Annotated in this window: 63 protein-coding genes, 2 pseudogenes and 1 riboswitch (1 of these 66 running past the window's edge); of the genes and pseudogenes, 5 read left to right on the top strand and 60 right to left on the bottom strand. The window is 35.2% G+C overall.

Going from position 1 to position 57671, the window contains the following annotated elements; genetic code table 11:
• The 16 genes and pseudogenes from ymfI to spoVFB form a co-directional block, all read right to left on the bottom strand.
• Positions 1 to 524, bottom strand: partial view of an elongation factor P 5-aminopentanone reductase gene (ymfI, locus tag DN389_RS10740; RefSeq protein WP_000759593.1) — the 5' portion only. 190 nt of this gene lie to the left of the window's left edge; the window shows 524 of its 714 coding nt (coding positions 1-524); it begins with the start codon at positions 522 to 524; the stop codon falls past the left edge of the window.
• A 99-nt stretch (positions 525 to 623) separates the two neighbouring features.
• Positions 624 to 1910, bottom strand: a complete 1287-nt coding sequence (yfmH, locus tag DN389_RS10735; RefSeq protein WP_098190027.1) for an EF-P 5-aminopentanol modification-associated protein YfmH — start codon at positions 1908 to 1910, stop codon at positions 624 to 626.
• Positions 1911 to 3185 carry an EF-P 5-aminopentanol modification-associated protein YfmF gene (yfmF, locus tag DN389_RS10730; RefSeq protein WP_098190026.1) on the bottom strand — a complete coding sequence of 425 codons (1275 nt, stop codon included), beginning with the start codon at positions 3183 to 3185 and terminating at the stop codon, positions 1911 to 1913.
• Positions 3186 to 3383: 198 nt separating this feature from the next.
• Positions 3384 to 4343: an ABC transporter permease gene (locus DN389_RS10725; RefSeq protein WP_000008847.1), complete on the bottom strand. Its 960-nt coding sequence runs from the start codon at positions 4341 to 4343 to the stop codon at positions 3384 to 3386.
• Complete coding sequence (locus DN389_RS10720) at positions 4344 to 5402, bottom strand: ABC transporter permease (protein ID WP_088122957.1); 1059 nt, start codon at positions 5400 to 5402, stop codon at positions 4344 to 4346. It lies immediately after the preceding gene.
• On the bottom strand, positions 5395 to 6927 hold the full coding sequence (locus DN389_RS10715; protein ID WP_000456916.1) for an ABC transporter ATP-binding protein: 1533 nt from the start codon (positions 6925 to 6927) through the stop codon (positions 5395 to 5397). Before DN389_RS10715 ends, DN389_RS10720 begins: the two co-directional genes overlap by 8 nt.
• A 108-nt stretch (positions 6928 to 7035) precedes the next feature.
• Positions 7036 to 8103 carry a BMP family lipoprotein gene (locus DN389_RS10710; protein ID WP_000730590.1) on the bottom strand — a complete coding sequence of 356 codons (1068 nt, stop codon included), beginning with the start codon at positions 8101 to 8103 and terminating at the stop codon, positions 7036 to 7038.
• Positions 8104 to 8195: 92 nt separating this feature from the next.
• On the bottom strand, positions 8196 to 8921 hold the full coding sequence (locus DN389_RS10705) for a GntR family transcriptional regulator (RefSeq protein ID WP_000114178.1): 726 nt from the start codon (positions 8919 to 8921) through the stop codon (positions 8196 to 8198).
• Positions 8922 to 9154: 233 nt separating this feature from the next.
• Positions 9155 to 9256, bottom strand: a riboswitch (purine riboswitch).
• A gap of 203 nt (positions 9257 to 9459) precedes the next feature.
• Positions 9460 to 11844, bottom strand: a complete 2385-nt coding sequence (locus tag DN389_RS10695; RefSeq protein WP_098190025.1) for a DNA translocase FtsK — start codon at positions 11842 to 11844, stop codon at positions 9460 to 9462.
• A 212-nt stretch (positions 11845 to 12056) separates the two neighbouring features.
• Positions 12057 to 12260, bottom strand: coding sequence for a YlzJ-like family protein (locus DN389_RS10690; protein WP_000605028.1), 204 nt, complete (start codon positions 12258 to 12260; stop codon positions 12057 to 12059).
• Complete coding sequence (gene tepA, locus DN389_RS10685; RefSeq protein WP_098802804.1) at positions 12257 to 13006, bottom strand: translocation-enhancing protein TepA; 750 nt, start codon at positions 13004 to 13006, stop codon at positions 12257 to 12259. The genes DN389_RS10690 and tepA overlap by 4 nt, the downstream gene beginning before the upstream one ends.
• A 104-nt stretch (positions 13007 to 13110) precedes the next feature.
• On the bottom strand, positions 13111 to 14781 hold the full coding sequence (locus tag DN389_RS10680; RefSeq protein WP_000823080.1) for a ribonuclease J: 1671 nt from the start codon (positions 14779 to 14781) through the stop codon (positions 13111 to 13113).
• 759 nt (positions 14782 to 15540) lie between these two features.
• A complete protein-coding gene (gene dapA / locus DN389_RS10675) occupies positions 15541 to 16419 on the bottom strand; it encodes a 4-hydroxy-tetrahydrodipicolinate synthase (protein ID WP_000564777.1) in 879 nt (292 codons plus the stop codon).
• Between the two features lie 11 nt (positions 16420 to 16430).
• Positions 16431 to 17663 carry an aspartate kinase gene (gene dapG, locus DN389_RS10670; protein ID WP_060487543.1) on the bottom strand — a complete coding sequence of 411 codons (1233 nt, stop codon included), beginning with the start codon at positions 17661 to 17663 and terminating at the stop codon, positions 16431 to 16433.
• 23 nt (positions 17664 to 17686) lie between these two features.
• Positions 17687 to 18733, bottom strand: a complete 1047-nt coding sequence (gene asd, locus DN389_RS10665; protein WP_098190022.1) for an aspartate-semialdehyde dehydrogenase — start codon at positions 18731 to 18733, stop codon at positions 17687 to 17689.
• Positions 18734 to 18883: 150 nt separating this feature from the next.
• Positions 18884 to 19072 (bottom strand): annotated as a pseudogene (gene spoVFB / locus DN389_RS10660) (dipicolinate synthase subunit B); the annotation flags it as partial.
• A gap of 312 nt (positions 19073 to 19384) precedes the next feature.
• Here spoVFB and DN389_RS10655 point away from each other — a divergent pair.
• Positions 19385 to 19822: a hypothetical protein gene (locus tag DN389_RS10655; protein ID WP_064470345.1), complete on the top strand. Its 438-nt coding sequence runs from the start codon at positions 19385 to 19387 to the stop codon at positions 19820 to 19822.
• A gap of 371 nt (positions 19823 to 20193) precedes the next feature.
• Complete coding sequence (locus DN389_RS10650) at positions 20194 to 21306, top strand: acyltransferase family protein (protein WP_255450679.1); 1113 nt, start codon at positions 20194 to 20196, stop codon at positions 21304 to 21306.
• 34 nt (positions 21307 to 21340) lie between these two features.
• Here the strand turns inward: DN389_RS10650 and DN389_RS10645 are convergent, their stop codons facing one another.
• From DN389_RS10645 to DN389_RS10505, 29 genes and pseudogenes are all read right to left on the bottom strand, one after another.
• Positions 21341 to 22393, bottom strand: a complete 1053-nt coding sequence (locus tag DN389_RS10645) for a GH25 family lysozyme (protein WP_088122961.1) — start codon at positions 22391 to 22393, stop codon at positions 21341 to 21343.
• Positions 22394 to 22515: 122 nt separating this feature from the next.
• Positions 22516 to 22899, bottom strand: coding sequence for an ArpU family phage packaging/lysis transcriptional regulator (locus DN389_RS10640; RefSeq protein WP_098208811.1), 384 nt, complete (start codon positions 22897 to 22899; stop codon positions 22516 to 22518).
• Between the two features lie 21 nt (positions 22900 to 22920).
• On the bottom strand, positions 22921 to 23148 hold the full coding sequence (locus DN389_RS10635) for a BhlA/UviB family holin-like peptide (protein WP_000392437.1): 228 nt from the start codon (positions 23146 to 23148) through the stop codon (positions 22921 to 22923).
• A gap of 53 nt (positions 23149 to 23201) precedes the next feature.
• On the bottom strand, positions 23202 to 24200 hold the full coding sequence (locus DN389_RS10630; protein ID WP_088122964.1) for an N-acetylmuramoyl-L-alanine amidase: 999 nt from the start codon (positions 24198 to 24200) through the stop codon (positions 23202 to 23204).
• Positions 24193 to 24630, bottom strand: a pseudogene (locus tag DN389_RS10625) (phage holin family protein). The gene DN389_RS10630 and the pseudogene DN389_RS10625 overlap by 8 nt, the downstream one beginning before the upstream one ends.
• 120 nt (positions 24631 to 24750) lie before the next feature.
• Positions 24751 to 28746 (bottom strand): phage tail protein, encoded by a 3996-nt coding sequence (locus DN389_RS10620; RefSeq protein WP_075313535.1) that lies wholly within the window; start codon positions 28744 to 28746, stop codon positions 24751 to 24753.
• A 3-nt stretch (positions 28747 to 28749) separates the two neighbouring features.
• Positions 28750 to 30690 (bottom strand): pectate lyase family protein, encoded by a 1941-nt coding sequence (locus tag DN389_RS10615; RefSeq protein ID WP_075313537.1) that lies wholly within the window; start codon positions 30688 to 30690, stop codon positions 28750 to 28752.
• A gap of 11 nt (positions 30691 to 30701) precedes the next feature.
• Positions 30702 to 31529 carry a phage tail domain-containing protein gene (locus tag DN389_RS10610; RefSeq protein WP_098705283.1) on the bottom strand — a complete coding sequence of 276 codons (828 nt, stop codon included), beginning with the start codon at positions 31527 to 31529 and terminating at the stop codon, positions 30702 to 30704.
• Positions 31530 to 31532: 3 nt separating this feature from the next.
• Positions 31533 to 33938: a phage tail tape measure protein gene (locus tag DN389_RS10605; RefSeq protein ID WP_149237099.1), complete on the bottom strand. Its 2406-nt coding sequence runs from the start codon at positions 33936 to 33938 to the stop codon at positions 31533 to 31535.
• Positions 33939 to 34192: 254 nt separating this feature from the next.
• Positions 34193 to 35404, bottom strand: a complete 1212-nt coding sequence (locus tag DN389_RS10600) for a hypothetical protein (protein WP_149237098.1) — start codon at positions 35402 to 35404, stop codon at positions 34193 to 34195.
• 231 nt (positions 35405 to 35635) lie between these two features.
• On the bottom strand, positions 35636 to 35998 hold the full coding sequence (locus DN389_RS10595) for a hypothetical protein (RefSeq protein ID WP_149237097.1): 363 nt from the start codon (positions 35996 to 35998) through the stop codon (positions 35636 to 35638).
• 6 nt (positions 35999 to 36004) lie between these two features.
• Positions 36005 to 36601: a major tail protein gene (locus tag DN389_RS10590; protein ID WP_016108987.1), complete on the bottom strand. Its 597-nt coding sequence runs from the start codon at positions 36599 to 36601 to the stop codon at positions 36005 to 36007.
• The gene (locus DN389_RS10585; protein WP_149237096.1) at positions 36602 to 36931 is read right to left on the bottom strand and encodes a hypothetical protein; all 330 of its coding nucleotides are present in this window, start codon (positions 36929 to 36931) and stop codon (positions 36602 to 36604) included. It abuts the gene before it with no gap.
• On the bottom strand, positions 36928 to 37272 hold the full coding sequence (locus tag DN389_RS10580) for an HK97 gp10 family phage protein (RefSeq protein ID WP_149237095.1): 345 nt from the start codon (positions 37270 to 37272) through the stop codon (positions 36928 to 36930). The genes DN389_RS10585 and DN389_RS10580 overlap by 4 nt, the downstream gene beginning before the upstream one ends.
• A gap of 1 nt (position 37273) precedes the next feature.
• Positions 37274 to 37624 carry a phage head closure protein gene (locus DN389_RS10575; RefSeq protein ID WP_149237094.1) on the bottom strand — a complete coding sequence of 117 codons (351 nt, stop codon included), beginning with the start codon at positions 37622 to 37624 and terminating at the stop codon, positions 37274 to 37276.
• 1 nt (position 37625) lies between these two features.
• Positions 37626 to 37919 carry a hypothetical protein gene (locus tag DN389_RS10570; RefSeq protein ID WP_149237093.1) on the bottom strand — a complete coding sequence of 98 codons (294 nt, stop codon included), beginning with the start codon at positions 37917 to 37919 and terminating at the stop codon, positions 37626 to 37628.
• A gap of 5 nt (positions 37920 to 37924) precedes the next feature.
• On the bottom strand, positions 37925 to 39076 hold the full coding sequence (locus DN389_RS10565) for a phage major capsid protein (RefSeq protein WP_000234880.1): 1152 nt from the start codon (positions 39074 to 39076) through the stop codon (positions 37925 to 37927).
• A 3-nt stretch (positions 39077 to 39079) separates the two neighbouring features.
• The gene (locus DN389_RS10560; RefSeq protein WP_097957645.1) at positions 39080 to 39862 is read right to left on the bottom strand and encodes a head maturation protease, ClpP-related; all 783 of its coding nucleotides are present in this window, start codon (positions 39860 to 39862) and stop codon (positions 39080 to 39082) included.
• The gene (locus DN389_RS10555) at positions 39846 to 41009 is read right to left on the bottom strand and encodes a phage portal protein (protein WP_097957644.1); all 1164 of its coding nucleotides are present in this window, start codon (positions 41007 to 41009) and stop codon (positions 39846 to 39848) included. Before DN389_RS10555 ends, DN389_RS10560 begins: the two co-directional genes overlap by 17 nt.
• Before the next feature lie 9 nt (positions 41010 to 41018).
• On the bottom strand, positions 41019 to 42686 hold the full coding sequence (locus DN389_RS10550; RefSeq protein WP_098058447.1) for a terminase TerL endonuclease subunit: 1668 nt from the start codon (positions 42684 to 42686) through the stop codon (positions 41019 to 41021).
• On the bottom strand, positions 42683 to 42994 hold the full coding sequence (locus DN389_RS10545) for a P27 family phage terminase small subunit (RefSeq protein ID WP_064472427.1): 312 nt from the start codon (positions 42992 to 42994) through the stop codon (positions 42683 to 42685). Before DN389_RS10545 ends, DN389_RS10550 begins: the two co-directional genes overlap by 4 nt.
• Before the next feature lie 124 nt (positions 42995 to 43118).
• The gene (locus DN389_RS10540; protein ID WP_149237092.1) at positions 43119 to 43454 is read right to left on the bottom strand and encodes an HNH endonuclease; all 336 of its coding nucleotides are present in this window, start codon (positions 43452 to 43454) and stop codon (positions 43119 to 43121) included.
• Entirely contained in the window at positions 43447 to 43677 is a 231-nt protein-coding gene (locus DN389_RS10535; protein ID WP_149237091.1) for a hypothetical protein, read from the bottom strand. Before DN389_RS10535 ends, DN389_RS10540 begins: the two co-directional genes overlap by 8 nt.
• A gap of 133 nt (positions 43678 to 43810) precedes the next feature.
• Positions 43811 to 44017 carry a hypothetical protein gene (locus tag DN389_RS10530; RefSeq protein ID WP_254982489.1) on the bottom strand — a complete coding sequence of 69 codons (207 nt, stop codon included), beginning with the start codon at positions 44015 to 44017 and terminating at the stop codon, positions 43811 to 43813.
• Positions 44004 to 44207 carry a hypothetical protein gene (locus tag DN389_RS10525; protein ID WP_149237089.1) on the bottom strand — a complete coding sequence of 68 codons (204 nt, stop codon included), beginning with the start codon at positions 44205 to 44207 and terminating at the stop codon, positions 44004 to 44006. The genes DN389_RS10530 and DN389_RS10525 overlap by 14 nt, the downstream gene beginning before the upstream one ends.
• A 49-nt stretch (positions 44208 to 44256) precedes the next feature.
• On the bottom strand, positions 44257 to 44451 hold the full coding sequence (locus tag DN389_RS10520; RefSeq protein WP_254982503.1) for a hypothetical protein: 195 nt from the start codon (positions 44449 to 44451) through the stop codon (positions 44257 to 44259).
• A gap of 294 nt (positions 44452 to 44745) precedes the next feature.
• Positions 44746 to 45177, bottom strand: a complete 432-nt coding sequence (locus DN389_RS10515) for a hypothetical protein (protein ID WP_149237087.1) — start codon at positions 45175 to 45177, stop codon at positions 44746 to 44748.
• 129 nt (positions 45178 to 45306) lie between these two features.
• Positions 45307 to 45429 (bottom strand): sporulation protein YjcZ, encoded by a 123-nt coding sequence (locus DN389_RS10510; RefSeq protein WP_149237086.1) that lies wholly within the window; start codon positions 45427 to 45429, stop codon positions 45307 to 45309.
• A 40-nt stretch (positions 45430 to 45469) separates the two neighbouring features.
• Positions 45470 to 45601 carry a YjcZ family sporulation protein gene (locus DN389_RS10505; RefSeq protein ID WP_368408116.1) on the bottom strand — a complete coding sequence of 44 codons (132 nt, stop codon included), beginning with the start codon at positions 45599 to 45601 and terminating at the stop codon, positions 45470 to 45472.
• Positions 45602 to 46492: 891 nt separating this feature from the next.
• Between DN389_RS10505 and DN389_RS10500 the strand changes: the two genes are divergently transcribed.
• The gene (locus DN389_RS10500; RefSeq protein WP_000434814.1) at positions 46493 to 46693 is read left to right on the top strand and encodes a cold-shock protein; all 201 of its coding nucleotides are present in this window, start codon (positions 46493 to 46495) and stop codon (positions 46691 to 46693) included.
• A 240-nt stretch (positions 46694 to 46933) separates the two neighbouring features.
• Here the strand turns inward: DN389_RS10500 and DN389_RS10495 are convergent, their stop codons facing one another.
• The 10 genes from DN389_RS10495 to DN389_RS10450 all read right to left on the bottom strand — a co-directional run bounded on the left by DN389_RS10495 (position 46934) and on the right by DN389_RS10450 (position 54773).
• Positions 46934 to 47245, bottom strand: a complete 312-nt coding sequence (locus DN389_RS10495; protein ID WP_075313571.1) for a hypothetical protein — start codon at positions 47243 to 47245, stop codon at positions 46934 to 46936.
• A gap of 158 nt (positions 47246 to 47403) precedes the next feature.
• Positions 47404 to 47946, bottom strand: a complete 543-nt coding sequence (locus DN389_RS10490) for a site-specific integrase (protein ID WP_075313573.1) — start codon at positions 47944 to 47946, stop codon at positions 47404 to 47406.
• Complete coding sequence (locus tag DN389_RS10485; RefSeq protein ID WP_075313575.1) at positions 47946 to 48410, bottom strand: ArpU family phage packaging/lysis transcriptional regulator; 465 nt, start codon at positions 48408 to 48410, stop codon at positions 47946 to 47948. Before DN389_RS10485 ends, DN389_RS10490 begins: the two co-directional genes overlap by 1 nt.
• A 242-nt stretch (positions 48411 to 48652) precedes the next feature.
• The gene (locus DN389_RS10480) at positions 48653 to 50803 is read right to left on the bottom strand and encodes an amidase domain-containing protein (RefSeq protein WP_370512817.1); all 2151 of its coding nucleotides are present in this window, start codon (positions 50801 to 50803) and stop codon (positions 48653 to 48655) included.
• A 341-nt stretch (positions 50804 to 51144) separates the two neighbouring features.
• Entirely contained in the window at positions 51145 to 51336 is a 192-nt protein-coding gene (locus DN389_RS10475; RefSeq protein ID WP_075313577.1) for a DUF3954 domain-containing protein, read from the bottom strand.
• Positions 51337 to 51412: 76 nt separating this feature from the next.
• Complete coding sequence (locus DN389_RS10470) at positions 51413 to 51775, bottom strand: cell division protein SepF (RefSeq protein ID WP_075313579.1); 363 nt, start codon at positions 51773 to 51775, stop codon at positions 51413 to 51415.
• A complete protein-coding gene (locus DN389_RS10465; protein ID WP_075313581.1) occupies positions 51750 to 51938 on the bottom strand; it encodes a hypothetical protein in 189 nt (62 codons plus the stop codon). The genes DN389_RS10470 and DN389_RS10465 overlap by 26 nt, the downstream gene beginning before the upstream one ends.
• Positions 51939 to 51940: 2 nt before the next feature.
• Positions 51941 to 53263 (bottom strand): replicative DNA helicase, encoded by a 1323-nt coding sequence (gene dnaB / locus DN389_RS10460; RefSeq protein WP_075313583.1) that lies wholly within the window; start codon positions 53261 to 53263, stop codon positions 51941 to 51943.
• Positions 53260 to 54210, bottom strand: a complete 951-nt coding sequence (locus tag DN389_RS10455) for a DnaD domain-containing protein (RefSeq protein WP_075313585.1) — start codon at positions 54208 to 54210, stop codon at positions 53260 to 53262. Before DN389_RS10455 ends, dnaB begins: the two co-directional genes overlap by 4 nt.
• 278 nt (positions 54211 to 54488) lie before the next feature.
• Entirely contained in the window at positions 54489 to 54773 is a 285-nt protein-coding gene (locus DN389_RS10450; RefSeq protein ID WP_075313587.1) for a hypothetical protein, read from the bottom strand.
• Positions 54774 to 54881: 108 nt separating this feature from the next.
• Here DN389_RS10450 and DN389_RS10445 point away from each other — a divergent pair, with 108 nt between their 5' ends.
• On the top strand, positions 54882 to 55262 hold the full coding sequence (locus tag DN389_RS10445; protein ID WP_000773057.1) for a DUF2513 domain-containing protein: 381 nt from the start codon (positions 54882 to 54884) through the stop codon (positions 55260 to 55262).
• An 11-nt stretch (positions 55263 to 55273) separates the two neighbouring features.
• Here the strand turns inward: DN389_RS10445 and DN389_RS10440 are convergent, their stop codons facing one another.
• The 5 genes from DN389_RS10440 to DN389_RS10420 all read right to left on the bottom strand — a co-directional run bounded on the left by DN389_RS10440 (position 55274) and on the right by DN389_RS10420 (position 57126).
• Complete coding sequence (locus DN389_RS10440; protein WP_075313589.1) at positions 55274 to 55504, bottom strand: hypothetical protein; 231 nt, start codon at positions 55502 to 55504, stop codon at positions 55274 to 55276.
• Between the two features lie 179 nt (positions 55505 to 55683).
• On the bottom strand, positions 55684 to 55905 hold the full coding sequence (locus DN389_RS10435; protein ID WP_000215316.1) for a hypothetical protein: 222 nt from the start codon (positions 55903 to 55905) through the stop codon (positions 55684 to 55686).
• Between the two features lie 13 nt (positions 55906 to 55918).
• Positions 55919 to 56506: a sporulation sigma factor-processing peptidase gene (locus tag DN389_RS10430; RefSeq protein ID WP_098830432.1), complete on the bottom strand. Its 588-nt coding sequence runs from the start codon at positions 56504 to 56506 to the stop codon at positions 55919 to 55921.
• A 90-nt stretch (positions 56507 to 56596) separates the two neighbouring features.
• A complete protein-coding gene (locus DN389_RS10425) occupies positions 56597 to 56845 on the bottom strand; it encodes a hypothetical protein (RefSeq protein ID WP_078994015.1) in 249 nt (82 codons plus the stop codon).
• 65 nt (positions 56846 to 56910) lie between these two features.
• Positions 56911 to 57126: a helix-turn-helix transcriptional regulator gene (locus tag DN389_RS10420; RefSeq protein WP_070146863.1), complete on the bottom strand. Its 216-nt coding sequence runs from the start codon at positions 57124 to 57126 to the stop codon at positions 56911 to 56913.
• A gap of 162 nt (positions 57127 to 57288) precedes the next feature.
• Here DN389_RS10420 and DN389_RS10415 point away from each other — a divergent pair, with 162 nt between their 5' ends.
• Positions 57289 to 57657, top strand: coding sequence for a helix-turn-helix domain-containing protein (locus DN389_RS10415; RefSeq protein WP_149237084.1), 369 nt, complete (start codon positions 57289 to 57291; stop codon positions 57655 to 57657).
• Positions 57658 to 57671 lie beyond the last annotated feature (14 nt).

Here is a 57671-nt window from a genome sequence, read left to right as displayed (position 1 = left end):
GGCGCCACCGCGTTAACCCTTAATCCACTTAATGAAACTTCTTTCGCTAAAGCTTTCACATATGAATTTTGTGCACCTTTCACCATCGAGTAAAGCACTTCACATGATGCGCCGATTTGGCCCCATATAGAAGAAACAAGTACAATATTACCACTTCTCCGCTGAATCATAGATGGCAGCGCCCTTGATAATAATTTATAGATACTCTTCACTTGAAGTTCTACCATATAATTCAATTCATCGTTCGTTACATCTGTTACGAGTCCAAAGATACTCTTCCCAGCTGCATATACGATAACATCAAGAGGATGTTCAATTTGTTCCCACAACTGCTCTGCCCCATCAGTAGAAGCTAAATTCGCTTGAACAGGAATCACTTCACCCCATTCTTTCTGCAACTCGTTCACTTTCTCTTCACCGTTATTATAATGAACATATACTGTATATCCATCTTGAATTAATTGTTTTGAAATAGCAGAGCCAATCCCTCCGCTTCCTCCAGTTACTAATGCATACTTTTTCATACAATTCCTCTCTTATCTCAACAAAATCTTTCTCCTATAAATAATACCCTCATCTTACAATTTATCAATGATAAGATGAGGGTATTATTATGAAATCTTTTATTTTTTCGGTAAAACTTGACAAACACTCATTTTCTCTTCTGATAATAATAATTTGGCTACTTCTTGTAAATCTTGAACAGTTAAACTTTCTAATACAGTCAATGCCTCAAACAGACTAGATTCATTAAACGCATATCGTGTAAATTGATTTGCAATATATTCCGGCGAATTCAACGAGCGTAAAAAGCCACCTATTTTCTTTTTCTTTACTCGTTCTAATGCCACCTCATCTAATTGATCATAATTTGTATTTAGTAAAATGCTTTTCAAACGCTCTTCCAGCTCATCAGGTTGCTTCGTATCGCCGCCAACCATTGCAAAACCGAAGTTATTCTCTTCCGTATAATCATACGAGAACGAATCATCAATAAGACCTTCATTATATAAAGATTCGTAATGAACGGAGCTTTTCCCAAATAAATAATCTAAAAGTAACGTAAGCGCAATTTCTTGTTTTAAAAGGGCTTTCCCTTTTTCTTTTAAATTTGTCGCTTTAATACCAACTAAACATTTCGGTGTTTGTACAGGCATGGAAATAATTTTCTTCTTTTCATTTACCTCATCTGGTTCTTCTTCAAATGAACGTATAATTTCTGGCTGGTTTTTATAATCTTTTTTCGCTTGATTTTCACGTACTAAATCCATTGTTTTCTCTGGATCAATTGCCCCCACAACGAACAATAACATATTGCTCGGATGATAAAATGTTTCATAACATTCATATAATAAGTCTTTCGTAATTTTACTAATAGACTCGATTGTCCCTGCAATATCAATTTTAATTGGGTGCTTTACAAACAAGCTATCAATTAATCCAAAGTATAAGCGCCAATCTGGATTATCTTGATACATTTGAATTTCTTGCCCAATAATCCCCTTCTCTTTTTCAACTGTTTTTTCAGAGAAGTAAGGCTCTTGTACGAAGTTTAACAATGTATTTAAATTTTGTTCTACATTTGATGTACATGAAAACAGGTAGGCTGTTCTTGTGAAAGATGTGAAAGCATTTGCTGATGCTCCTTGTTTACTAAACAATTGGAAAGCATCGTGATCTTCTTTTTCAAATAATTTATGTTCAAGAAAATGAGCAATTCCATCAGGCACACGAACCATTTCTTCTTTACCTAGTGGTACGAATGTATTATCCATAGAACCATATTTTGTCGTAAACGTTGCAAATGTTTTATTAAATCCTTGCTTTGGTAAAATATATACATCTAATCCATTAGGAAGTTTTTCATAATAGAGTGTCTCTTTTAATTGCTCATAAACAATTTTCTCCATTTATTCTCCCTCCGTTCCATGTAAAAAGTAAATTGTATCTAGTTCAATATTTTTAGCAACTTTCACAATCTCTTCTTTCGTCACACTTTCAATACCTGAAAGCCATTCTTCAACCGGACGCGTACGGTCTGAAATAATACCATGATACAGCATTTCCACAAATCCGCGCGGTGTATCAATCGCTTCTAATATTTGATTTTGAATGACACTTTTCGTTTGATGCATCTCTTCTTCAGAAAAATCACCATTTTGCATCGCCAACATTTGTTCTTTAATAATCTCAACAGCTTTTTCATAATTTTTCGCTTCGATCCCTGACATGACAAACAATAAGCCTTTATGACTTTCAAAGCGGGATGCCGCATAGTACGCTAAACTATTTTTTTCACGAACGTTAACGAATAACTTCGAATGAGAAAATCCTCCAAACAATCCATTGAACAATTGTAGCGCAAAATAATCTTCGTCTTTATACGTAATAAACGTACGATAACCAATGTGTAATTTACTTTGTTTTAATTCTTGTTTTTCAACAACTTCTTTTTCTTCATTATTTCTCTTATGAAGAAGTACATTTCTTTCTCTCGCAGGACGCGCTGAAATAGAAAAATACTTACTTACAAGATCCACTGCGTTTTCTGAAATATCACCAATAATGTATAGATCCATTTCATCTTCTGCTAACACTTTTTGATAATATTGATACAAACTTTCATTTGTAATAGAAGAAACAATCTCTTTTTTCCCATGTGCACTTAAACGATACGGTTCTACTTTGCACATTTCTTCAATTAAACGCTCGTTTGCATAGCGCATTTTATCATCGTACGTAGCTTCAATTCGTTGCAAGAGCGCTCTCTTTTCACTTTCTACGATAGAAGGTAAAAAACCATTCCCCTCTGTTGCTGGATGTAAAACGATATCCGATAACATAGAAAGCGCTTTTTCAAATAGCGGTGGTGCATCATGTAAATATACTTCATTTGCAATGTCTACATAAATAGAGATAATATGGTCTTCTCCTTTTTTACTTACATCTACTGCCAAAGAAGATCCGTATAATTCTTCTAAATATTGACGAAGACGAATTACAGAAGGAAGCTTTTCTGTCGCACTTTGCAATACGTATGGCAATAGGGCACGCTCTGTCACCGTCTCTTCATTTAAAGGTGCTTTAAAACGAAATACAAAAGTATTTGTTTTATATTTATCAGTCGGGATAATATGTACTCGCAAACCACCTAACTCATGTAACCGTTGTTCCATTAGTTTCATTTATAGCCCTCCTTTACGTATATAGGAATATTCCTCTTCAATATACAGTTTTTAGAAATAAAAAATCAACTTTTCTTCCTCACTATACTTACATGAGGCTCTTTCTAAAAACTGTCATATGTAAGGAACATCGTAAAATTCCGTATTACATATAGTCTATGTAAAAAAGCCCGCACTAATGTGCGAGCTTTTTTATACTTATCGTTTTCCTTTTTCATACGGCGTTCCTAACGCTTTCGGAGCTTCAGAACGACCTACAAAACCAACAAGTGCTAATATTGTGAATACATACGGTAATATCGTTAAAAATACACTTGGAATTTCCTTTAGTACCGGAATCGTACCACCTGTTATTCCAAGTGATTGAGCAAATCCGAAGAACAGAGCCGCTCCAAGAGCACCGAGTGGATTCCATTTACCGAAAATCATAGCTGCTAGCGCTAAGAAACCTTGTCCAGTAATTGTAGCACCTGAGAAGTTACCAGAAATCGACATAGCGAAGACCGCTCCCCCAACCCCTGCAAACATTCCAGATATAGCAACTGCAATATAACGCATTTTATATACATTAATACCCATCGTATCTGCTGCCATTGGATGTTCACCAACCGCACGAAGACGAAGACCGAACGGCGTTTTATAAATGACATACCAAACGACAAACGCTAAAATAATAGCAATATACGATGTTAACGGTACATTTGAGAAAAAGATTTTTCCGATTACCGGAATATCCGAAAGACCCGGAACATCGATTTTTTCAATACGATATTGAATGAAATCAGTTTGTCCTTTGCCAAAGATTTTCTTAATCGCAAATACCGTTAAACCAAGAGCTAAGAAATTAATCGCTACCCCGCTCACTACTTGATCCGCACGGAATGTAATGGATGCTACCGCATGAAGAAGTGCAAATAACCCACTACCAATTGCTGCAAATAATAGAGCTATCCAAGGAGTCATCGCTCCCCACGTATCACCCATTAATAACGTTGTAACGATACCAGTAAATGCACCAAATAACATTAAACCTTCTAACGCTATATTTACAACCCCAGAACGTTCACTAAACACTCCACCTAACGCCGTAAAAATAAGTGGCGCTGCCGTATATAACGTACCCGTCACAAGAATGGCTAAAATATCTAAAAAGCTCATTTATTTCCCCTCCTTGCTCATGCGTGTAAGTGCCCAGCGTAAAACATAACTGCACGCTACAAAGAAAATAATACATGCAATAATAACGTTAATTAACTCAGAAGGTACATCTGCTTCAAAATTCATTTGTGGGGCTGCACTTTTCAAACCACCGAACAGTAAAGCCGCTAATAATATACCAAACGGATTATTCCCCCCAAGTAGAGCTACCGCAATCCCATCAAATCCGATACCAGTAAACGAAGACATCGCTGTCATGTTTTGGAATGTACCAAGCCCTTCCATAGCACCACCAATCCCTGCAAATGCACCCGCAATCGTCATAGATAGTACAACATTTCGAGAAACTTTCATCCCCGCATACTGAGAAGCATGTTGATTAAATCCAACAGATTTCAATTCGTATCCCAATGTCGTTCTGTCCAATAAGAACCACATAATAATTGCTACTAATATCGCTACGACAATCCCCCAGTGCAAACGAGAACCATCTGTTAAAGAAGATAACCATTCAGAAGATAAAGAAGCACTAGATTTTATATCATATGACTTCTCATTCGCCTCATGTAAAAAGCGTTTAATTAAATCATACGTCACGTAAAGTGCAATATAATTCATCATAATCGTTACGATTACTTCATTTACTTTAAATTTCCCTTTCAAATATCCCGGGATAAATCCCCATAGCCCACCAGCTATTGCCGCTACTAAAATTGACAACGGAATATGTAAAATTGTCGGTAATGATACTGCATATCCAAACCAAACAGCAGCAAGCCACCCGACTAATAACTGTCCTTCTACTCCGATGTTAAAAAGGCCTGTACGGAATGCAAATGCTACAGAAAGTCCTGCTAATACAAGCGGAATCATCGTACGTAATGTTTCACCAATTGCTTGTGGATTTCCAACCATTCCTTCCCAAAGCGCTGCATACCCAACAATTGGATCATATCCACTAAATAACATTACAATGGCACCAACAAGTAAACCAAAAATAACGGATAATACAGGAACTAAAATATTAATTGTTCGCTCCGTTAAAAATTTTTTAGCCATTTGTATTCACCTTCTCTTTCTCCGTTCCGCCAGCCATCAACAAACCAAGCTGTTGTTCATTTGTTTCTTTCGCATCAACAATTGCTACAATTTCCCCTTCATATATAACAGCAACTCGATCACTTACATTTAAAATTTCATCCAGTTCTAGCGATAGAAGCAATACTGCTTTTCCCTTATCTCTTTGCTCGATTAATTTTTTATGAATAAATTCAATCGCACCTACATCTAAACCACGTGTTGGCTGTGCCGCAATTAATAAATCTGGATTACGATCCACTTCACGTGCGATAATTGCCTTCTGCTGGTTTCCACCAGATAGTGCACGAGTTAATGTGTGTTCACCAGGTGTACGCACATCAAACTGTTCAATAAGCGCTTTTGCTTTTTGTGTGATTTGACTAAAGTTTAAAATCCCTTTCTTTGAGAATGGATTTTTATAGTACGTTTGTAAAACTATATTATCTCTAACAGAAAAATCAAGCACAAGACCGTGTTTATGACGATCTTCTGGAATATGACCAATTCCTTCCTCTGTAATTCTTCGAACAGGCCAATTTGTTATTTCTTTTCCTTTAATTGCAATAGAACCTGACTCAACTTTTCGTAAACCAGTAATTGCCTCTATTAATTCACTTTGTCCATTTCCATCAATCCCTGCAATACCAACGATTTCTCCTGCACGAACAGTTAAGTCAAGGCCTTTTACAGCAGGTAATTGGCGTGCATCATGAACGAAAATATTCGAAACAGATAGAACCTCTTCTTTCGGTTTAGCCTCTATTTTTTCTGTTTTAAAATTCACTTGACGTCCGACCATTAATTCTGCAAGTTTATGTTCATTCATTTCCGCAACGTCAACTGTACCAATTCCTTTACCTTTACGAATGATTGTGCAACGATCGCAAACTTCCATAATTTCTTTCAATTTATGTGTAATAAGAACGATAGATTTTCCTTCTTGCACAAGCTTTTTCATAATTTGAATCAACTCGTGAATTTCTTGAGGAGTTAACACCGCAGTTGGTTCATCGAATATTAAAATCTCCGCACCACGATAAAGCGTTTTTAATATTTCAACCCTTTGCTGCATCCCAACCGAAATATCTTCAATCTTTGCATTTGGATCAACTGCTAAACCGTACTGTTCAGATAATTGTTTAATTTCTTTCGCAGCCTCTTCAACAGCAATTCTTCCTTTTTTCTTCGGCTCATTTCCAAGAATAATATTCTCTGTAACTGTAAAATTATGAACAAGCATAAAATGCTGATGGACCATCCCAATACCAAGGTCATTTGCTATATTCGGATTTGTAATTTTTACAGGTTTTCCTTTAATCTTAATTTCTCCCTGTTCTGGTTGATACAAACCGAACAGTACATTCATCAATGTTGATTTCCCTGCACCATTTTCTCCAAGTAAAGCGTGTATCTCTCCCTGTTTTACTTGCAGCGTAATATCATCATTCGCTACAATGCCTGGGAATACTTTTGTAATATTGTTCATCTCAATTACGTATTCCATTTTGTTCCTCCTTCTAGCAGGGAACACTCCCCAATTGCAGTCTATTAAAGGTATTTTTATATATACAAAGGTTAGTTCTAAGAACTAACCTTTGCTATTTCTCTATTATTATTTCTTTAGAGAAGCTTCATATGTTTTATATTCTTCGTCAGTTGCAGGTACTTTAATTTCACCGTCAGTGATTTTCTTCTCAAACTCTTCTACTTTTGTTAAGATTTCTGGATTTACTTTTTTCACATTGTCAGTAGTTTTCGCAATACCAATACCGTCATCTTTTAATCCGAACTCTTCTACTTTACCGCCTTTTAATTTACCATCTTTCGCTTCTTGTGCTACTTTTGCTACTGCAATATCAACACGTTTTACCATAGAAGTTAAAGTTACGTTTTCAGGCATACCTTCTTGATTTTGGTCACGGTCAACACCGATTACCCAAACGTTTTCACCTTTTTTCTTACGGTTTTTCGCTTCTGTGAATACACCGTTACCAGTTGCACCTGAAGCATGATAAATTACGTCAACTCCACCACCGTACATTGCTGAAGCTAATACAGATCCTTTTTCTGGTTTGTCAAATGCATCTGCATATTGCGCTACAATTTCGATATTTGGATTTACTGCTTTTGCACCAGCTTTGAAACCTGATTCAAACTTTGTAATTAATGGGCTCTTCACGCCGCCAACAAATCCAACTTTATTTGATTTTGTCGTCATTGCTGCTACAGCACCAACTAGGAATGAACCTTCATGGTCTTTAAATGTAATACTTGTTACATTCGGCTCTTTCACAACAGTATCTACAATAGCAAATTGCTCTTTCGGATATTGTTTTGCAACCTTTTCAATCGAGTCTTGCATTAAAAATCCAATTCCGAATGTTGTGTTATAATGATCTTTCGCAAATTTTGTTAAGTTCGGAATATAGTCTGCATCTTTACTTGATTGAAGATAACGATATCCTTCATTTTTCTTTAAATCGTTGTCTTTACCAAATTTCGTTAAACCTTCCCAAGCTGATTGGTTAAATGATTTATCATCAACGCCCCCAACATCTGTAACCATACCAACTTTGAACTCTTTTTTGTCGCTACTCGCTTTATCCGAGTTACCACACGCACCTAAAACCGCACTTGCTGCTAATGTTAATGATAATAAAAGACCTGTTTTTTTCTTCATACTAGAAACCCCTCCTAAAATTATATATATCTCTTTATTCTTACGCTGCTGTCCCTAACTTCTTGCTGTCACCTCCCTAAAATGGAACTTACCTACATACGTTTTCTTAATACGTGGAAGCTAAACTTATCAGCTCTAAAGTAATTGATAGAATATAAGATTGGCTCATCATTTTGATCATAGTGCATTTGTTTTAAAACTAGCAGTGCCGTTTCCGGTTCACATTCTAAAATCGGTGAAATTTTCGAATGATAGCCAATTGGCTCAATGTGAGCAACTGCGTATGTGATACGTTTGTGCGTATTGTTATGTATCACTGTAAGTAATGATTCTTCGTTGTATCCCGATAAATCTGGCAAGATTTCTTTTGCAAGTTTATCGATACAATATACAACAGGTTCCCCATCTGCTGTACGCACACGCTCAATCATTACGGCATTAAAACCGTCTTCACTATTAAACTTCTCTTTTTCTTCTTCTGTTAAACTTGTTGTAGATGATGATAAAAAGATAGTTCCTGGTGTTTTCCCCACACTAGAAATCATATCTGTAATACTAGAAAGTTGTTCAATCCCAGAAGAAAATAATGGCTTTGCATTTACAAATGTTCCTACACCATGTCTACGAATGACAACATTTTCTTCTTCTAAAATACGCAGCGCTTCCCTTAAAGTCGCCCTACTTACACCAAGTTCTTTCGCTAAATCAAACTCTGATGGTAACTTCTGTCTTTCTTTGTAAGCTCCATCTTTAATTTTTTCTTTGATGTGATCAATCACCCGTAAATATAGGTGACGACTATCGGATTTTACTGACATAAGACTCCCCCGCATTTCAATTATTCGACCTCTGATGTAAGACTTCTTTTCTCTTTTTTCAACTTACAACATAATAAAAATTGCTAAATACTAAAAATAAGCTTAATTGTCGAATAAATATTAATAATTTTTTAAGATTAAATTTTCACTCTTTACTGCATAAAAAAAACTTTGCACCATAAACATTCCTCATTTCGAGAAAAAGTTCGGCACAAAGATCTCTTACATCCTTTGTTACACACTTTTCCCCTCATAGTCCAGCAATTCATGGTTGCCGGGTAGAAACTTATGGACCTTATCTCCAAGATTATATGAGGCAGTGATTCTTTTCGAAGTAATCTTACCACTTGCTCCAATACGTGTCAACAAAATTTAACATTTTTCTACATTAAATATCGAACATTTATTAAAAACATAATCAAAGTATTCGTATTCTAAAGAATCACCTTAGATGTAAGCCCTTTCTTTATTGCTGAATATAGTATATAACAAAACTAGCATATAAAAAAGCCTAATTGTAAAAACAATTAGGCTTTTTTTATGAACTTTTTTCTTGTACATCATTAATGAGCACTTCTCGTGGTTTACTACCTTCATACGGACCTACTACACCATTCATTTCCATTGCATCAATTAAACGGGCAGCTCGCGTATAACCTACTCTAAACCTACGTTGCAACATAGAAACAGATGCTGTTTGCATTTCCACTACGAGCTGAACTGCTTCATCATATAATTCATCTTCTACTTCCTGCTTCGTATCCGGAACATCTTGTGGAATCATATCTTCTTGATATTGCGCTTTTTGCTGACCAATAACATACTCTACAACTCTCTCAACTTCATCATCGGATAAAAATGCACCTTGTACACGTACTGGCTTCGATGCACCAATTGGTATAAACAGCATATCTCCACGACCTAGCAGTTTCTCTGCACCACCACCGTCAAGAATTGTACGAGAGTCCGTTTGAGAAGATACCGCGAATGCAATACGTGATGGAATATTCGCTTTAATAACTCCCGTAATAACATCAACCGATGGACGCTGCGTCGCAATAATTAAATGAATACCAGCCGCACGAGCCATTTGTGCTAAACGCATAATCGCATCCTCTACATCTGATGAAGCAACCATCATTAAATCGGCTAACTCGTCCACTATTACTACAATATAAGGTAATTCCGGTTGTTTCGCTTCTGATTGACTATTATGTTCTTTAATATGATCATTATATCCTTCAATGTTACGCGTGCCACTATGAGCAAATAACTCATAACGTCGTTCCATTTCACTCACGACTTTTTTCAAAGCTTGTGATGCTTTTTTCGGATCAGTTACAACTGGTGTTAATAAATGCGGAACACCGTTATATACATTTAACTCTACCATTTTCGGATCAATCATCATTAATTTTACTTCATGTGGTTTTGCACGCATTAAAATACTAACAATAATACCATTAATACATACACTTTTCCCGCTACCTGTCGCACCAGCTACTAGTAAATGGGGCATTTTATTTAAACGGGCTAATACAGCTTCACCTGTAATATCTCGTCCAAGACCAATTAACAACTTCTCTTCCGGATGATTATTAGCCTTAGAATCAAGAACTTCTCTAAGCGTTACCATAGATACTTCTGAGTTCGGAACTTCAATCCCTACAGCTGATTTCCCGGGAATAGGTGCTTCAATACGAATGTCTTTCGCAGCTAAAGCAAGTGCTAAATCATCACTTAAACTAACGATTTTGCTTACCTTTACTCCCATATCAGGATACACTTCATATTTTGTAACTGCAGGACCTCTATGTACTTTTGTTACTTTCGCTTTCACTCCAAAACTTTGGAATGTACGTTCTAATTTACGAGCATTCTCATAAATTTCTGCATTTTCATTTGTAACTTGCTTATTCTTAGGAAATTTCAATATATCAAGTGTAGGAAGCTTGTAATCTTTATTTTCTACATTTGAAAATTGCATTGGCGGGGCACTTGTTTCCGCCTCTAAAGATTCTACAATCTTTTCTCCACGCTTTTTCTTAGATTCTTCAACAGGCGGAGCCTCTTCAATAGACGGTGAAGTTATTAACTCCGCTTCCTGTTCTTCGCTAATTCGTTTATTCTCTTCTTCATTTACAGGATAATTCTCAGTGAAATTCGAAATAATTGGAGGATCAATTGAGATTTCTTCCATCGGCTCAATAATCTCTTCTTGTTCTGCAGCACGTTTGCTCCTTGTGCTTCTCGTTGTTTTTTTCTTTTCTGTTTGTTCAGCCGTCCTTTTGGATCTCCAATCTTTATAATCCCCTTGCATTACTTCAAATTGACTTCTAAGGATTCTTCCTACAGGGGCAAGTACTTCTCCAATATGCTTATTTGTTATACAAAGTATGCCGAGAATCACTAAAATAATACCAATGATATAAGCTCCTACTTCGTCAAATAAAAAGTAACACGTCGCGAACATAAGCGCCCCAAACATACCACCGCCTAAATGAACGCTATCCGGCCCCTTTTTCATTTCAAGAAAGAAGTTATCTTTCGTACTCACAATAACAGAAGTATTTTGCACTGCTCCATCTTTCGTAAGAAGGTTAAATAATGTAATATGACTAAACATTAATATCGCCAATACTATTAAATAAAAACCAATTAACCGTTTATTTAAAAGGTTCGGCCATCCACGTTTGATAACAAACGAAACCGATAAAGCTATTACACCTAACACACCAATTATGTACCACTCACCAAAGAAGAAGCGAAAAAATAACACAAACGATTTCCCTACAACACCTAGCTGTAAAATCGTAATGATTGAAAGTGCAAAAAGAGTTAAACCGACGATTTCATAATACAAAGTTGGCTTTATCGTGCGTCTTGCTTTTGCCTTCGTCCCTCTTTGCTTTTGTTTTGCCATTTCTTCACCTCGTGTTCTACATGTAAGTAGGGCTTCCTTAAAAAAGCACTACTTATATGTCTGTTTTCTCTATTTTTTCAGGTCTTATATCTTCTATTTTTACACTTCTTGTAAATTGTTAAATAAACAGAAGAAAGCAGCCCTCTCATGGCTGCTCAACCGTCTTGTTTTTTATATTATACCATAGCTTCTAAACAAAATCCTTCTTTTTGCTAAAAGGTTATTTTCTGGCCGGGCTCAAACTCTAAGTAGTGTAGCGGATCCGTACTTAACACACGTACAATAGAATAACACCTATGTTCTTCTTCAGAAACCATTAATTCAACACCGTTTATATTTACAACTTTTTGGCTTTCACATTGCGAATAATCAGCTGGATATACAAGTTGCTCTGGCATAATTGTGTATAAAATCATTGTAACATTTTCCCTTCTGCACTATTATCCATGCGAGCATCTATTAATTCATTCAGCTTTCGAATCGCATTCCCAATACCACCGACATCATCTATAAGACCATATTTCACTGCATCGCCACCAATAACATTCGTCCCAATATCTCGCGTCAAATTCCCTTTCGCAAACATAAGTTCTTTAAAACGATCTTCGGTTACTTTCGAATGCTTCGTCACAAATCGAATGACTCTTTCTTGCATTTTATCTAAATACTCAAATGTTTGCGGCACACCTATAACAAGACCTGTTAGACGAATGGGATGAATTGTCATCGTCGCAGTTTCCGCAATAAATGAATAATCCGTAGAGACGGCGATTGGTACACCGATAGAATGCCCTCCGCCCAGAACAAGTGATACCGTTGGCTTTGAAAGCGAAGCTACCATCTCAGAAATTGCTAACCCTGCTTCAACGTCACCTCCGACCGTGTTTAATATTAAAAGCAAACCTTCAATTTTCGGATTTTGTTCTATCGCAACAATTTGCGGAATAATATGCTCATATTTTGTTGTTTTATTTTGCGGCGGCAACTGAACATGACCTTCCACCTGTCCAATGATTGTTAAACAATGAATACTCGATTCATTCATTTGTGGTACATTCGTTTGCCCTAGCTGTTGAATTTTTTCCACTATCGAGGCTTCTTTCCCAGTTTCTTTCGGCTCAGCCTCTTTCCCTTCATTTGTATAACGATCACGTTCTGTCATATCGCATCCCCTTTCACTCGTATATAACTATTATTTCTTAAGTTATAAATTTCATTCGATAGAGTTTAAAAAGAAAAAAAGATCACCCGTAAAGGTGATCTTTTTTATACTTCCATAATAATCGGTAAAATCATAGGTTTTCTCTTTGTCTCTTCGTACAAGAACTGCCCTAATAATTCACGAATATTTTGTTTTAACATAGACCATTCAATTGAATACTCTTTAATCGATTGCTCAACAATCATACGTACAATCTCTGTAGAGCGGTCAATTAACGCTTCTGATTCACGAACATACACAAAACCACGTGAAATGATTTCTGGACCAGAGATAATTTTCTTTTCATCTTTACCAAGTGTTACAACAACTACTAATATTCCATCTTGAGATAACATTTTTCTATCTCGAAGAACGATATTACCAACGTCACCTACACCTAATCCATCAATTAACACATTACCAGCTTGTACTTTGCCAACTAAGTTTGCTTCATCGTCACCAAAAGCAATTACATCGCCTTTTTCTACGATAAAGATATTCTCTCTTGCAATACCTACATCTTCAGCTAAATATGCATGTGCTTTTTGCATACGGAACTCACCATGTACGGGTACAAAATACTTAGGTTTCATTAAATTTAACATTAATTTTAATTCTTCTTGGCTACCGTGACCTGAAACGTGAACTTTTCTTTCACCGTAATAAATAACATCAGCTCCAGCTCTAAATAACAAGTCAATAATTTTCGATACAGATATTTCATTACCCGGAATTGGAGAAGCCGCAATAATAACCGTATCGCCTTTACGAATTGAAATTTGTTTATGAGCTTGCTTCGCCATTCTAGAAAGGGCTGCCATCGGTTCACCTTGGCTACCTGTCGTTAAAATAGCTACCTTTTTCTCTGGGAAATTGTCTACTTCTTGTAGTGAAATAACCATACCTTCTGGAACATCTAAATAACCAAGACGTCTTGCGATATCTACCACTTTCACCATGCTACGACCTACAACCGCTACTTTTCGTCCTGTTTCAGCAGCTGCATCAAATACTTGTTGAATGCGATGTACATTCGATGCAAATGAAGCAACAATAATACGTCCTTCTGCGCCGTAGAACACTTTAGAAATTTCTACACCAACTTCTTTTTCAGAACCTGTATAGCCTGGACGCTCAGCATTTGTACTATCAGATAATAAGCACAGTACGCCTTCATTTCCGATTTGTGCCATTTTCCCAAGGTCCGCTCCACTATTTCCAATTGGAGTTTGATCGAATTTAAAGTCTCCCGTGTATACGATAGCACCTTTTGATGTATGGAAACAAACACCAACAGAATCTGGAATACTATGTGTCGTTCCAAAGAATGACACCGTTGTAGTATTAAACTCTACTGTTGAATTTGAATCGATCGTTTTTAAGTCTACACGGCCTAACATACCCGCTTCGCCAAGTTTTTCTTGTATAAGTCCTACCGTTAATTTCGTTGCATACACTGGAATAGATAATTTACGAAGTACGTAAACAATACCTCCAATATGATCTTCATGACCGTGAGTAATAAATAAACCTTTTACTCGCTCTTGATTTTCCACTAAATATGTAATATCAGGAATAACGATATCAATTCCAAACATTTCATCTCCTGGGAACATTAATCCTGCATCTACAATAAAGATTTCAGAATCAATTTCAACACAGTACATGTTTTTCCCGATTTCACCTACTCCACCAAGAGCAAATACTTTAACAGACTCATTCTCTTTTCTCTTCATGTTGTTGCCTGGTTTAAAAATCTTTCAAACACTGATTTCACTAAAATTGCAGAGACACCAGGGGAAACTCTACAACCACCATATATTCACCGTCCAAGACGAATGTCCTTACCGTTATGCGATATCATGTCCTTATTTATTTTTTAAACCAGGTTTCACCTCTCTTTCATTATATAAATCAAATATCTTATTCGATATGATATGAAAATGTAATCAAATTATAATTTTTACCAATTTTGCTAAGCATACCCGTACTAAGCTACTTAGCCATATTATACCTGATACAAGAAATAGAACACAAGTTAAATCGTGCGAAAGAGAAAGTAAAAGAACGGAATTACAACAAAAGTATCGAACGTATTTCCTTTATATTTGCTTCGATTTTGTACTCCATAATTTTTTGAAGAAATAGCCATAAATACACTAAATTTATTTCATAATATGGATTTTCAAGACTTATTCTTCTAGAATCGAACAAAAAAACTTATAAAATAAAGCTTTTTTATGAATCACATCACATTTGAGGCAATTCCTCTGAAAAATAGAATCGATAGTTTATTACTTTTATACAAATGTTTATCCTATAATAACTATGTTTTTTTGATTCATTTAAAGGGGGTACAATTATTTTCTTGTATATGTTGCAATACATAATGAAAAAGCGATCAAACACATGGAGTAATATGGTAGGTAAAAAAGAGCAGCAAAGATTTTCATACCATAAAAAAATGACCTAGTTTTATACTAGGTCATTTTTTATTAACGAGGGATAGATTGCATAACAGATTGTAACGTTACTCTTTCTTCTTCTGTTAATGGAAGAAGTGGTAAACGTACAGAGCCTACATCTAATCCAACCATTTGTAACGCTGTTTTTACTGGCGTTGGGCTTGGCGCCATAAATAATGAATCCGTTACTCTTACAAGTAATTGATGTAATTTTTGCGCCTTTTTAAATTCTCCTGCTTGGAATGCTGCAATCATTTCTTGCATTTCATTTCCGATAACATGAGATGCTACAGAAACGATACCTTTCGCTCCAACTGCCATAGCTGGTAACGTTAAACCATCATCACCGCTGTATACCGCAAAGTCGTCCGCTGTTTTTTCAATGATTTCTGTCATTGTTAACACATCGCCGCCTGCATCTTTAATCGCAACAATGTTTTCTATTTCTGATAAACGAACAACTGTATCAACGGAGATTTGTACAATAGATCGTCCTGGAACGTTATATAGCATAACCGGAAGCGGCGTGCTTTCAGCAATTGCTTTAAAATGCTGATACATTCCTTCTTGACTCGGTTTGTTATAATACGGTGCTACTAGCATTACTGCATCAACACCAACCTCTGTTGCCTTTTTAGTTAAGTCAATAGAAGCATGCGTATTATTACTACCTGTTCCAGCGATTACGGGCACCCTTTTATCGACAACAGATACGACATGGCGATATAACGCTACTTTTTCTTCTGAAGTTAATGTAGGAGATTCTCCTGTCGTTCCTCCTACCACGATTGCTGTTGTACCGTTATCTATTAAATAATTTACCAATTTCGTTGTCTTCGCAAAATCGATATTTCCGTTTTTATCAAACGGAGTTACCATCGCGGTTGCAATTGTCCCAAAATCTATCATGGTCTCACTCCTTATTGTTCCAGTTGCTTTTCTTTTGAAAGCTCAAACGCACTATGTAATGCATTTACAGCCTCCACTAAATCAGTTTCTTTTACAAGAACCCAAATTGTTGTATGGCTATCTGCCGATTGCAGAATTTGAATACCTTTTTCCGCTAAAGCTGTAACGATTTTCGCAGTAACCCCTGGGTACCCTGCCATTCCAGCTCCTACAATAGATACTTTTGCACAATGTTCTGTCACAATTGGCTCATATCCAAGGTTTTTTAATAATTCAACTGCACGACTTGATACACTATCACTCACCGTATAAGCTACCCCAGTAGGTGAAATATTAATTAAATCGACACTGATTCCTTCATTCGCCATTTCTTTAAACACATGCTGTTGCAAATCATATGCTGTTTCTTTTGCAAGCACTTTAATTTGCGTCACATTTGATACATGAGCGATACCTGTAACAGGACGTTCTTCTACATCACGGCCTTTTGTCGCACCGTCCGATGCTGAAATAAGCGTACCTTCACTATCAGAATACGTAGAACGTACACGAAGTGGTACTTTGGCATGCATCGCAATTTCAACTGCACGTGGATGCACGACTTTTGCACCTTGATATGCCATGTTACAAATTTCATTGTATGTTACCGTTTGAAGATGACGTGCATCTTTTACAATGCGAGGATCCGCAGTCATAACACCTTCTACATCTGTAAAGATATCAATAAATTCAGCATGAAGCGCAACACCTAATGCAGAAGCTGAAGTATCGCTACCTCCGCGTCCAAGTGTTGTCGTATCACCTTTTTTCGTTTGTCCTTGGAATCCTGTAACTACGATTACATCTACATTTTCTAATTCTTCATGTACACGATCGCAATTCATTTCAATAATCTTAGCATTCGTAAAATCCTCATTTGTTACAAAACCAGCTTGTGCACCATTTAATGCCGCTGCTTTTATACCGTTCTCATTTAACATGTTAGAGAAGACGATTGCTGAGATTAATTCTCCGCATGATAATAATAAATCTTGCTCACGATTAGAAATGCGGGATTCCTCTTGATTTACAAGACTTAACAAAGTATCAGTTGCATATGGTTCACCTTTACGGCCCATAGCAGATACGACAGTAACTACTTTATAACCCGCATCTAGCGATTTTTTTATATGATGAAGCGCATGCTTACGTCCATTTTCATCACGTACGGATGTGCCACCAAATTTTTGAACAATAATTTTCATATTTTGCACCTTCTCTTAGCCGTTTACACTAATTGTAATTTTACTAAGCGCTCTGCAATTTGAACAGAATTCCATGCAGCGCCTTTTAATAAGTTATCAGATACGACCCAAAGATGGAATCCTTTATCGTTATTTAAATCTTTACGGATTCTTCCAACGAATACTTCGTTTTTACCTACTGCAGTAGCTGGCATTGGATATAACTGCTCTTCTGGATTATCTTGCAGAACGATACCTTCCGCATTTGCAAGTAAGCTCTTGAATTCTTCTACTGTTACACCTTCTTTTTCTACTTCGATGTAAACAGACTCAGAGTGACCTGATACAACTGGTAAACGTACACATGTTGCCGCTACTTCTAATTCAGGCATATGCATAATTTTTTTCGTTTCATTAATCATTTTCATTTCTTCAAACGTAAATCCATTATCTTGGAATTTATCAATCTGTGGAATCGCGTTGAAAGCAATTTGGAAATGTTTCTTATCACCTGATACAGGTAAAACATTCGCCTTCACTTCTTCACCATTTAAGATTGCTTGTGATTGTTCATGAAGTTCTTCAATCGCTGCCGCACCAGCACCTGATACAGCTTGATATGTGGAAACGATTACTCGTTTTAAACCATATTGCTGACGAACTGGCTCAAGAGCTACTACCATTTGAATTGTAGAACAGTTTGGATTTGCAATAATACCATTATGTTCTTTTAAGTCGTTTTCATTTACTTCAGGTACAACAAGTGGCACGTTTTCTGTCATACGGAATGCACTTGTATTATCAACAACAATCGCACCGCGCTTTGCTGCTTCTGGCGCTAATTGTTTTGATACAGATCCACCAGCACTAAATAGTGCGATATCTACTCCTTCAAAACTTTCAGGATTTGCCTCTTGAACTGTAAATTCTTCGCCTTTAAATACAAGTTTCTTACCTGCAGATCGTTTAGATGAAAGTAACGTTAACTTCCCAATTGGAAATTCTCGTTTCTCTAAAGTATTTAACATTTGTTCACCAACTGCGCCGGTTGCTCCAACTACAGCGACATGAAAAGTTTTTTGCTTTTCCATCACTATGCCCCTTTCTAGATACCAATCCTTCTATAACTTAGAATCAGAAGGAGTATACAATACCCCTTCTAATCTTAATAACGTTAATTTTATCATATTCTACAGTAAGAATGATGGTTTCATCAAAAATTGTCCGTTTTTTTTCGTTTTTTAATTCATATATCTGAATTTTTCTACGACAACCGGTTGCAATTGCTTTCCTTGCAACGCTTCTAACACTGTATCTTCCAGCAGCTCCATGCGAGCTACCATTGAGTTCGGTTTTTTCTCTGGTGCATCTTGGCCGAATGGGACGAAATAGATGTTTTTTGTTGCCATTAGGCGCATGAGGTTGTTACCAACAGGGTGATAACAAAGCTAATGAATTTTTCATTTTTCTTCTATTGTAAATTCCTCACCTGTATCTACATACTCTGCCAAGAAAGAGAATCGTATATTGTATTTTTTCTTCTATTAAAAAAGATATAGTGATGAATTAATATAAACTAATAAAATTTTTATAATTGTGTTACAGCATTACTCACTAAAAAACCTCATTTTCTAAATCCATCTTTTCCTCCTCTTGTTCATCTCTTATTTACTTATTATAATAAACAATAATCAGTAAGCATTCTTGATAATGATTTATTTATAGTAATAGGGGGTTTTGATTTGAAAAAATACTTAATACTTATCACATCTATCTCACTTTTTCTCGGATTGACTGGCTGTGATGATGCGCATGACCAAGCAAATAATACTATAAAAAAAACAGATCAAAATAATATAAAAACAAACATCGCGAATAATCAGTCATCAAATGATGTTGAACAATTAAAAAGCTTTATTAATAATATACTCAGCCAATTAGATGAAGAGATAGAGATCTGGAAAGAAACAAATGATGGGGAGTTAAACCAAGATAATATAAAAGGAATAAACGAAGATCTTAGTTTTGTTCTTAAATATGTTAAAGAATTAGAAAAAAAAGGTGGTACTACAGATCAATTAAAACAGTTTAAACTTGCAGTTAAAACTCATATTAACGAGTTTGAAACCGGAACTATACAAGATGTTTCTGCACTGATTCAGGAAGCAAACAACTTATAAAAAAATTGTACTATTTCCGTAAAAATCAGTATTTTGTTATATTATAATTATCAAAAAAGAAGGGGCGTTATTCAAACACCCCTTCTTTTTCTATGTTTTTTTTACATTATATACATTAATTAACTTATTTTAAAATAATTATACAAATCTTACATTACCTATATATAAAATCGGTAATTATTGTTTTGACACAGGAGTAAAACTATGAATATAATTAACTATATTAACATCTTACAGTAAAGTGAATGCGTTTAATATAATATCTTTTTAGAACGATATGAGGTTTTTTATTTATAATTCCATTCATATCAAAATAAGCATATATGTTTACGCATTTAATTTTTCTATAGTTTATATTAAAGGTGGTATGTATGAAAAATAAGTCTACAGAAATTATCATTTTAAGAAGCATAGCGTGTATAAGTGTTTTACTTATACATTCTATAACTAAAAACCCTGCAAATTTTGAATCAGAAAGTACACTAGAACTATTTTTAGCTTATTTGCAGTTATTACTCATGTATGGTACACCAATGTTTGTATTCATATCTGAATTTGTAATAGCTTATAATTATCAAGATAAGCTACCCAATAACTTCATGTTAAAAAGGATAAAATTTATATTACTACCTTTTATATTTATGGGGATTTTTTATGCGATTACGTCGAATTATGAAGACGGTCTGCATTCAATTCTAGTTCAAGCCACTAGAAATGTTATTTTAGGGGATTACCATGGCTATTTCATTTTGATAATATTCCAATTTTATTTTCTACACATGATTTTTAAAAAAGTGGAAAAATATTTCTCCCTTCGTACCGTTATGTTTTTCTCGGTGCTTATAAATTTTGTATATCTGGGCTTCTTTAATTTTGTTGAACCATTTGATATACCCAATGTTGATACTGAATATATTTGGTATCGATATTCTTGGATTCCATTCCCAGGATGGATTGCATTCTTTTTTATGGGCTATTATGCTGGTGCCCACTACGAATCCTTTAAAGATTGGTTGGCTAAGCACCCAAAGAAGATATTGTATTCATGGGTTTTAACTGGTACCATGATAATTTTATTCCAAAAATATAATATTATAACTGATATTAGTTCAAAAAGAATTGATATTTTCTTATTTACTATATCTACAATATTATTATTTTTCTATATTGCATCAAATGTAACTCTTATACCTAAATTCCTTAAACTTATAAACCGCTATTCTTTCGGTATCTATTTATTACATCCGTTTTTACTTGATACCGTAAGTGTTTTCATACTAGGGGCAATACCTCAAATTGATACGGTTCTTGGTTCCTTATTTATAAATTTCTTTGTTGGTCTACTTCTGCCAATTCCAATAGTATTCCTTCTGAACAAATTAAAATTCGGACCATATATTGTAGGTAAAGTAGCACCTAAATTGAAGAAATCTACACAATTACCTAAATATAGAGCTTATACTGGTAGTCCAAGGGAATACTAATATAAAAAAAGCCGTCTCACGACGGCTTTTTTTATTATCTAATCCATTTAATATAAGACTCGTTAAAATATACCCAACCTTTGTCTTTAATATAAATCCAATCTTTATTCTCTCTCAATTCAACTTCCCATTGTCCAATGCCAATACGGCTTCTAACTCCACTTTCTGCAATGGAATAATGGAAACATTCCAATCCCTCTTTATTATTCCATATAACCCCTTTACTTCTACCATCTTTTTCGATTGCAGCATCATATTCTGTAATCCAATTATTTTCCGCGATTTTAAACCAGAAACGCTTACCATCCCATGCATTTGCTAAATAATTATGTCGAGAATCTTTATATACTTTTTTTACAACTTTTGAATTTTCATCCGGCTTTTCATATACCCACGATTCTTCTGCACTAATTTTTAAATATCCAAGCGGCAGAACTGGCTTAACTTGTCCACCTTCATTACCACCTGTAATATTATTCCCTCCATTATTTTTATCTAAATACCATGAGAGTGTTTTATTGCTATTCAGCATATTTAAATCAACACTTCCACTTACTCCCGGTAGTGTGCCTTTATCCGTATACTGCCAAATATCACATGAATAGTCCGGTTTTATTTGTGGATTTCCATCATTAGTTCCATATCTAGGTATCCAAAGGAAATCTGCTTCAACTTTATTTAATCCATACATTTCATACATATGATGTGAAATGTATAATCCCACTTTCCAACCAGCAGCTTTACATGTATCAATAAAAACTTGCGAAGCTTCTGCTAATTTATCTGGACCACAGCTTGCTAAAGTATCATCTTCAACATCGAGGACAAGAAACTTTGCATCTTTATCCACACGTTTCATGAAATCCTCAGCTTCTGTAACAGCATCTTCAACACTCACATAAACTCCATACGCATACGCCCCATGCGGAACACCATATGCTTTACAGCCTGTGACATACTCTTTATATTTATTATCTGGCTTATTAGAACCATATTGAGCACGTAAGATTACAAGATCAAGTTCTTTACTTACTTGTCCCCAATCAATCGTTCCATTATGATATGAGAAATCAGCAATTTTACCCATTTACAAATCCACCTTTTCTTTATTTTTTGATTGTGTTTCAATTCAATATTAAGTTTACCTTTGAATATAAAATCAAAAATCCACTAAAATCTCCTCATTTTCTCTGAATTTTATCGTTACTTTTAAATAATTCCTAAAGACATAGCAATTAAATAAAAAGCACTTTTTTTCTTTCTATAGAAAGTATCTCTGGTCATTAATAAGTTTGTATAAATATAGTCGTCCTTTAGCTTCTTATTATTTAAATATTTCATCTGAATAATACTATATTCATCTTTATCCAAGCTATTTCGCAATGTTCTCTCTATCTGTCTAAGCTTCATTTGATTCACTTGTTTTGTATCTAGTAATTCCGTAAACAAGGTTACGCCTGCTCTTTTTTGTTCTAACTCATTCTCATAACACACTTTTAAAGCACAATAACTCTTTAAAATACTAACAACTTCTTTTTGAATTTTCTTTTCTGTTTCCCTATCGATTGTTGAAAATAAACGTACCTGTTTCAAAAAATTATCCACCTCACATTTTTATTTTTTATCGTCAGCAAAAATTTGCTGCTTAATTTCCGTTACATCTTTAGATATGGACCCAAATGCTTTCGCCTGTTCTTCAATTACTTCTTGGTTCTTTTGAATGACTGCTTGATACTGTGCTTCACGTTGTTCATTCTTTTTTTGCGTAGTAAAAAGCATCCACACAAATAACGCCGCGAATGCACCTTGTTGAATCATCGAATTAAAAATTTGCTCTTCCACTGTTTTCACCCTTTTTTAAGTAAAATAAGCCGCCCTACAGGACGGCTTTTGTCTTATCGAATCCAACGAATAACTTTTTCGTCAAATTCAATCCAACCTTTATCTTTAATGTAGATCCAATTATCATCACGTAACTCAACTTCCCATTGTCCAACGCCCACACGATCACGGATTCCGCTATTGTAATTTGCATGGTGATAGCATTCTAATCCATTCCAAGTATTCCAAATAACACCCTTACTTTTTCCGTCTTTTTCAATAAGGACTGCTGTTTCAGGTACCCAATTATCATTTGCTATTTTAAACCAGAAACGTTTTCCATCCCATGCGTTTGCTAAATAAACATGTCCACTACCGAAAGGGATTTTACCAGCTACTTCTGCAAGTTCATTGGGATTCTTATACACCCAAGATTGACGTTCTACGCATCTTAACCAACCTAAATTGTTTGTTTGCCAATCAGGCGGTAACGAAACATTCTGACGTGTATCCACATCTGGAATTGGATTATTATCTCCTATATCTGCAAGTTTTCCTGTAACCACTTTAACAATTGCTTGTGCCACTTTATCAAAATTACGTTCATATGCATCCATGTTTCCTTTATGACCTAAAAACGCTACTTCTATTAAAATAGCAGGAGCATTTGTACCATTTAAAACAGCTAACTCTTTTCCTTCTTTCGGACCACGATCACGAATTCCCATTGCTGCCGCAACCTCTGCACTCATTTTTCGCGCTAACTCAGATTGGTCATAATACCAAACTTCTGTCCCACCAACTTCTGATGCGCCTTGATTAAAATGAATTGCTATATCTAAACGACCAGCTTTCGGATGACTATTACAATTCCTAACGATATTCGCAAGATTTTGTTGCTGTGTTCTTCCGTCTTCATCAGTTGTATCAACACAATTTTGACCAACCTGTCTTAGCAGCTCAAGAACACGATTTTTAACTCTTCTAGTCTCAACTTCCTCTTTATATCCATTCGCACTTGCACCAACAACATAAAAGTTATGTCCTGCATGGACAGTAATTAGGTTATACATTACTCAACACCTCCTTTTTTATTAATATATTCAGAGCTCGTCTTATTGCTCTTACCAAAACTAAAATTCCAACAGCATTTGTTAATGTTGAAGGTAAAGGGATGCCCATACTTCCAGCATTTTCTTAGATTGATAACAATTCATTACCCATGAAGAAGAAAATGGTCGCCTCACGGATCGCACTATTACTTCCAATTGCAATATCTACTTGAGGGGCTACTCCAACCAACAAAAAAAGCACCACTTTTTTTGCGATGCCTTTAAACCCAATTTCACTTTTTAATTCTCCAAGTATAGTTGCGGCAATCATTCCTGTAGCGTAATCAATAATTGCTATTGTGACTAAAACTTGTAATGTCAAATCCCATCATCCGCAAAAGCCACCGAATGCGAATATGAGTGTTTTCATTAATACATCAATACGATCCATCTTTTCACTCCTTTAATAAAAATAAAAAGCCTGCTATAAGCATGCTTCGTTTGGTTATAAAAGCCGTATTTTATTCAAAAATAAAAGCCTTACTTATTCGTAGACTTTGGCTTCAATTTCTCATTTTCTACTTTTAATTTTTGGTTTTCCGCTTCTAGTTCGATTACTCGTGCAAAATAAATGTTTTTCTCTCGAATAGCTTCGTTTAGTTGTTCTTCCACCACTTTTGCGTAAACTTCTGCGTTTGCTGTTATTTTCATCATTAATCACCTTTTCTAATTTATTAAATCTTTCATCCGTTTCTTTTACGTGTTTTTGTAATGCCGCAACGGTAATAGTTTGTAGTGGATATGAATTAATACCGTTTCTTTCCGCGTCTGTAAATTCAATTGGTACATCATCTGCATAAAAACCAATTCGTTTTTGAATATCTCTTATTGTTGGGACTGATTCTCCATCTTTCCGGCTTTCTCTCATTTCATATAACTTTTCCATATCAGCTTTAAGGAAATATTCCTTAGGCTCTAATTGCATGATTTTTTCTAAAGGATCAAACGAAAGTGGTTTACCACCTGTTTTATATGCTTTTTTAGATGCGACTTTAAATTCAGATGCCATAACGCCCCAATGTGAACTTGCTGGTCCATTCATTACTTGTAAGTACCCATTCATTCCAGAACCGTTACGCAAGGTTACATATTGTAGTACGATATCAGTTTCGCCCCACGGAGAAGCCTTAATTGCCATTAACTCTTTACCACCATATTTAAATAAAGAATAGTCATTGTGAACAATAAGTCCATTTTCACTCCACTTTTTCGCTTCCATAATCATTCGCTGATCCAGATTTCGAATTGTTCCACGAACTCCACCATAATTATCTCGTTTAATTTCTAGGCCTTCTGCTGTTACCGCTGCGGTTAAGCTTTTTTGATTCCAACCAACTTCTATAAATGGTTCATTATCATAAAGCGGACTGTTACCACCTGCTGTAACGTATTTTCCGCTTGCATTATCTCTTACCGTAAATCCTTGTGCTCCATAAGATGCATTTTCATTACCAACCGAAAAATAGGAACCTCGTGCTTCTGTTTCCATTTCATAACGTATTTTTCCATCCGATCCATATGTTTTAGCATATAGAACGCCGCCTTGTAACCCTGTTTCAAAACGAGCAGTTTGTCCATTCATACTTGAGGGTATGGTTTTCCACTCCGAAAATATGTTACCACCTGCTGTCATTTCTGCTTTTTTATTCTTATCATTCGGATCAATCGCTCGAATGGTTATACCTTCCAATAGTTTACTAGCGATGGATTCCGCTGTAACAGCACCTTTTAAGTTGATTCTTTTTGCATCTAATTGAATCGTTTCTTTAGAAATGTTTATGGCAGCAATAACATTTCCTTCTTTAACAGAAAGATTGATATTTCTTTCAGCAATGTCAATACGAGATTCCATTGTTTTTACATACGCGGTTGTTGCATACTTCCCATCGGCTTCTACTCTCGTATATACTTCTGTCTTTTTAGCAGAAAGTCCAATACCCTCTTCATTGATTTTAAGCCTATTATCAATTTCAGTTGTTTTCTTGTTGTAATCTGCCTTAGCTACTTTGTCAGCAATTTGTTGCAGATATTCCTCACGGTTTTTATCAACGGTATTCTTTAAAGCTGGAATTTGAAACCCGCCAACATAATCTTGAACTTGATTGATAGTAACTTTTGCTTCAATTAATTTTGCTTGTTGATTTAATTTAGAATTTGCATCAGTAATTTGTTTACCTTGGTTCGCAGTGGTTTGCGCAAGTTGCGAAACAGAATTAGAAAGACCATTTGCCGTTTGTTCCACAGTAGTCATACGTTTTTCAAATCCAGATTGACTGTTTTGGACACCTGTTACAGTAGTTTTAACGCCTTCCACACTCTTCTCAATCTCTGTTGCTTTTTTAGTAAATTCAGCATTTGTTACTTGATTTTCTGGAGCTGGTGTCCAATCCTGCGGTTTGTTCCCTTTATACAAAGCAACCCATTCTACAACGGCTTTTGTAGTGTTACTTGGAAAGTTATACAGACTTAACTTTCTTTCATTTCCACTTGTTGCTGCTACAGCTTTAAAAGTTACATAGGTAACTCCATTCGCATAAACACTTTCTGCATATCCAACATTAGTTGAGCCGCCATTTTGCCAAATTCCAAATTTCTGACCTTGTGGAGCGCTACCTTTAATTACAAATGTATATTCTTCACCTACAGAAAAGTTTTCAGACAGCGTGAATTGGTTAATTAAATAGTCCGTTTTTTCGTATTTAACATTTGAATCTAATAAAAGATTGCGTCCTCCAGCTTTATCATTATTAACTTTCGTTTCTACACTAGTTAATTTTTCGCTGATTTTTCCTGCTTGTTCTTTAACTTCCGTTGTTGTTTTCTTAAGTTCACTTGTTGTTTGCTGAACTTCTGAAATCGTCTTTTTCGTACCTTCCACATTTGATTCAACTGTATTTAATTTACTACTAATCTCACCATCTTTTTTAGTTAATGATTCTATAGATGTTTTAAATCCTTCATTTGTTTGCTGCATCTGAGAAACTGTTTTACTTATATTACCTTGTTCATTTTGTACATTCGCAATAGTACGAGTTACACCCTGCAAATTTTGTGTAACTTCGTTATATTGTCCTGTTGCTTGATTTTGCGCTTCTTGAACCTTTTGGTTTAACTCTGTTTTTGTAGACTCAATATCTTTATTAACTTGCTGTAACGTTTCATTTTTTATTGCTTCTACATCAGCAATGATAGGATCCCACGTTTTACCGTTCCATTTCTTTAAAATGCCTGGCTTACCTTTTGATGTGTCCAACCACAATGACTTTCCTGCTTCTAAGTAATCTGTTGGTGGTACATTACTTTCCACGATAGTAGTTTGAAAGTTTTTTTGATTTTCTTTTACTAATTCAGCAAGTTCTTTTGCTGCTTCGCTTTCTTTCTTTACTTCTTCAACCTTTTCTTCCGTAATTTTATTAAGTCGTTTGGTATAATCAGTAGATTGTTCTAATAACTTTTTATCCAATTCTTTTACAACAGATAGAATGTCAGAAGTCCATTTCTTTTGTTCTTCTGTACGATCCACCAATTCATCACGATTATTGCTAAATTCATAGACATTTGGTGTTTGCTCAAATGGATAACGTCTGCGTTTTACTACACGTACATCGAAATCCATATTGTACTTATGATGCTGTAAAATTGCTTTATCTCCAACTTTAGGTTCATTTGTATCATCGAAACTAGCTTCTTTATGATCTACCGTAATAGAAACAATAGGAATATCTTCAACAGCTTCCTTACATCTTTTTAACGCTGTTTCCTTATCTTTAATTTTGTCATCTTCAATATTTTCAGCTTGTCGATGACGGATAAGTTCTGGCATTTGGTATTTCAAGGGTGACTCATAATAATATTGAAATTGCGAACCGCCACCTTCTTCTTCCGAAGGTGTATGTCCTAGTAACAAAACAGAGAACGAACAATTGCTGTCATCAGTTGTCTTCTCGATTGCATTCACATTGTATCCAAACTTGTATAATTTATCTGTTGTTTTTCCAATACGATCCGCAAAAATAACGGTCATATTATCAAAAATACATTCGATATCGTATCGTTTGATTAAGTTCTGAATCATGCTCATTCTGTTTGCGCCACCAAAGTTTTCAAAATGTACCTGATTCTTTGGAGAACACTGGTTAATATATTTGAAATTACTCCCTTTGAAAATATGAGCAAGCCCTTCTTCAATAGAAAGATACCCTGTAATTTTTTGTTCTTGTGTTTGTCTAGACAATTCTGCACCAACTTGAATCGCATCACAATCTTTAAACCCTAATTCATTTAATTTATTGACTAATAGAATGTAATACTGTCCTTCAAAAACAAGTAGGTTTCTGTCCTCTACATATTCAAATACCCTTTTATTATTTTCTGTATCTGGAACTTCAAAACGAATAGAGGACGGTTCATTTTTGCCCTCTATCACTTCAAATACATTCATATCTACAAGATGAAACTGATCGCCTGTAGAAAGTTGTTCAATTTTTGGTCTTTCCACTCGTTTCATATCTTACCAACCCACTTCTAACACATCGAATTTATTATTAAAATCAGAACCATCTTTCACAAAAGAACCTCCTTTGCAAATTGCTGAAATTCGACCGTCTTGTAAATTTTCCACACGAATTGTCCTTGCCTGCACTTCAGAAACAATAGAACGGAATGTCTTTTTATTTCCACCACCTATTGCAATTTCTCCTATATGTAAGTCTGCTCGTGAAGCCCAACCCACTTTATTATTAGATTGCAACATGCCGCCATGAAGTGCCCAATCTAAAGTGAAGTAATTCCATACACCATCTTCCCAACATCCTTGTACATCAGGATTCACAATACGTACGCCCCTGCCATAATCAGTAGTAATCCCCTTGTTACACGCTCGTATAACTGGGTTAATAATACGTACATTTTCATAACGTGGCGCGGTGTCGCCATCCTTACTTTTAAACCAAATACCGCGCGATGTTTCTTTATTTTTTCCATTCCGAACATTTACGCCTTCAATTGTAAAATCTTCGCAAACATCATTTAATATTTGGAAAATCAAACCATTTCCTATATCGTTTCCGATTATTTTTTCTGTTTTGAAATAAGAAACATTATTAAATAATCCAAGCTCTTCTGATACGTTTTCAGCTTGGACATTATAATTTATATTTTTATGAATGATTTTATCAATAGGCGTAATTTCCACAAATCCTTTTTTTACGTTTTTTAATTTGAGGTTTACGGTTATGTTGTCACAAGGTGTAAGGTCGTAAGGCTTCGTATTTTGATTTGTGAGCGTATTTTTATCATTGAATACATAAAGCCCAACTGTTGCTCCTATGGATGTCGTAGCGCTACAATCTGCCGCTTCTATATTGATTTCTGCATCTTTTACAGCATTTAAAACGACATATGATTGTGATTCACCACCATTGATAACTTTCGTATCAATTTTTATGTCTTGGCAATGTGATAAAACAAAGGTTTTTGCATCTTTGATTTTTTGTATATCGAACTTACCACCTTCAAAGGTAATTCCCCGTGTTTTATCATATCCACCGATATTCACGGTGTCTTTATTGTTAAAAAATGTGGTACTACCTGCTTTTAAAATAAAAATAGCATTCGGATCAGCCCGAATACTAAGGTTACTTGGGATATTTAAATCACCAATCGTATATTTTCCTGCTGGAATATCTAATGTCTTACCTTCCGACTCATCTAGTGCTTTCTGAAAGGCTGCATTATCATTTCCGTAATACTTTACACTGTTGTAAGGAATCATGGAGCGGATCGCAACCTCTAAAGAAGTATGAGCACCTTTTACATTGTTCACTTCTTGTTTAATATCATCATAAGCACCTTCAAAAGCCAATGCTCGCCATTCTGTATCTAAGCGCAAAAATAAGCGTTTGGTTGTCTTGTCCATAGCAAGGACTGAAACACCTGTCTTATCGTTAGCAACAAAGAACCCTACTCCTTCAGTGCTACTAGGTGGCATCCCTTTAGCTCCTGCAATATATCGGAAAAATCCTGATTTCCCTGTTAATTCGGTTACATCCGTGACTGACAAAGCGAGTCCTACATCGTCCGTTAACTTAACCTTTTGAAACACATCTGTAGTATCCAATTTCGTTTTTATTTTTTGGTTAAATTCACGTAATGTTTTTTCGCCTAACCTAGCTGCAATCACTTCATCAAAACTAGACGGATTTGCTACTAAGAAATCTGATATTAGTTTTTCTACTATATGCAAGACATTCGTATCACCATCTAGAATCATTTTTTCCAATGTTGTTTTATCAGTCCCGTATCGTTCTAAGAAATTATTAAACGTATCCTCTAAATTTATATGATTAATAGCATTCTTAGTTATGCCACTATAAATCAAATCAATTTCTTCGTTTAATTGCATTCGTTCATCAGCGTTAATAGAACTATTAATATGATGTTTTCTGTCCACATTCTCACCCCTTACAAGTAATAGAATTTCGAATCAATTTCACACCAATGGAATGAAGAGGATTCGATTTTAATTTGATTGATACCTGGCGCAAGATGAATTTCTCCAGCATCAGCATGACGAACTAAATTCCGACCATATTCGTCTTCAATATGAAGTCCCTTCATTACAATGATTCCTTGTGATACTGCGCTAGGATTATTAATAGTCAATGAATCATTTGTTGTGAAGTTAGTAATTTTCACATAACGTGGATCACATTTAATTCGCCATATAATATCGTGTTGCGATGGATTAATTTCCATCGTCCCAATATTTTTGAAATAGAACATTTTATCTTTGAATGTATAATCGTATGCATCATCCCATTCTAAACCCATGCCCCATGCAAATTTATTCGCATCCCATTCTTTTACATCTGTTGATCTAAAGATACTTTCTCCAAAACCATCAGGTATAGAGAATTCAATAACAATTTCAAACATTAAAGAACCGGACGGACGATTAATTTTCATGTCTTCATACTCAACACGTCGTCGTATGCTCGGTTCTCTTGAATAAATAATATAAAAGTCTTCTAATCTACCAAATAGGGCGTATAGTTCATTTCTTTTTTCATATACGCCCTCAATATCCCCTGTATTCACAAGAACCCTTAATTGACACCCTCGCTCTGTATAACTTTTATTGTAATGACGAACGCCGAATTGCCCTTTCATCTTCATCTTGTCCGACTCTTTCCGAGGTGGATCAACTATTAATTCTAAAGTTTCAACATTGTAATCTTTTCTAAGGGAGCAAGTTTGTCCATTCTTAAATAAAAGTATTGTATCCTGCAATATTTATTGCCCCCTCTTTAAAAAGTTAATATTGTCTTCGCGATAATTTTCTTTTTTAACAACACGTTGAACTGTGCGACCATCCACGATAACCGGCTGATCTACTACAACTTGTACAATCATATCTTGTGGAGAAGTAGGAACGGGACCACCTGCATTTATAACGGGAACACTCATTGCCCCTGCTGCATTAACAATCATAGCTTGTCTACTATTTGACATATTTCCATATACACCGCTCATAACGCTTTTTAGCTCTGACAATTGGCTCATAGAACTAGCCATCATACGGCTCATATCATTCATGAGTTGATTCATACTCCCAGTAGTGCCAACCATTGTTGCGGCAATGCCCTCACCAATTTGACCTAAAGTTTTTCTATTCAATGGAAGTACCGCTTCTTTTCCGGCTTCCCCTGCACCTTGTAGGTTTCCTCCATTCATTCCGAAGATAGTTGGTTTAGTGAAGATACCACCCTTTGCACGCCAATCTACGTCGATTCCGGATGGGAATGTAACATCTTTACCTAAAACATTTTTTGTGCTTGTTTGTAAGCTGAAATGCGGCAGTTTAGGCATTTCAGGCTTTGGAATCTTTAATTTCAAATCACTAAAGAAACCTTTAATTTTCCCAATAAATTCTTCTACCTTACCAACCGCCTCTTTGATTGGATCAATGATATTACGTTTAGCCGCATCGAATTTTTCTTGTGCTGCATTTTTTACAGCATTGAATTTTTCTTGCGCTGAATTATATAAGTCTGTAAATTTTTGTTTGGCTTGATTATACGTTTCAGTTACTGGATTAATTACGTATTGTTTCACTAAATTCCAAGCTGTAAGTGTATAAGATTTTATCGTTTCCCAATTACTTAATATCCAATTAGCTAAATCTCCAAGTTTTTGCTTGGTTGTATTCCACAACTCTTGGACAGGTTGAATGACGTACTGTTTTACCAAATTCCACGCTGCTGATGTATATGATTTTATTGTCTCCCATTGTGAATTTAGCCATGAAACTAAATCACTGAACTTTTCTTTTACTAAGTTCCAAGTGTCTACGACTGGTTGAATGATATATTGCTTAAATAACCCCCAGGCTACTTGTGCCACAGCTTTTGCAATTTCCCATTGTGTACCAAGCCAAGTAACCATTTCACTGATTGTTGTACTCACCCAATTGTAAGCCTCTTGAATTGGGTGAATAATATATTGGCTTATAGCTGCCCAAGCAATTTGCGCCCCTGCCTGAATAAGTAGCCAACCTGCTTCTAAAACTGTTGCGATAAATGAAATGATTGGATCTAAAACGGTAACAATGGTATTCCAAGTATCTTGCCAAGCTTGTACGAGTGTTCCCCACAATTCGGAAGCCGTTGTAACTAAAGAAGTCCACCAGGAAGACGCTGTTTCCACAATTCCAGACCATAAGTTACTAAAGAATTCGCCTATCGGATCAAAGAAACTATGCATCATTTCTGTGAATGAAGCCCAAGCTCCAGAAAAGAATTCAACAATCGAACTCCATGCACTGCTGCATACCTCACCTATCCCTGTCCATAAATCGCTAAAAAACTGACCTATTGGATCAAAGAATGCATGCATTGTTTCTAAAAATGAATTCCAAGCTTCACTGGATGATTGCACGATACCGTCCCAAACTCCTACTAAATATTCCGTAATAGAATCCCAAGTATCTATAATCCATTGTTTAATATCATCAAAGTTTTTATAAATCGCAATACCTATGGCTGCTATAGCGGCTATGATAAGGGGAATAGCCGCAACAAATCCAGCCGCTGCAGCCGCTCCAATCCCGAAGATACTCATGACGGTCACAACTATAGGCGCAAGTGCCATAATCGCACCGGAAATCACACCGATAGCTACTCCGATAGTCGCTAATGTCGCTGCTAATTCTGGATTATTAGAAATCCATTCAGCGAATTTAGAGACTAGATCTGCTACAACTCCAAGAACTGGTTTCAGCGCCATCTGTAAATCACCCATTGCTTTTTGAAATTTAACCGCTGGACTTGCATCCATTTTTTTAATAGATTCATTCAATTTATCCTGATTCTTCTGGAAGTCTACGGTTTTTTCTGAAGCACTTATTAAAGTGTTAGTTAAATTTTGTCCTTGGTCTTCAAACATAGTGGCTAGAACTTTAACCCCCACTTGATTTCTTTTTACTGGATCTTCTATCCCTTCAATTGCTTTAGCTACTTCTACCATAGCTTTCGAACCATCACTTCCACCTTTAGCGACAGCTGCACCCCACTTTTCTATTTGTTCTGTGGCAATCCCAGAACCATCTAGCGCTTCTTTCAAAGCCTTATCCGCACCTTGAGCAAATTCAGTTAATTGAATCCTTCCTTCTTTAAGCCCATCTAAGAGATTATCAATCATTTATATTCAACGTGATTCGCAACGTCACGCCCGTTCTCTTATGAACTGCTATACGTCACCGCATAGATTAGACTATATCTTCAACTACTTGAGTTGCTCCCCGTTTCGAGTGCCATTTGCTTACACCCTACGTCTTTCGACTAGTCGTTGCACGTTCCTTAATTAAAAGGCTTCGCTCAGTATTGTCTCATTTGAGAGTTTCACTGAATTAAAGGAGTTTTTCATTGTATGTCACCATACAAGGGAACTATAATCTAATTCCAACTACCTGTTTCAACGCCTGCTTCCATAATCGCTTGGACTTCTTCCGCTTTAAAACCTGCACGAGTCAGCTGACTTCCGTATTCGGCAATAATATCTAGTTGCTCTGGTGGAAATCCCATTTTTAACAACGCATCAACCATACCAAGGGCATTATCTTGAGTTATCCCTAATTCATTTCCTATTTCATATGTTTCTTGTATTAACTCTGTAAAATCTATACCTTCATAAGATGTTGCAATTACCGCTGCGCCTTTTACTATAGATGCGTTAGCTTCATCGCTAATATTTTTATTTAAAGCCCATTGCCTGCGCACGCCCTCTAAAGATGCTTCGGCATCAACTCCATAAGTAGCGACACCTCTAATAGCTTCTTCTACTGACTTTTTGGAGGACTCAGGTACATCAAAAGTAATATCAATCTTTGTTTTTAACTTAGACATATCAAGTGCTTTTTCAATTGTCCCGGCAATTCCACCACCAGCTACCATTGCACCAAGTACGTTTTCTAAACCAATATCTAATTCTTGAAATTCCCTTTGCGTTCTTTGGGCTTCATGTTGTAAGTCTCGTAATTCATTTCGTACTTGTTGTATTGAATTACCAGCATCCACAGATCGTAACGCTCTTTGTAATTTCTCAATATCTGCTTCAGTTCCTAATGCTTCACGACCAATAATCCCAATCGCTTGTTCTAATTGGCGACTTGTAGCTGTTCCGCTTTTAATTGCATTCACAAGACGATTTCCTAATGCTCCTGCAAAATCATCAACGCTTTTTCCTGTAGCTCTAAACAATGTTTCTAATTGCCTTGTGGAACTCGCTACATTCTCTTGCTCAGCTTTCATGTTTCCTAGTTTATTTTTAAGACCATTAAGTGACCCTTCTGTAAATTCAATTTCACGTCTGAATGCACGATATTGTTCTTCAGAAATTTTACCTTTTTGAAATTGAGCTTGTACTTGTTGTTCCGCTGCCTTCAATTTATCTAGCTTTTGTGTTGTATTTTCAATTTGTTGTGTAAGTAACTTTTGTTTTTGAGCCAAAGCTTCCACGTTACCTGGATCAAATTTTAATAGGCGCTCAACATCTTTTAATTCTTTAGTCAAAGCTTCACTTTGTTTATTTACATCTTTTAAAGCATTTTGTAACGGTTGAGTATTCCCGCCGATTTCTATCGTAATCCCTTTAATTCTTCCGGCCATTTTCTCACCTCATTTCTTAGAATGAATCAAAGTCTTTTTGATTTGCTTTTCTAACTTTTTCTTTGTCTGGGTTCTCCATTTCAGCAAACTCAGCGATGTAATCAAAACAATCACCGATTGTCATGGTTTCTAAATCCCAATGCGTTAATTTCGCTTTATAACAAAGAGCAAGGAACAAATCAGTGGTTAATTCTTCATCACTGAATGTCCCTTGCTTTTCATTATTTGCTGTTATTTTTTTTTTGCTCCCATAGTGACTTGAACTAGTTCCATTATGTCTGGCATGATTTCTTCAATTGGGAATTCTTCAAATTCATCCAGCCACGTCATAGGATCAGGAATACTGGAATCAGCCGTTTTAGCGAATAACCAAGTCAAATCATAAACAAGCTCAAAATCCACTTTACTTAAATCAAGATTAGATGTATCGATAGGTTGTTGTGATCCATCTGGTGAAGTTAACGTACTAATTGCTCCTAACCCCATCATATCTGCAAATAAATTACGTCTGAATTGTGCTTTATATCGTTTAACTATTGCCGCTGTACTTTTTAATCTGACTCGTTTTCCGTCTATTGTAATTGTCTTTTCCATTTACTATTACGCTCCTTTTGGTGCTGCTGGTTTTTTAACGTACACTTCTTTGTACCAGTTATCGTAAATTGCTTGAGTTGTTTTAGAAGTTGTTTTTGTTTTAACCATTGGTCTTCCACCAGGTGCTAAAACAATTGGACTAGAAACAAATTTCAATTCATTTGTATTCGGTTCAGCTGAGTTTGTCTTTGTTTTAGATGCGATTGTTGGACGACTTGCCGCACAGTTATACATAACATGTCGCGTTGCGTTCACATCGCCATCGAATTCAAATAGTAATGCAAATGATTTTCCTTTGGCATCAGCTAATTCATTTAATACACCGTCTGTTTCATCTAATTGCTCGCCTAATGCATCGATAGCAAATTGCTCCGGAATAGTCGCAATAGATAGTGTTCCATCGTAACCTTGGTTATTACTTGCTGCATAGTAAAGCATGTCATCAGCATAGAACTCAATTAAATCACCACGTGGTTCAAAAGTTAATTCAACTCCACCGGGTAGTGGAATTGGTGTACCAAATTTCACTAAAAAATCTTGAACATCATATGGAACATAATGTACATTCTTCAGACCAAACGTAACTTTATTTTCTTTATTCACCTACATCAACCTCGTTTCATAAATTTTTTGATGCATTTTTTCAGATTCAATAAAAGTCCCATACGATTCATAAGGAATCTCATAATCGTCTAGGACTTTTTCAAGTTTGGCTTCTGCAACTAAATCTTTCCTAGTTGTATAAAGCTCAATATTTAAATCGTTTATCTTGTGATAGGCCTTGTTATCAGCCATTAAATTTGCTGATCCGTCCACAAGAAAACAAATATAAGGTGGTGCTGGAACTGGATTAGTTGGCGTTGCTGTAAAATACGAATAAGCCACAGGATAACCTGTAGCTTCTAGGATTTTTGTTAATTCACCTAATGTCATTGCCCGACCGTCCTTTCAATACGTCTTGGCAATTCGTCAATTACATACTCTTCAACTGGGCGAATATGTACTTGTGCTGGAACTCGACCACCACCCACTTTCGCATGTCCCTTTTCTAAAAGATGCGTTAATTGTCCTTGCGTATTATGAAGGACAACGCCATTACCTTCTTTTTTCTTACGCCATCCTTTACGATAAGCGCCTGTTTTTTTAGGGCTATTTTGCTTTAACTTACCTACAGCAATATCTCCCACTTCATCAATTTCATTTTCTAAGTTTTCTTCCAAAACATTTACATATCTTTGTAATTCTCTAGCAAGATCGCTCGCAAAATCATTCATATTAAGTATGCTCCTTTGCGATAATGGTCAATGTTTGGTACATTTCATCATCATTCATTGGCGGTTCGATAATGTCAAAGATACGTTCTTTCATTTTAATTCGCATTTCTTCTGTAATTCCTGTTGTATATGGGATTACAAATCGATAAATCCGAGTAGCCCGTGAAGCTGAAGCTTCAATGTACTCAGATCCTTTCACCGTTTTTATCATTGACCAGGCTTTTTTTAATTCCTGCCAAGATGTTTCGATTACTTGGTTCAATTCATCTTTTATTACTACAGGTTGTTCAATGCTTATTCGATTCCTAAAATCACCTGTATTCAGTGGTTTTTTGTACTGAAAAGGACGCATATTACTCACCGTCCGATTTAATTTCTTCTAAAGCTTTTGCAATGCCAAAACTATTAATTTCGGTTAAAAAATTCTTAGTAAAATACTCAAGTGCATCATTGTAAACATAACGAGAACGCTCAAAGACTAATTCTTTGAACGTCTCATCTTTGGTTATGTCATATGATCCACACACTTTTATTAGAGCTTCATTGGATGCAAAAAGGATACGTCTTAGGTTATCGTCTTCATCATCACCTAATCGCATCCTATCTTTGTATTGCTGTAATATTTCATTTGAAATTACTGTATCCATTCACATCATCCTTGTGTTGGTGGCGTTACTTCTTCAAGTTTCAATGTGTAAACTTGTGAAGTGTATTTATCCTTTGGTTTACCTGTAGCATATTGTTTAGCAATATAAACTGTCGCATCTTCTAAAGCTAGTGTTTCTTCATATTTTTTGATTGGCTCTGTTCCACCCATCGCTGCAACATATTGACCCTTAACAAAGAATAATACTTTCCCTTGAGGTACAAACACCGATTCTGTAAGGATCGGATTAAATGGCAAGCTTGTTACATATACTCCAGCCGCATTTTGAATTGTTGCGTTCGCTTGAATATCAAAAGTATCAAACGGATTAGTTACCATAACTACTTTACCAGCAATATTTTTTGGTCGATCTGCATCCGAACCATCAGCATTTAATTTTTTAGCTAGTAGTTTAACAACACCTTTTAATTCATTGATTGTTTTACGACCTGGTTCGAACGTTAAAGTGCCTACTGGCTTCTTATCTGGATATACTCCATTCACAACACTTCCACTTGGATCTTTTAATAACCCGATAGGTTCATTTTTACCTGTACCAGCTACAAATCCACGTTCTAAACCCACTTTCATTGCTTCTGTAATCATTGTACGAACATAACGTTCTACCCATACCGGTCCAAGTTTCAACATGTCGTTTGCTAATGGAATAAACGCTGTTAATTTAAGTTGTGAAATGCTATCTTTACGGAATGTAGCATTTAGTTGCCCTTTAATACCATCAAATAACGGTCCCCATACCGCTGCACCCTCTGGATCGCCGTAAATGAATTCTGTTACAGCCCCTAAATTTTCTAAACCAATATGTTGTAAGAAAGGATGATCTTCAACTAAATCATCAAAGATTCGTTCTTGAGTTGTTTTAGGTAAAGTTTCAGTAGACTTAAAGCCACCTTCTTCCACAACTGCATTAAAGAACTTCATTTCCTCGCTTGTTAATACATTAGCGCCGCGAGATTGCATAATAGAACGATCTACCATTGATTCATTCACTTGATTTAAGATATCTGAACGAACATCTGTAGCAAGTGCTTCAATCATAGAATTTAATGCTGCCGATTGTTCTTCTGTTGTACCTTCCTGTGTTGCTTTCGCAAAAGCTAATTTCTTCTCTTCAAAGTTATTGAATTTAATAACCATATTTTATTTTCCTCCTAAAGTTAAAAAGAGCTTACTCAGATTCTGCTTTGTATTAACAGGTTCTGGAATAAGCTCTTTTGGATTTGTATTCGTTTGTAAATCATTCAGGATTTCACCTTTTAACCCTGATAATGCTGTATTTAAATCTTCTTTTGTAATTCCTTGACCTTTTCCCATTGTTCCATTTCTAAAACCATCAATTACTTTCTGCGGGATCATAGTAGAAGTGGCACTTGAAGCTGTCATTTTAACTGGATTCTCCATGAACATGATTTCATCTACAAAATTATTTTCTAATGCTTGTTGCGGACCCATCCAAGTCTCTTCAGCCATCATATTAAGTAGTTCTTCTTCTGATTTACCACTTTTAATGACATAGGCGTTTACAATTGCTCGATCTGTTATTTTTAACATCTCAGCCGCCTTTTCCATGTCACGATGATCACCACCATTCCACATAGAAGCATTATGAATCATGATTTGTGCTGTTGGAGAAATGCGGACTTTATCGGCAGCCATCGCGATAAATGATGCTGCACTTGCTGCTAAACCAACAATTTGAACTTCTACATGACCAGGATAATTTTTTAATGCCGTGTAAATCTCTGAACCTTCATTTACATAACCACCAGGACTATTTATTGATACAACTAATTCCTCGCCATTTGCATTTTCAAGTTCTTTTGAAATCTTACTTGGGCTTGTAGCATCCATTTCAAACCAATCATAAATCCAAGCTTCATCATTAGAAATAATTGGTCCTTTCACGTCAATTTTCACCGTCATTTTCTTTCTCCCCTCCTTCAGATTCATTTAATTTTGTATAGTTCTTCGTAATATGGTGGATATTTAGGTTTGGATCATCAGAATCTTCATAATCTACTTCTGATCGAATCTCATTTCCTGTAAATGCACTTGAAGAAATGAGTTTATCAATACTTGTCGCAAGATCAAATATACTTTGATAGGAAACAGCCTTAACCTCAATTCTTCGTCCCAAAAGATATTCACTCATTTCAAAGAATTTAACGTTCGCTTCATCAGATAGCTTTTTTAATAATGGCCGTACTGTAAAAAGCATATAATTTTTCGTTTGCTTTTCTACATCAGCCATTTCCCCATATATCAGAGCTGTTGGAATACCAAATGCCATAGCTACTTGATTTAAGAAACCATTTGTTACTTTATTGATTTCTTCCACACTTGGGCCATTCGCAACACCGTTGTATATCTCGTTATAATTAATACCCTTTTGTTGCGGGACAATAGCTATATCTTTTGAGCCAATCGACTTATACATGTTGTCTATAAACTCTTGTAACTTCGCTATTTGTTCTTCTGTTTTAGCACCAATCATATCCATATCAACCGTGCCACGAACTTGATTTTTACGCTTCTGTGAGTTTAATATCCTACCAAATAAATCTCCGTAATCCGCAAATAATCCATCGATAAGTGGAGATAATTTATCATTTCGATACTTTAAGTGAATTACTTCGCTTTGTTTAAAACTTCTCTTAAACGTGTAATCTTTTACTGTTACATCTGTAAAAGCATCTTCATATACAGCATATTCGTTATGCTGAAATCCGTCGGCAATAAGTAAATCACCATCATCAGCTTGTATGACTAAGCATTCATTATCATAAATAAGTTTACGAATAAATCTTTCCCAGAAGGTACTTGCGGTCATATTCTTATTCGGTCTAACGTTTAGTCGATAATAAAGCTCATTCTTCTCAAATGTTTTACCGTTTCTTACCCTGAATTCAGATTGACTAATCGTTCTTCCTAGAAAAGATACGCATGTATCAAGTGCTAATCGTTTCATGTGAAGCCTATTTGCTGTATCAGCAATCAAATCCAGATCTAGCATAAATTCTAGTTCTTTATTTCTTTTAAATACTGAACCTAACCATCCAATGGTTATCACCCCCCTTTATTAGAATTTAATGTTACCTATAACAAAATCAGTTGCTTCTTGTATCTCATCCGCACGATAAAGAGCATGAACAAAACACTGAAACCCATCTGTTTTTCTACGTACAGGTTCTTTCTTTTCATATATTTTATTTCCATCACCTTTGATAACAACCAACACATTTTGCGTATACCAACGCATTAGAGGATTATCATCAAAAACAATTTGTTTATTTGCAAATGCCATTTCAATACGTGGAGCTAATAAACTATGAATTGCTTTTGGGTTTCGTATTACTTCTATTTCAAACCCTTCCGCTATTAATAAAGGTCTTATTGCTTCCATTCTGAAATTATCAGCTATAATCTTTTTAACCCCATATTGTTCTCGCATTTCTACAAACCAATCAACAATATGCTGTGGATTAATAGTCGGTTCATCCACAACCGTTAGTAGTCCTTGCTCTTCCCATTCTTTTATTGGAGCAAATTTTTGTTTTTTAAACTCACCTGCTTTTTTAGAATATCCATAATAGATATCAACAAATTCTTTTCGAACAAAGGAATGAGTTTTAAAAATGTACTCCCCATTTTGTCTAAATAAAAGACCACATGCTGCAAAGTCTCGAATACTTGCAAAGTCTAATGCTCCTATACATTCTTGAGCATATAAATCAGGAAATGGACGATTTGTAGCAAGAATTTCTGACCATTTCGCAACAGATCGCTCCAAATTTGTAACCGGCAAGTTCATTCGTTTTGTCATGAACTCTTCTCGGTTGCTTGGATCATCCTCTAAATCCTCGTATTCTTCTTTTATCGTTTCAAGTAATCCTTCAGCATACTCACTTAAAGGATGAGATAACATGGGATTCGCAAGTTCCCAATTATCAAGGTCATCAACTTCTGTTTCATCATTCAGTTTACAAATAAAAGGAAACACCGCATTTGGACGAGATTCACCATTTAAAACTTTCATTGCCTTTTCTTTTAATCTATCTAAAAAGCCATCTCGTACATATCCATCTGTACCAATGTAAAACTCGCGTGGATTTTTCTTTTTTCCCAAACCACTAATATGAACACGGACATCTTTATTACTTTCGTATTGGTGAATTTCATCAAATAGAACAGCTCCATCACGAAGTCCGTCTTTTGTGTCTCCGTTTGAAGTCCTAAACTTTAATACACTTCCAGTAGCCTTTGAGGTGGTCTGTGATTCGGTTGCTTTAAAAGCTTTTTTTAATACTTCATTCCTACGAACAGTTTTCTTTACTTCGTCTGGACTTGTTTTTGCTTGCTCTTCACTATTCGCAACAACAGAAATGTTATACTCAGGAATACCATGTAATTCACTTATTAAAAAGTGGATTACAACAGACATTAAACCGTTTTTACCGCCACCTCGCCCTAACATCCACAGGAATTTCCTATAAAATACACGCCCGTTTTTCTTATAAAATAAAAAGACGAATGCTATTAAGAATTTTTGAAATGGCTGCAACGGAAAATACCACTTCTCACCGAAGTTGATACAATCCTCAATCATTTCATCATCAAAATACAAATCGTCTCTATTTAAAACATATTTTTCTAGATATTTAATTAACAGTTCTCTTTCCTTATTAAATTTTACTTTCCCACTTCGATAAAGTTCAATATATTCTTCCACATACTTTTGCTTAATCATGTAAGATCACTTTTGCTATAACCTGTATCAGGGATAGTATTCTTAACAACAAATTTTATATCTCTCCCTAATGCAATTAAAGAACTATTAATTTTATTCCTCTCACTTATAAGAGGGTGGGCTTTAACAAAAACTTGAGAACCATTTTTTACCGTTACAGATTCGCCTTCTTTATTAATGGTTTTATTTATTTTTCTAAATGCTTTGACTAGATCAATGTATCTTTCTACTTTTTCAACTTCGACTAAATCTGTGATATCAATACTATGCATGAGCTGTTCTTTTAACCTCACAATACTAACAGCCATCTACCCACCCCCCCTTACGTGCGTAAAATCGAAAAAAACCTGACAGTTAACCCCCTCCTCCGGTGCCCCTGAGACCATTTTTTAATAAAAATTTTTAAGGGGGGGTATTATTTCTGATTCTTTTTTACCACTTTTCATCGTTTTCCCATTTATTCGGTTTCTTTTCAAAGAATCTTCCATGTTCTTTATTATGGCAATCCACACAGACTGTTTCGAGATTATCCATTTCTAATGCAAGTTCTGGATTATGTTCGAGTTCTTTTTTATGATGGACAACGAGTTGAATCTTCTTACGCTTTGCACTCCCACTGTACTCGTTCGTATCTGTTTGCACTCGACCGTTACGTTTACATTCTTGGCATTCATAGTTGTCTCGCTTCTTTACTTGCTCTCGTATACTCTTCCATTCACCACTGTCATAGAACTTACGCTTTTGTTGCTTAGTTTTATATTCATTCATGAAGTTTACCTCTCCATTTATAAAACATCTTGGCTATATCAAGAGCCAACAGGATAATCCAAAATGGAATTAAAAAGAAGATGACAGCAATCGATATAAGTATTGTTGCTATCAACCATACAGCATCATCTATATTGTTTTGTGCAACATCACATATTGATGGATATAACCTAAGTGTTGTATACAGTAGCCCGACAATAAAATATGTAAACACCCCTATCATCTATCCTCACCTCTTACTCTTAATATGTTCCACCTGTCTTTACCAAACGTGTCTTATTTCCTTAATAGCATTAAGAATTGTACCAAGAGCAATTGCCTTCTCAAGTTTCGTTAATTGCATCTATACTCACTCCTTACGCTCTAGGAATTAGGAATTCATCTATAGTTTTATCTAGTACATTAATAAGCGCTTCTCGTACTTGCTTCGGTGTCATATCATCATTCATTTCGTTATGCAATGCTACAGCCTTCTCTAATTTTTGTGGATTAATGTGTTGCTTTGCTAACTCCACACCGATAATAACTGTTTGTTTAGTTTCATTTGTCTCACTCCTTATCACTATCTATAAACTCACGAGTATCAGAATCCCAAACCTCACAAAAATCCAAGGCTTCTTTTTCCCCTTCATACCATTCAATCGCTTCTTTTCTAGAATCAGTAGTTTTCTGAATATCAGCAAAACCACCGTTAGGATAATATTGATCAAATCCAAAACACCAATATCTATGATTTAAATCGACTTCATCCATTCTTTATCCTCCTCCAAAATAAAAAGCATCCGAATGGATGCTTTTTTCATTAAGTATTAATTTGCACTTCAATTACGGTAAATGAAGTTTTATTATTCTTCCAATCACCTAATGTTACAGCATTAATTTTCTTACTCATTATTAAGTAACTAGAAGAAGAGCAAAAGCCCTTCTTTGTTAACACAACATGAATTGCACTTGAATGTGAAATCAAGAAATAACTGTTCATCCAATCTGCAAACATCGCCACCGGTTATAATAATCCATTTTCAGTTATAAGGAATTTTGTGAGCAATGTTTTCCGCCACTACTCACAATACAAATATATCACGTTAACTCTAAAACGACCGGCACATTTCCTGCCAAAAAACGGCCATAACCCTGTCACTTTCCATCATCTGATTTACATATAATAACAATGGAAACAAGTGCAATTATGCTAACAAAAGAAGGGATTATTTTTAATTCCTATCTTTTTGGGTTGTAGTATTTATGAAACTAGAGCTATCAAAGAGGTGTATATTAATAAAGGCTGACGTTAGTTTTCATCTTTATCATTTTCTGATTTCGTATCAGTTTCTCTAAAAAAATTACCTGCTAAATTAAGTAGTTTCTTTCCACCTTCACTATTCAAAAGATTCATTAAAAATACCGGATCTTGAACCTTTTTAATAAGAGTTTGCATAAATACGGATTTAACAACACCTAATATCTCTGTTGAAGTTATTTTTATATTAAAATAAGGGATGTTAATTTGGAATGGAGAATAGTCGGATGAATGGTTCTTCTGTTTTTTTAATGTTTCATCAGTTTTTTCATTAGTTTTTTCATTAGTTTTTTCATTAATCGTTTTAGGTAGTGTAACGGCTTCACCCGCTAATATTCGAATTTTCTTCTGAGTTACTTCATTTATTTGAATAGATGAAGATTGGTAAGAAACATTTTTATTAAAATATGGGCTAGATCCCATTTTTTTCTCCTTTCACAACGAACTTATTGTTTATCCTAAACATATATTAAATCATAGTTAATGAAGGATTACTTCACACTGTGTGAAGCAACCCTTCATTTAATCTTGGTAATATAAGAAAGGTGTTATTTAAGCACCACCATATCCGCCCCAGCAGCTTCCTATAACAATAACAAACAAAATAAACAATACGATTAGTAATGCATATCCTCCATAACCACAACCACGTCCATATCCTTTTTCTTCAGCCAAGATAAACTCCTCCCCTCTAGAAAAAAATGAACCTCATAAACTAACAAAAATAAACAGCACCAATGATAACAAGCAAAATAAACAACACGATCAGTAATGCATATCCTCCATAACCATAACCACGTCCATATCCTTTTTCTTCAGCCAAAATACTCCCCCCTATCCTATACAAAGATGAATTTCATAATACTAACAGAAGTTCTATCAATACAGCTCGTAATGAAAACAAGCTAACATAAAAATGATTTTTTCATTGCAATCATGTTGTACTTGCTTATCACTACACTGACACTATATGTATTGGGCTGCAAACGGTTATGTGCTTTTATATCAACTTTTCCATTTTTGAGGAAAATGCCATTGACCATTTTTAAAATCGTTACATACAAATTAACCGTTTTGTAGTTTCCCATTTGAATTTATTCATTCATATCTTTTTTTCTACTTTGGCAATTCGAAATCATTATCTTCTTAATCCATACTATTTCCACTAAGTAATTAATATCATTTCAAGTTCTCTATGACTTACCCATATCTTATATTGTGTGTAACTGTCCCCTTCGCTGAATCCCTTGGTATCATTGATTTCATTTAACTTTCTCTTTTGAGTTACACAGTACGAAAATTATGAGTAACTGTATAGGGATACCACCAGCATTTTGCAAAATAACCTACGCTATGCGGAAAAATAAAATAAGCTGCCCATGTGGACAGCTTATTTACATAATTATCGTTATCAGAAGTAAAATTTAACTCGAAAATAGCTAATTTTATCAGTTGTTAAATGTCTGAAAAAAATCAAACTAATGATATTGTCGAGATCCTTTGGCAACTTCTTGCTGTGATGACTATCATAGTGACTTTTTCTCCAACAACCACTATTAGTGGCTAATTACCATAAGGACTTATTTTTGAAATTTGCTATTTTTTAGAAAGTATGTTAATTTAATAAAGACCTATTTTTGTTCGGTTTGAGATTAAGAATAAATTTTGTTTTTCGTCTAAGGTATTTGAGCAAGGGTAGTAACATATGTGTGGGTATCCACACTAGGAGGCAATAATTATGGAACAAGGTAAAGTAAAATGGTTTAATGCAGACAAAGGTTTTGGATTCATCGAGCGTGCAGATGGAGAAGACGTATTCGTACATTTCTCAGCTATCCAAATCGACGGTTACAAATCTTTAGACGAAGGACAAAGTGTAACGTTTGAAGTAGAACAAGGACAACGTGGCCTACAAGCTACTAATGTTCAAAAAGCTTAATATCAGTTCATGAAAGACCCTCTTGTAGGGTCTTTTTTTGATTTTGTTATAATATTCCGAATACAACTTTTTAAGGGGATTTGGGGCGCTTAACTCTTAATGAAAAAGAAGATGTTAGGCCTATCGCCACATGCCCATCAACTTAAGAAATCGGTAGTTCCCCAAAACGAAGAAAATTTCGTTCTGGGGACACTTCAAAATATTAGCTTGATGGCCATGCTACGTTACCCCTACTAAACATTAATCTTTCGGTTCATATAAGTAAAAATCGTCTTCTTCTGGAAACTTTATAACAATAACTTTTCTATTTTCTTTTTCAAATACAGTAGTAGCTCCTTCTTCATGCGTTTTTTTCCACCCTTTAGCCCTTATAGACATTAAAGGTAAATAACCAAAAGTATATTGATAATCTGCTGGCTTATCATCTTCAACATGGTTAGAAAAAATAAACACAGGAAAATCTTTAATTTTCGACTCTTTCGTCATTAAGAATGTAGAGAGAATCAGTAGTAATAAGCCCCCAAAAATTATCTTTGTTTTTTTTAGTTTCACAATTTATCACTCCTATTGATATTGTACTAAATATCATTATAGAAAAATATAACAAATTAATTCATTTGGTAAGATAAACATAAAAAGTAATAATACCTAACCTTAGCTTGATGGGCATGTGCAAAATACCCCTAGATTTAAAAAGAAATAAGCAATGATTAGATTTTAAACCTAGTCATTGCTTTATCCATTGCATCTTGGTTTACGCCTATATAACGTAACGTGACTTTCTCTGAAGAGTGATTGAATATCTCCATGAGTAACGCTATGTTTTTCGTTTGCATGTACATGTGATACCCGTATGTTTTTCTTAACGTATGTGTTCCTATTTCATCTAACCCGAACTCTGCCGCTGCTCCGCTTAATATCTTATATGCCATGCTACGACCAATTGGACGATTCTTACCTTGTCTGCTTTGCAATAAATACTCATTGTCTTCTTTTTCTTCGATAAACCATTTAAGTTCTCTCTTCAGTGCTGCAGTAATTTGTATTCGTTTCTGTTTTCCTGTTTTCTTTTCCCGCATAGATATATGACTGCCTTTAACATCTCTAACTTTCAATTTCAAAATATCTGAGATTCTGAGGCCTGTATTAATACCCATAATGAAGAGAATGTAATTACGTAAGCTCTTTTCCTTAAAATACTCTTTTAGCTGCTGTATTTGCCCTGGATCACGTATTGGTTGAACAAAATTCATTATTCATTACCTCCAGTCTCTTCTACCTCATATACTTCTAATCTAAGAGCAAAAGCTAATTTATAAAAAGCATTAGATTTATTTCGTCTATACGTACGCTCACTCATACCAATTTCGTTATAAACCATGTAATCAAAGACTTCTTCATCTTCTAAATATCTTTTTACAATAATATCCCTTTGGTTTTTACTAAAACGACTTAATGCCTTATCAATTTGAAAAGACAAACGTTGTAGTTTCACTTCTCTTTCACTCATAGCAACATTTGCTAAAGCGACATCTTCAGCTGGTTTTCCCACTATATTTGTTGGACCGTGATATCTTACTTCGCTAGATACTGTAACCTTCATCTCATTTCTAATCTTCCCAAATTGTCTATAAATACGAACATTTTCAAGAATCTTTTCTAAACGAACCTGTGTTGCTTTGCGATCAATTTCAGGTAAAAAAGTTAATTGCATCATATTCAATAACACTCCTTATCTGTTTTATTAATAAAAAACAAAAAACGGACACCAAACTACAGAGCAATATTGTTCATGCTCTTATAGTTTGATGTCCGCTGGTTCTTCCAGTAGGACTATATATTTGATTTCTATGTATTATACCATTTTATTCAACAAAATTAATCTCTAATTTCTATAGACTATTGATTTGATTAATAATAGAAAAGGTTGCTGAAAAATTAATCAGCAACCTTTTCTTTTTAGTTATTTGTTAATTTCAAGATTATCCATTGCGAATCACCATTAGAATCTTTATCAATATTTGCATAGTTTTCATTTTTTCTATTACCACTATGTTGACTTATATAAATAGTTCGCTTAGAAGTATCTTTACCTGTAACCATTAACGAATGCCATTTTGATCCGCCACCTGCATATTGGTATTGGATTACATCCCCTGGCGAAGATCCATAATAAACTTGCATAGGACTCCAAGTTTTTGTAACCATATTTGCACGCGGTGCCCAGAAATCATAAAATTTTTCAACATTAACCCATGAAGCACTTACTCTATATCTTAAAGACATCTCAACTTTTTTACTAAACCAATAGTTACCATCTGTTATGATAGGTGAATCAATCGTAAGATTATCTTTAATAATTGGACGCATACCACCTGCATAAAGTGCTTGGGAAACAAAGTTTGTACAGTCTCCTCCATTACCAGACCAATCTCCATAAGCACTATTTCTAGAAAGTGCCCATGTCAAAGCATAATTAACTGCTGCGCTTGGATTATAATAATATGAAGAGCGTGCAGCGGCTTTCGGTGCTTGAGCAGGTTTCTCTGCTTTATATTCCTTTGTATCAGGCGATTTTTGCACCATCTGCGCTTCTATTTCATCTTCTTTTTCTTTTTTATCGTTATTTTCTTTAACCTGTTTCATTGTTTTGTTTGCTAAATGATTCATATTAAACGTATCATTTTCACTAGCTGTTGCACTTCTTGCCTTTAATGAAGTTTTTTGTTCTGTTACAGATAGCGTTCTTTCATGCAAGTATTCTGCAGCATAAGTTAATATTTTAGTATATTTAGGATGAAGGGCTAACTTCGCATCTTTATGTTCTAAAAGTTGGTCAACTAAGTACTGTTCATATTCTACTGTACCAACTTTATACTGCATACCATTTTGTTTTAAATGTTCTAATAAAGCTTTTTCCAACTCGCCTAGAGTTGTATTGTCAAATGAATTCTCTACAAGATAACCATATCTATCAAATTCATACGGTTGATTATCAATAAAATACCACTTGTTCGTATACAATCCAGAGTCTTCGAAAGAATAGTATACTTTTTTCCCATTGATTGTTTGCCATCCAAATTTTTGTACTACATTTCCATTACCATCATACTCAAACCATCTTCTTTTTTCAGCATTATAGCTCCAATTACCTGGCTTTTCTGAGTCAAGATTGATCCACTTAGGTCCCTCATAAGTTACTACTTTCCACCAACCATCAGCACGTTTTTCAAGTACAGCAAGGAATTTCTGTGGTCCAAATTGAGTTCCACGTGAAGATATGAATGAAGGTTCATTATATGCATAAAAACCCTTACTAACTGCTGTTGTTGCTGCAACACCTGGATACATCCATTTGTCGCCTTCCCAAGTTTGAACTTTCAACCATCCTGCAGTATTTCCATCTACCACCCTAATAGTAGTAGGACTATAAGGTACTTCCATGTTTCCTTTTTGAGATGCAAATGCAGGCTCATAAAACACTAAAAATGGTTTATCGAATGCTTTTAACTCCCCATCTAGGTTAATCCACTTATCACCCTCATAAGTAGCTACTTTCCACCAACCATTTGTACGTTTTTCTTTTACAACAAGCGATTTTTGTGGTCCAAATTGATTTCCACTAGCTGCTTTTGCAGATGTAAATGAAGGTTCATTATACGCATAAAAGTATTTATCTACTTTTACTGCTTCTGAATTAGGGAAAATCCACTTATCTCCTTCATTCGTTTTAATCTTTAACCATCCATCTACTTGCCCATCTATCGCCGTAACTACTTGAGGTGCTATAACATTACCATTGTTCCCTTTTGGTGATGTGAATTTAGGTTCAGCAAAAGTAATATAGGGTTTCTCTATTTTCTTTTGTTCTCCTGTAATATTAATCCATTTATCACCCTCATAAGTGACAACTTTCCACCAACCATTGGCACGTTTTTCTTTAACTCCTAAGGCCTTTTGTGGACCGAATTGGTTTCCACCATTAGACTTTTGAGAATTAAAGGATGGTTCATTATACGCATAAAAATACGCGTCTAAAGGTTGTTTTACAACAGTTTCTTCTGCAAAAGAAACATTATTAAAACAAGGAATTACTAAAAATAATAGCATTAACGATAATAATAGCTTTTTAAACAAAATATTTCCTCCTATTAATAATATTGCATAAGTACAAAAATATGAAATTTACAATGTCATATTTCTATATAAATACACAAAACTTATAATGCCATATCCCTATATAAAAATCTAGTGTTTTTTGAATTTTTTTTGAAATTTGCTAGTTATTAAACCGTAATCATATTTATTACTTAGAGACTTAAAATCACCGACTTAAGTTTTTTCACACAGTTTCTCCGAAAAAAAAATATTGCTACACTGTTTTACAGTACTCTTTTTAATAAAATTTATAGGGAAGTAACTTCATATAGTTCCCCCCCTTCCAATCTCCATTAAATTAACTGAGTCCTTCGTTCATCCATACGAGCTACTTTTCCATTTTTATATACAAACGATTGTTCGCCATACCCTGTAGTTGGTGGTTCAATCGGATAAACTTGTCCATCTTTTACAACGTAAATCATATTTTCTAATAATGAAATTTCAGCTTTCATTTCCACAATATTTTCACTAATACCTGCCACCGCAATCACTCCCAATTATGTTATAATTACTTTGTCGAATAATTATGTCGGGAGCAATCTCGGCTTTTTTATATGCTTATAAATACCGCACAACATTCTCCGGAACAAATGATTGTTCCAAGGATAGATGAAGTCGTATTGGCGTCGGCTCTTTGCTATCCCTTGCTCGTTTACATATCTCTTCAGCTTCTTCCCATACAAATTGTTTATCCTCCACTCGCTTATACCGCCAAATCCCAATTGTATAATTCTCAAACAACTCATAACGTTCATCAGGTGCTGTCGTTGGTTTTAATTCATCAATTGCTTTGGCTTGACGTGGTATTTGCACAACCACATCTGCATACCTTAATTTTGAATTTAAACGTTGAATATGAGCTTTCTTAGGATCAAATGATACAACTGGCTCCACGTCAAAAATTGTTAATTGCTTTGGCATTGTTTTTCCCCTCCAATACCTGCAAGCTTGCAATTAAAATTCCTTCAAGCTGCGTTAACGTTAGTTGATCTAATGTTTGTCCATTAATTCCAGTTAATCCTAACCCTAATAATTTACGAATGATTATTAGTTTTCTACGTTCTACTTCCTGACGTAACAACATGATTAAGCCTCCTGTTGATGATTGAACTTTCTCTCTAAATTTACAAACTTACTAAATTCTTTAATGAATGCTAGTTCAACAACACCAACTGGACCATTTCGCTGTTTCGCTAAAATAATTTCCGTTATGTTTTTATTTTCTGTCTCGCGGTCATAGTAATCCTCACGGTATAAGAATGCTATTAAATCCGCATCTTGCTCAATTTGACCATTCTCACGTAAATCTGATAGCAATGGTCTCTTATCTTGCCGACTTTCTACAGCACGGCTTAATTGCGATAATGCAACCACACATACGTTTAGTTCTCTTGCCATCAGTTTTAACTTACGACTAATCTCACCGATTTCTTGCATACGGTTCCCTCTATGCTTTGGATCCCCTACAATAAGCTGCAAATAATCAATTGCAATTAAAACCTTTTTATCAGGGTACTTACGCTTTAATTTCCTAGCCTTTGCATAAATCTCTTGCATCGTGACATTTGCTTTATCGTAAATTTCTAATGGCAAATCATTAATTAATCCCATCGCTTGACTAATCTTTTCCCAATCCTTTAAATTACATAGCTTTTTAGGATTCTTTAATTTCGTAGCATCAATATTTCCAGTACTTGAAATCATACGTTTAAGTAACTGCTCTTCTCCCATCTCAAGCGAGAAGATTCCTGTTGCTGTATGAGCACTTGCTGCATGAAAAGCAACGTTTAATACAAATGCTGTTTTTCCCATTGAAGGACGGGCACCAACAATAATTAAATCACCTTCTTGTAACCCTGCTGTCATTCTGTTCAAGTCGTCATAACCAGTTGGTATACCGGTTAAATCCCCTACATCAATTTGCATGTTCTTATACAAATCAACAAGCGTATCTTTCAAGTTAAATTCATCTGAGTAACCCGTTTCTTCAATGGCGCTTAATTCATCAATTGATGTACTAATAGCACTCATATCCCTATCTTGCTGAAGGCGGTTATATAAATTACCAGCAACCTCCTGAGCATGTCTCATCTTCCAAGCTTCAATCACTAAACCTTCGTGATACGAGAAGTTCTTAGTAGTTGTTACAACTTCTGTCAGGTTTACAAAGAATTCGACTCCGCCAATTTGATGCATAAAGCTTTCATCGAATTTTCCAATGAGAGCAACAAGATCTATCGGGACCTCAGCATCCTCTAATTCTCTCATTGCCTTGAAAATCACTTGGTGCGTTGGTAAAGAAAACTGTTTTACCTTTAGCTGACAATCTTTAATTAAATCGCCTTCTTGGATAATACTACCTAAAACACTTTGTTCAGCTTCTACATTGCGAATCATATCGTTACTCATTTGGCCAACCACGCATTCTGTTGGTTAAGTACTGCAAGTTCTTCTTCTGTCGGAATATTCTGCTCCCATGCTTGTTGCTGCTGTATTACGTTTTTAGTAGTTTCCGATAAGCCTTTTTGTTGATAAGGTGCTTGTGTCTGTTGCTGCGCTTTTGTTAATCGCTGAGTACGAAATGCTTTATCAGCTGCCTCAACGTCCATTATTGTTTTCAATCCCTTAAGGTGCCAATCTCTTAAAATCGTATTTACGTAATTCATATTTCTTGTATTTTTCTCTAAAGCGATTTCCATAGCTTTTATAACCAGCTCTGCATTTAAATCATCTACCCATGCATGAATACCATCTGCAATAAAAGGTGTAATCAGTCCGAAGTTTTGTTCGTAAAAAGAAATTGGATTAACCTCAACAACTTCTTCCGCGCCTGCGCGTTCTTCTTGTTGTTGTTCTTTTTCTTTTTCTTCTTCTTTTTCTTCTTCCTTGCTAGGGTCTTGGAAGCCCCTTATAAGCCCCTCCAAACGGACTGATAAATACTCCTTAATACGAGGGATTTTGAAATCTTGTTCACGTTCTAATTGCAAACATGTTTCATAGAAATCAACTAAGAAATCCTGGTCCTTCACAGATTGAATCTCTTTTAAGACGCACTTTTCAATGTTTACATTTTTAATTGGATTGAACTTCAACCAGTTAATTAAGAACAACTCTTTTGTTTTTTGGTTGTAATTAATTTTTCCGTACTCAGCAAAACGTTCTAATAACTTCATAACAGTTTCACGATTGTATCCTGTATCAGTTTCAATAATACGAAGTGGAAGCTCATAGATTCCTGATTGAGACGTCTTACTGTTTGTCATCAAATATAAGTAGAAATACTTCTCCTCCGGTGTAAGATCTAAAACAAATGAATCCTGCCAAAATGAAACGTGTACTGGTCTATAAACTGCCATATTATTCATCCTCCCGTTTACATATCGCGAATCCGTCCTCTACACGTAATAAGCGATAATTCTTGTATCCTATTTTGAGATATTGTTTTACTAAGTAAATTAGGTGTTGCTCTGATGTTGCTTGTTGAAACACTTTAGGATTCAGCAACACTCTATGTAATGATTTGTCTAAAAGCATGTAGCACACTCCGTTGTTATACGAATGCTAATTTGATATAATTAATCCTAAGATCTTTTGCAAGACCGTTTGTCTATCACTCTGCCAAGTGATAGATCTTTTATTTTCTACGTGTTACTAACGAAGCGTTAACTCCTCTTGCTCTTAAATCTTTAATTACTACACGATAACTCATCGATGCCTCATGTTCCTCTTTTGTATCACGAAGCATTTTAAATTCCCTTATACATCGCTCCAGCTCTTCTTCCCAGTGATTTGATTCTTCGGTTGATTCTGCATTAAACATGTTATAAATACATTCACTCATACAGTTACGAAGTTTATTCGCAAATGAAAAATCCCCAGGAAGAACTAGATCATGAAGACGATTGTTTTTATCGTCCATGAATTACCTCTCCTTTCTAATTTAGTTGATGCTGTTCTTATTGAGTTTCATAAAATATCCAAAAATCTATTATTTCGGTATAATCTTCCTTAAAAGGAGGTTTAACCGATGAAACTAAATCACGATTGTGTAAGAGATCTTCTTCTTGAATTAGAAGAAAAACTTACTATCAATGAACATTTTCTATTACCACATTTCAATAATCTAAATACCGTTTCAAAACACGGATTTGATGACACCTACTATAGTTTTTTAAAATTGCTGGAAGCTAACTATTTAAACGGAAACTATAAGTATGCTAGTGATGAATTGATTCATTTATCAATTTCTTCTATATCTTGGGACGGTCATCAATTTTTAGATACTATTCGTGACAATGAAATATGGTCAAAAACGAAAAAAGCTGTAGGATCATTATCAAGCGCATCAATTTCCATAATGTCCTCATTAGCAACTAGTTATTTAAAACAGAAATTTGGATTAAAGTAACGAGGTAGTAATTAGCTTTTTGTATTAAATTCATCTATGAATTTATTAAATGCACTCAAAAACTGCGTGAATTTATCTGGAGAGTAGTCATTGCTTTCAAACACTAAGCCCAATGTTAAATGACTCTCTCCTTTTCCTTTTGAATTCCTAATATCAAAAGATGTTGGGTTTTTAATCTCATAATTTGCAATCGAGATATGTACAAATCTTTGTTTGCTTACTTCCGGAACATGATACTCCAATTAATTCACCCCTTTTCTTTTTTCATTGATGCTGTACGCATCGTTACAACCAGAAAGAAACATTGTAGGGTATGGGAGGAATAATCCCTTTCTGGTCATAACGACAAGCACAGTGGCTTGTCCAAATGATTTATATAATGTTATAATTGCCTTACGAAATTTTTCAGAGCTACTGTTGTCTAGGCGGTAGCTTTTTTATTTGCCCATTTATGTTTCAAAATGAATGACGCTTCGATAATCTTGATTCGAATCCCCAATAATTTCTTCTCTTGCTTTAACTCAACTGTTTTTGAATCCTCATTAAGTAATTCTGCTATTTTTATTTCACCAGTTAGTTTTGCGTCATATCGAATTAATTCCTTATATTCTCTTAGGCTTGGTTTCTTATAATCTACTGTCATTTCCCTTCCTCCTTTACAGCACCTTTGTTAATGCCATTAAGCTATCCACCGATTGAATAATAACGTTTTCTGCCATGGCCTTTTGCAACCAACTTCTTTGTATTTGTTCCATAATGCCAAAGTGTACTTGCTCAAGAGCTTGTACTACACATTGAGTGGCTTGGATTGTATCGAAGATTTCTTTTGCATGAACTGTGTATTCATGTTTCTTCTTTTCATCCAACTTCCATGACCTGGTTGCAACTTGTAAGTTCATGATTTCCTTCGCTGCCGCAATCCCCTCTTCAGCCTGTTTAATGTAGTTCATCAATTGTAGATTTACATCTTGAGTTAAACGTGGATCTGTAGGAGGTAATCCAACACCATAAATATGTTTAATCGCTTGTTGATTCAACTTTGCTCCTGTTGCATGGCACCAATCCATCGCAAGCTCAAATTCTGGTTTAGAAAGTCCAGATTCAATACGGGTTAATCTTTCATGTGTAATACCAAGGTACTTAGATAACCCTTTCTTCGTTTTCAGCTGAACATTATCACAACATTCTCTAGCATTCTGTAGTAATCCCCCTATTGCTGAATTGCAGTATATGCTTGTTCCCATATCTGTTCGCCTCCATATTTAGTTTTCAAATGGTTACAATGAATTTAGTACATATGTAACTTGTCTATTTTTCATGTAAAAAGAGAGGAACTATTCCTCAATGTTTTCTTTCACTTGTATTTCTTTGATGATGGCCCAACCAGCCTTGTAATATGCTTGACGGATTTTATCAATATCCTTTTGTGATTTTGGCTCAGGAGCCACGACATGGACTTTCGTTTTTCCAAATTCATAAGTCGCCGCATATTCTTCTTGTTGGCTCATGGTGTCACCTCTTGAAGTGCTTTTTATATGTTTATGCGACGGATCTGTTGGTACTGCCATGTTAGTTGATGGCATTTTTTCACCTTCTTTCATTATCCAGACATAGATTTTCATTACCGTTCGTATCCTTATACCCTTTATCATTTTAAAACTTTGCAAACTGAATAGCGTGTAGGTAAAAAAATATCTTCTTTTTTCTTCTCATATAACTTTGCGATTTGATCCGCTCTCTCAGTACTAATCTGCCGCTGTCCGTTTTCAATTTGCGATAAATATCCACCTGAAATACCGAGTTTTTTGGCAGCTTCTTCAATACTAATTCCCAATTTCATGCGTATTTCTTTTGGTCCACTCAATTCTTTATCACCACCTAAAACTTTGCGATTTGCGTCGTTAAACAAACTATACTATTCGATACGAGAAGTGTCAACGCATTTTGCAAAGTTTTTACCAATTCATTTCAAATTTTGCACTTTGCAAAGTATAATTAAACTTAGAAGATGAATAGGAGGATTCCTATGATTGGAGAGAATTTACGAAAATTAAGAAAGACCAATAACCTAACTATGAAAGATTTAGGTCAAAAATTAAATCTGGCAGAATCAACAATATCAGGCTATGAAAATGGAAACAGAAAACCTGATTATGACACGCTAAATAAGTTTGCCGATTTCTTTGAAGTTTCGACTGACTATCTTTTAGGCAGAGATGTTGCTAAAGATACATCCAGAGACAATGAAGCTTACAATCCTATAGCAGATCCAGATTTAGGACTTTGGTTTAAAGACATCAAAGACGCTTCTCCTGATAAACAAGAAGAGCTTAAACAGTTTTGGGAGTTTATTAAAAGTAAGGAGAAAAATCGTAAATTTGGAGATAAACAATGATAATGTAAATAAAA

This window comes from Bacillus sp. AY3-1 (assembly GCF_008368785.1).
GTDB lineage: Bacteria > Bacillota > Bacilli > Bacillales > Bacillaceae_G > Bacillus_A > Bacillus_A wiedmannii.
Note: the sequence above shows the minus strand (reverse complement) of the source record. Positions and strands in the feature narration are given on the sequence as shown.

Coding starts and splice junctions, on each gene's coding strand:
- yfmH (WP_098190027.1), bottom strand. CDS start 1,910: ATGGAGAAAATTGTTTATGAGCAATTAAAAGAGACACTCTATTATGAA.
- yfmF (WP_098190026.1), bottom strand. CDS start 3,185: ATGAAACTAATGGAACAACGGTTACATGAGTTAGGTGGTTTGCGAGTA.
- DN389_RS10725 (WP_000008847.1), bottom strand. CDS start 4,343: ATGAGCTTTTTAGATATTTTAGCCATTCTTGTGACGGGTACGTTATAT.
- DN389_RS10720 (WP_088122957.1), bottom strand. CDS start 5,402: ATGGCTAAAAAATTTTTAACGGAGCGAACAATTAATATTTTAGTTCCT.
- DN389_RS10715 (WP_000456916.1), bottom strand. CDS start 6,927: ATGGAATACGTAATTGAGATGAACAATATTACAAAAGTATTCCCAGGC.
- DN389_RS10710 (WP_000730590.1), bottom strand. CDS start 8,103: ATGAAGAAAAAAACAGGTCTTTTATTATCATTAACATTAGCAGCAAGT.
- DN389_RS10705 (WP_000114178.1), bottom strand. CDS start 8,921: ATGTCAGTAAAATCCGATAGTCGTCACCTATATTTACGGGTGATTGAT.
- DN389_RS10695 (WP_098190025.1), bottom strand. CDS start 11,844: ATGGCAAAACAAAAGCAAAGAGGGACGAAGGCAAAAGCAAGACGCACG.
- DN389_RS10690 (WP_000605028.1), bottom strand. CDS start 12,260: ATGATTTTATACACAATTATGCCAGAGCAACTTGTATATCCAGCTGAT.
- tepA (WP_098802804.1), bottom strand. CDS start 13,006: ATGACAGAACGTGATCGTTATACAAATGAAGGGAAAGAGGCTGAGCCG.
- DN389_RS10680 (WP_000823080.1), bottom strand. CDS start 14,781: ATGAAGAGAAAAGAGAATGAGTCTGTTAAAGTATTTGCTCTTGGTGGA.
- dapA (WP_000564777.1), bottom strand. CDS start 16,419: ATGATAGATTTTGGGACAATTGCAACCGCGATGGTAACTCCGTTTGAT.
- dapG (WP_060487543.1), bottom strand. CDS start 17,663: ATGAAAATTATTGTTCAAAAATTTGGTGGCACATCCGTACGTGATGAA.
- asd (WP_098190022.1), bottom strand. CDS start 18,733: ATGGAAAAGCAAAAAACTTTTCATGTCGCTGTAGTTGGAGCAACCGGC.
- DN389_RS10650 (WP_255450679.1), top strand. CDS start 20,194: ATGAAAAATAAGTCTACAGAAATTATCATTTTAAGAAGCATAGCGTGT.
- DN389_RS10645 (WP_088122961.1), bottom strand. CDS start 22,393: ATGGGTAAAATTGCTGATTTCTCATATCATAATGGAACGATTGATTGG.
- DN389_RS10630 (WP_088122964.1), bottom strand. CDS start 24,200: ATGTATAACCTAATTACTGTCCATGCAGGACATAACTTTTATGTTGTT.
- DN389_RS10620 (WP_075313535.1), bottom strand. CDS start 28,746: ATGAAACGAGTGGAAAGACCAAAAATTGAACAACTTTCTACAGGCGAT.
- DN389_RS10605 (WP_149237099.1), bottom strand. CDS start 33,938: ATGATTGATAATCTCTTAGATGGGCTTAAAGAAGGAAGGATTCAATTA.
- DN389_RS10600 (WP_149237098.1), bottom strand. CDS start 35,404: ATGGCCGGAAGAATTAAAGGGATTACGATAGAAATCGGCGGGAATACT.
- DN389_RS10595 (WP_149237097.1), bottom strand. CDS start 35,998: ATGGAAAAGACAATTACAATAGACGGAAAACGAGTCAGATTAAAAAGT.
- DN389_RS10585 (WP_149237096.1), bottom strand. CDS start 36,931: ATGACATTAGGTGAATTAACAAAAATCCTAGAAGCTACAGGTTATCCT.
- DN389_RS10580 (WP_149237095.1), bottom strand. CDS start 37,272: ATGAATGATTTTGCGAGCGATCTTGCTAGAGAATTACAAAGATATGTA.
- DN389_RS10575 (WP_149237094.1), bottom strand. CDS start 37,624: ATGCGTCCTTTTCAGTACAAAAAACCACTGAATACAGGTGATTTTAGG.
- DN389_RS10570 (WP_149237093.1), bottom strand. CDS start 37,919: ATGGATACAGTAATTTCAAATGAAATATTACAGCAATACAAAGATAGG.
- DN389_RS10565 (WP_000234880.1), bottom strand. CDS start 39,076: ATGGTTATTAAATTCAATAACTTTGAAGAGAAGAAATTAGCTTTTGCG.
- DN389_RS10560 (WP_097957645.1), bottom strand. CDS start 39,862: ATGACGGTGAAAATTGACGTGAAAGGACCAATTATTTCTAATGATGAA.
- DN389_RS10550 (WP_098058447.1), bottom strand. CDS start 42,686: ATGATTAAGCAAAAGTATGTGGAAGAATATATTGAACTTTATCGAAGT.
- DN389_RS10545 (WP_064472427.1), bottom strand. CDS start 42,994: ATGGCTGTTAGTATTGTGAGGTTAAAAGAACAGCTCATGCATAGTATT.
- DN389_RS10540 (WP_149237092.1), bottom strand. CDS start 43,454: ATGAATGAATATAAAACTAAGCAACAAAAGCGTAAGTTCTATGACAGT.
- DN389_RS10535 (WP_149237091.1), bottom strand. CDS start 43,677: ATGATAGGGGTGTTTACATATTTTATTGTCGGGCTACTGTATACAACA.
- DN389_RS10525 (WP_149237089.1), bottom strand. CDS start 44,207: ATGGATGAAGTCGATTTAAATCATAGATATTGGTGTTTTGGATTTGAT.
- DN389_RS10520 (WP_254982503.1), bottom strand. CDS start 44,451: ATGTTTGCAGATTGGATGAACAGTTATTTCTTGATTTCACATTCAAGT.
- DN389_RS10515 (WP_149237087.1), bottom strand. CDS start 45,177: ATGGGATCTAGCCCATATTTTAATAAAAATGTTTCTTACCAATCTTCA.
- DN389_RS10500 (WP_000434814.1), top strand. CDS start 46,493: ATGGAACAAGGTAAAGTAAAATGGTTTAATGCAGACAAAGGTTTTGGA.
- DN389_RS10490 (WP_075313573.1), bottom strand. CDS start 47,946: ATGAATTTTGTTCAACCAATACGTGATCCAGGGCAAATACAGCAGCTA.
- DN389_RS10485 (WP_075313575.1), bottom strand. CDS start 48,410: ATGATGCAATTAACTTTTTTACCTGAAATTGATCGCAAAGCAACACAG.
- DN389_RS10480 (WP_370512817.1), bottom strand. CDS start 50,803: ATGCTATTATTTTTAGTAATTCCTTGTTTTAATAATGTTTCTTTTGCA.
- DN389_RS10470 (WP_075313579.1), bottom strand. CDS start 51,775: ATGCCAAAGCAATTAACAATTTTTGACGTGGAGCCAGTTGTATCATTT.
- DN389_RS10465 (WP_075313581.1), bottom strand. CDS start 51,938: ATGTTGTTACGTCAGGAAGTAGAACGTAGAAAACTAATAATCATTCGT.
- dnaB (WP_075313583.1), bottom strand. CDS start 53,263: ATGAGTAACGATATGATTCGCAATGTAGAAGCTGAACAAAGTGTTTTA.
- DN389_RS10455 (WP_075313585.1), bottom strand. CDS start 54,210: ATGGCAGTTTATAGACCAGTACACGTTTCATTTTGGCAGGATTCATTT.
- DN389_RS10450 (WP_075313587.1), bottom strand. CDS start 54,773: ATGGACGATAAAAACAATCGTCTTCATGATCTAGTTCTTCCTGGGGAT.
- DN389_RS10445 (WP_000773057.1), top strand. CDS start 54,882: ATGAAACTAAATCACGATTGTGTAAGAGATCTTCTTCTTGAATTAGAA.
- DN389_RS10435 (WP_000215316.1), bottom strand. CDS start 55,905: ATGACAGTAGATTATAAGAAACCAAGCCTAAGAGAATATAAGGAATTA.
- DN389_RS10430 (WP_098830432.1), bottom strand. CDS start 56,506: ATGGGAACAAGCATATACTGCAATTCAGCAATAGGGGGATTACTACAG.
- DN389_RS10425 (WP_078994015.1), bottom strand. CDS start 56,845: ATGCCATCAACTAACATGGCAGTACCAACAGATCCGTCGCATAAACAT.
- DN389_RS10415 (WP_149237084.1), top strand. CDS start 57,289: ATGATTGGAGAGAATTTACGAAAATTAAGAAAGACCAATAACCTAACT.